Origin of the sequence: Nonomuraea mangrovi (assembly GCF_042681425.1) — a bacterium.
GTDB classification, from domain to species: domain Bacteria; phylum Actinomycetota; class Actinomycetes; order Streptosporangiales; family Streptosporangiaceae; genus Nonomuraea; species Nonomuraea mangrovi.
The window spans coordinates 1-57,671 of record NZ_JBHUFV010000021.1 but is presented as its reverse complement, the minus strand read 5'-3'; the positions used below and the strand labels follow the sequence as shown (position 1 = coordinate 57,671).

Here is a 57,671-nt window from a genome sequence, read left to right as displayed (position 1 = left end):
GACCACCGTCACGCCGGTGCCGCCGCGCGGGATGACGGCGACGGCGTGGGTGCGCAGCCAGCTCTCGTCGGCTCCGCCGTACCAGCCGCACTTGACCGCGGCGTCGGGTACGCCCAGCGCCTCGCGCACGCCGAACGCCTGCCCCTCGGGCACCTCTCTCATCCACGACAGCACGTCGGAGGCCACGGGATCGCCGGCGAGCGCGGCCTGAGCGAGGGCGGTGTAGGCGGCGGCGACCTCGGCCGCGGCCACCTCGACCGAACCGAAGCGGGAGGGGTCGCCGTTGCCCTGGGTCCAGGCGGCGCCGGTGCGCCGCTGGATCTCGGCGAGGATCACCGCGGGGCCGACCGCCAGCCACAGCGCGCGTGTGTCGCTGTTGGAGGAGGTGACGACGGCGGGCTCGGCGTGGCCGCGCCAGAAGTCCTGGTCGGTGACGTGGGCGGCGGCGGCCCAGCAGTACAGGGGCTTGAGCAGCGAGGCGCAGCGGAGCCTCTCGAGGCCGTGGGTGAGCGTGATGGTGCGCGACGGCACTGTCGCGGCGGGCCCGCTCACTCCCCTGGTGATCGCGGCGGCCTGTGCGCTGGCGCCCGGGCGCAGGTCGCGGAGGGCGGCGGCGAAGCTCGTGCTCATCGGCCGATGCTACAACGGCCGGTGACGCGTGAGCGGCGCCCGCTTCTCGCGGGCGCCGCGCGTCAACGTGAACAGGTGTCGGCGACCGTCAGCGGGAAACCACCGCCGGCGGGGAAGCGGACACCGGCGGGAAACGGACGACAGCAGGAAGCCGACGCCGGCGAGAAGCGGACGTCAGCGGGAAAGCGTCCGGTCCGCGGGCCCGTCGTAGTGGTCGGGGCCCTGCATCGACAGGTCGAGCGGCTGGACCATCGGGGAGTTCGACGAGGCGCGCCAGCCCTTCTCCCTGGTCACCTCCTCGATGGAGTGCGCGCAGAGCGACAGCGACCTGCACACGATGAACAGCGCCTTCAGCTGGAGCGGCTCGTAGCCCATGTCGAGGCCGATGCACCCCATCGCCCCTGGGCCGTTGATCCAGACGCGCCGGCCGAAGACGTCCTCGGTGGCGTCCTCCATCGCGCGGGCGATCTCGACGTACCTGCCGGTGACGCCCAGGGAGTCCGACAGCTCCATGAGCCTGACGGTGCGGGGGTCGCGGATGTGCTGGGCGTGGTGGAAGCCGGGCATCCGCTCGCGCCGCTCGCGCATCTCGGCGACGACCTTGGCGGCGGCCTCGCGGTCGCTCAGTCCGTCCTGCTCGGCCCTGGCCGCGACTCCGAGGAACATCTCGGCGGGACGGTCGGCGGTGCCGTGCAGGCGGCCGATGCCGGCGACGCCCGCGGCGACGGCCGCGTTGAGCTCCGCGCCGCCGGACGTCGCGAACCTGACGGTGGCGGAGGAGGGCGACATGGCGTGCTCGGCCATGTTCACCATGATCGCCTCGGTCATCCTGCCGACCTCGGGCGTGGGCAGCTCGCCCCTGAGCACCAGGTGGAAGTGCTCGCCGAAGGAGATGTTCCCCGTCAGCTCGTTGACGTCGTAGCCGCGGATGACGATGCGGTCCTTGTTCTTCCACGCAATGGCCGTCTCCCACGCGAACGGCTGTTTCATCGGGCGATCCTTTCGGGAAAGTACACGCACGCCGGGTCGATCTCCTCGCGCAGCAGGCGAAGCTCCTCGGGGTCCGGCGGCAGGACGGTGTCCAGGGGGTCGGCGAACGCGGGCGTGAAGCCCGTGTTCTCCAGTACGGCTCGCGCCGTGGCGCCAGGCATGAGCGCGGTGACGGTGAGAGCTGAGTCCTCGGCCTCCATGACGCACAGGTCGGTGACGACCTTCACGCGGAGCGGCCCGAGCCCTGCCTTGGCCCGCTCGCCCGGGCCGCCGAGGAAGCCGGGGCTGGTGACGTAGCCGCACCGGGCGGGAAAACGCCGCCGCTCGTGGTCGGTGAGGATGACGACCTGCGAGCAGTGGCTGGCGATGTCGTTGGCGCCGCCGCTTCCCGGCAGGCGCTTGCCCGCCACGGTGGTGGAGTTGATGTTGGCGTACTGGTCGACCTCGGCGCCGCCGAGGAAGCCGGTGCGCACCAGCCCGCGCTGGACGAGCCCGCCGAGTGCCTCGAACAGCGAGCCGTGGCGGGCGGCCCCGTGCATGAGCCTGGGGTCGACGACCGAGACGGGTGTGGGCACGACCTTGGGGAACATCACGCCCGACTCGATCACCAGCTTGGCGCCTGGGGCGTGGGTCCGCTGGGCGAGCGTGGCGGCCAGCAGCGGCAGTCCCGTGCCGACGATCACCAGGTCGCCGTCGCGGATCTGCCGCGCGCCCTCGACCACGAGCAGTTCTCTGGGCAGCGCGGTCACACGAGGCTCCTCATCCGGTCGGCGAGCGTCCTGCGGAGGGTTCCGCCGGCGTCTCTGGTGGCGAGGTACTCCTCGAAGCAGGCACCGAGGTTGGCCGAGATCCATGCGCGCAGGTGCTCGTCGCCCGCGCGGCCGAGTCCCTGGTACTCCTTGATCTCCGACTCGGCGAAGTCGTAGGCGCGGTAGACCGAGGTGGGGAAGGCCCCGAAGGGCTGCTCGACGACCGCCGTGACGTACGCCTCGGGGATCGTCACCTGCTCGGGGCGGTCGGCGAAGGCGCCGGCGGGCAGCACCTGTTCGGCGGACACGATCGTCACCTTGGCGGCCCGCACCATGTCCACCTCGTGCGAGGTCACACCCTCGATCACGGTGTTTCCCAGCGTGTCGGCCCTGTTGGCGTGGATGAGCGCCACATCCGGCGCCATCGCCCTGACGAGCACCAGGGGTTTGCCGCCGAACGGGTCCACCGACTCGACGGCGACTCCCTCGGCCACCATGTCGGCCAGCAGGTCGGTGCCGAGCAGGCTCCTGGTCGGCAGGTACGGCAGGCCGAGCGCCGCCGCGGCGAACCTGCTGGCCATGGCGAGGTGCGAGTGGTCGCCCACGCTCACCTCGCCGCGTTCGACCGCCCTTCGCCAGGCGAACAGCGTGCCGTACCGCTCGAGGTTGCCGGTGCCCTGCTCGGTCCGCACCACGAGCCCCGCGGCGACGAGCATGTCCAGCGGGAGCGACAGGTTGCAGCCGACGACGGTCAGGCCGCCGACGCCCTGCCTGATGACCTCGTGGACCAGGGCCATGGGGCAGCGGTTGATGTTCTGCCCGCCCATCCCGACGACGGATCCGCGGGCGACGAACCGGGAGACCGCCTCGCCCGCCGTCAGGAGCTTCACCGGGACCTCCGCTGGTGTTCCGCCTCGGGCCCGTTCGCGGGGGTCGCCACCGCGTCACGGGTGAGAGGCCGGCCGGCCGTGTCGCAGGCGGTCAGTAGCTGATGCACGCCGACCGCCACTCGGTGTAGAAGTCCCAGACCTGCGGCGAGCATTCGGGCGGGCCGAACTGCGACAGCTTCGCGCCCATGTGCGGCAGGTGGGCGTAGGCGCCCACGCCCGGCCTGTTCACGTGCAGCATGCCCGCCTCGAAGCGCTCGAGCGCCTCGAAGATGGTGGCGGGGTCCTGGGTGAAGACGGTGCCGCTCATGCCGTACCTGACCGAGTTGGAGATGCGCATCGCGTCGTCGAAGCCGTCGCAGTCGATCACGGAGAGGACCGGGCCGAAGATCTCCTCCTGGGCGATCTCGCTGTTCCACGGCACGTCGCGCAGCACGGTCGGCTGGACGAAGCAGCCGTTGCCCGGGGCGCGCCCTCCGCCGACGACCACCTTGGCGCCCGACTCCTGGGCGGTCTTGACGGCCTCCAGGCAGGCGTGCATGCGGGCCTCGTCGACGACGGGGCCGATGGAGGCCTCCTCGTCGGCGCCGGAGCCGACGCGCAGCGCCCCGACCTGCTCGACGAGCCGCTCCAGGAACTCCTCCTTGACGGCGACGTCCACGACGACCCTGGAGGTGGCGCTGCAGCGCTGCCCCGACTGGCCGAACGCGCCGAAGACCGTGGCCTTGACCGCCTTGTCCAGGTCGGCGTCCTTGAGCACGAGCACGGCGTTCTTGCCGCCGAGCTCCAGCTGGGTGCGCAGCAGGCGGGGCGCTCCGGCCTGGTGGATGGCCAGGCCCACGGGCAGCGAGCCGGTGAAGCTGATGCCTGCCACGCCTTCGTGCGCGACGAGCGCCTCGCCCGCCGCGATGTCGCCCTGGACGAGGTTCAGCACGCCGGCGGGGACTCCCGCGTCGGCGAAGACCTCGGTGAGCATGGCCGCCGTCAGCGGCGTGAGCGGCGAGGGCTTGAAGACCGCCGCACAGCCCGCGAGCAGCGCGGGCGCGACCTTCCACATGGGGATGGCCAGGGGGAAGTTCCACGGCGTGATGAGGCCCACCACGCCGATCGGCGCACGGAAGGTGTAGGAGAACGTACGCGGCTCCTCCGCGGGCAGCGTCTCGCCCTTGAGCCTGCGGCCCTCCCCCGCGGTGAAGTCGAGGATGGCCAGCGCGCGCCTGACCTCGCCCCGCGCCTCCTTCAGCAGCTTGCCCTGCTCGCGGGTGATCGCCTGGGCGAAGTCCTCCGCCCTGTCCTCCAGGAGGCGTTCGGCGGCGCGCAGGTACTCCGCGCGCCTGATCGGGCCGAGCGCCTTCCACGCGGGCATCGCCGCGGTGGCGGCCTCGACCGCCAGCTCGACGTCCGCCCCGCCTGACTCGGCGAAGTCCCCGAGGTGGTCGGAGAGGTCGCCGGGGTTGAGGTTCGGCCGGGTCTGCCCGCTCTCGGGGGCACGCCATTCGCCTCCGATGTGGTTGAGCAGGTATCGACTCCCCATCGGGTTCCTTTCCAGTCTGCTTCTCGTACGGCAAAGCCTCACGCCCCACCACGATTCGGACAAGTGGGATAAGACCGATGCCGCTCATAGACAGGCGCTATACGGCTCCCCCTATAGCGCCGATAGACAAATGCGCATTGGCCATCCCGAATCACTGCACTAGACATTCGAGAAAAGCCCGGCCTTGTAGGAGTTCACCCCGAATTCACCCGGGGGCCGTCGCCGAGATACCCGACAAAGGCCATCATTCGGTGCGAAAACGGCTGAGAAGGGTAAGAACTATGACTAATCTCCGTTCAGGAGTGGTGGCGGCAGCGTCCGTGCTGGCGCTGACCGCGTGCGGGTCCGGCGCGGGAGACTACGACTGGCAGGCCGCACCGGACACCAGCAAGATCGCCGAGCAGGGAGCGGAGCTGCCCACCTACGGCCTGGCCCCCGACTGGGCCAACTACGGCGAGGTGATCAAGGCCTTCTGCGCCAAGCACAACGGCACCTGCGCACACAAGGACACCGACATGTCCTCCTCCGAGGAGATCGTCAAGTTCGACGCGGAGAAGGACAACCCGGTCGGGACCGCCAGCGACATCGGCCTGATGTGGGGCCCGATCGCCGAGGCCAAGGGCGTCGTGCCCGCGTACCTGCCGCCCTCGGCGAGCAGGCTCAAGGACTGGCAGAAGGGCAGGGGCGGCTGGGTGGCGACGTTCGTCGGCGCGCCCGCGTTCGTCGTCAACACCGACAAGGTGATCAACCCGCCCAGAAGCTGGGCCGACCTGCTCAAGCCCGAGTACAAGGGCCAGGTCGCCATCAAGAACCCGACCTCGTCGGGCACGGGCCAGGCGATGGTCGTGGCCGCCGCGATCGCCAACGGCGGCTCGGTGGACGACCTGGCCCCCGCCTACGACTACTTCAGGAAGCTCACCGACGCCGGCAACATCAGCGCGGTCAAGATGAGCGAGGAGACGCTGGAGAAGGGCGAGGCCCCGATCCAGATCAACTACGACTTCAACGGCCTGGCGCAGAAGGCGGCGCTGAAGGAGAAGAACGTCAACGTCGAAGTGATCATCCCCAGCGACGGCTCCGTCTGGTCGCCGTCCGGACTCATGATCAACAAGTACAACGCCGGCAAGGGCGACTTCCTCAAGGCCTTCCTCGACTACGTGCTCTCCGACGAGGCGCAAACCATGTTCGCCAGGTTCGGCGCGAGACCGATCCGCGCGCTCAACGGCGACCTGACCCTGTCCTCTGACGCCAAGGCCAACTGGCTCCCCGAGTCCGCCTACGCGTCCGTCAAGGAGATCGAGATCACCAAGGTGAATCCCGAAAGCATCGTCGCCGACTGGGAGTCGAAGGTTCTCGCGTGATCGTGGGAGAAGAAACGTCCGCCCCAGTGGCAGCTTTGCCAGCCCCGGATAAAGAATCCTCCCCCGCTCGGGCTGGGGGAGGATTCTCCACCCGAAGATTTCTCCCGCGGTGGGGTCCGGCGCTGCCGCTGCTGGCGTTCACGTTCGCGATGCTGGTCCTGCCCGCGCTGCGCCTGGTGCACGACACCTTCGCGCTGCGGGGCGGCGGCTACGGCCTCGACAACATCATCAGGGTCGTCGAGAGCCCGCTGGACCTGCGCGCCATCGGCGGCTCCCTGGCCCTCGGCCTCGTCCAGGCGACGCTGGCCACGGCGCTCGGCGCGCCTGCCGCGTGGCTGATCACCAGGATGCGGCTGGGTGGCAGGGCCTTCTGGCTCTCGCTCATGAACGTGGCCTCGAACTTCGCCGGGATCGGGCTGGCGTTCGGCTTCGTGGCGCTGATCGGCGCGACCGGGATGCTCACGCTGCTCCTGGGGATCTCCTTCCCGTCCGTGGGCTCCTTCAGCGGGATGAACGTGGTCTACCTGTACTTCAACATCCCGATGTTCGTGCTGCTCACGCTGCCCGCGCTGAGCGTGCTGAAGGACGACTGGCAGGAGGCGGCCGAGGTCTGCCGTGCCACCCGATGGCAGTTCTGGCGTCATGTCGGCATTCCCGTGCTCGCGCCGTTCGTCATCGCGGGCTGGTTGCTGATCTTCACGTGGACGATCGGCGTCTACGCCGTCGCGTACGCGCTGGCCTCCTCCCCCGGCTCGCAGAAGCTGATCACGCTGCAGATCGGCACCACGCTGGAGTCGTCGGTGTTCGGCTTCGAGCGGGCCGCCGTGCTGTCAGTGCTGCTCATGCTGCTGGCCGTCGGCGCCACCGCCCTGTACCGGCTGTCGCTGCGACGCGCTGCGAGGTGGCTGTGAGCCGGAGGATCCTCCTGACGCTGCTCGGCGCCTACTTCGCGCTGCCGCTGCTGGCCGCGCTGCTCTACTCCCTGGCCACCAGGTGGACCGACACCCCGCTGCCCGACGGCTACACGCTCGCCCACTGGGCCAAGCTCTTCACCAAGCCCGAGGTCGCGGGGGCGCTCGGCAGGTCGCTGCTGCTGGCGGCGGTCGTCGTGGCCGTCGACATCCTGCTGGTGGTGCCCGCGGCGTACTGGTCGGTGGTGCACAACCCGCGCATCGGCTCGCTCATCCAGACGATCGCGGTGATCCCTTTCGCGATCCCGTGGGTGGTGGTCGGCGCGGGCATCCAGCTCGTCACCGCCTCCGTCGCGCCGCAGCTGTTCCACACCTTCTGGCTGCTCGCCGCCGCCACGGCGGCGATCTCCTTCCCGTTCATGTACTGGGCGGTGGAGAGCGCGCTGCTGGCGGCCGGGGCCGTACAGCTGAGCGAGGCGGCGGCCACCTGCGGCGCGAGCTCCGCGCAGGCGCTCGTCAGGGTCGTCATGCCCGCCATCAGGGGCGGGGTGGTCTCGGGCTCGCTGCTGGTGGTCGCCACCGCGATGAACGAGTTCGCACTGGCCAAGATCCTGGTCGGGGTGAGTTTCGAGACGCTGCCGCTGTGGTCGGCGCGCCAGTTCGTCTCGCGCACGCTCAGCGACCCCAACGCCCTGGCGGTCGTCACCGTCTTCACCTTCGGCTTCCTGTTCGCCCTGTCTGCCCTGGTCGTACGGCTGGGCAGGGGCCGCGTCACCACCATCGGAAGGACCTTTCGTTGAGCCACGTCGTCCTCGAAGGCATCACCAAGCGCTACGCGGGGCACCACGCGCTGAACGGCGTGACCGTCAGCGTCGAGCAGGGCGAGCTGCTCGCCCTGCTCGGCCCGTCCGGCTGCGGCAAGACGACGCTGCTGCGGTGCGTGGCGGGGCTCACGACGTTCGACGGCGGCCGGCTGCGCATCGGCGGCACGGACATGACGGGCGTACCCGCCCGCAAGCGCCCGATCGGCATGGTCTTCCAGTCGTATGCCCTGTTTCCCAACCTCACCGTGCGCGGCAACATCGCCTTCCCGCTGACCGTACGGAAGGAGAAGAACGCCCAGGAACGGGTGGAGGAGATGCTGGAGCTGGTCGGCCTCACCGAGCAGGGCGACCGGCTGCCGAACCAGCTGTCAGGAGGGCAGCAGCAGCGCGTCGCGCTGGCCCGCGCCCTGTCACCGCGCCCCGAGGTGCTGCTGCTGGACGAGCCGCTCTCGGCGCTGGACGCGCAGGTGCGGCACCGGCTGCGCGACGAGGTGCGGCGCATCCAGCACCAGGTGGGGATCACCACGATCTTCGTCACCCACGACCAGGCCGAGGCGCTGGCCATCTCCGACAGGGTGGCGGTGATGAACCGCGGCGAGATCGAGCAGTGCGCCCCTCCCGCCGAGATCTACAGCTCCCCCTCCACCAGGTTCGCCGCAGGGTTCGTCGGCAACAGGAACGCGCTGGAGCTGGACGCGGTCGACGGCGAGGTCTTCGACGTCCCAGCGCCGTCGTCGCGGGTGCTGTGCATGTTCCGGCCCGAGGACGTGTCACTGTCGGCCGAGGGCACGAGGGCGACGGTCGACGTGAGCGTCTTCCTCGGCGCCACCACGCGGCTCTACCTGCGGGCCGAGGTCAACGGGCAGCCGGTGACGGTCTTCGCCGACCTGCCCTCGCGCGCGGCTGCCGCGATCTCTCCCGGAGCCGAGGTGTTCTTCCGCGTCGACCCCGACCACGTGCGGCTCTTCCCTCAGAACCCGTAACGCGTCCACACCAGCGCGAGACCGGTGACGGGCAGTGCCAGGACGGCGAGCCAGCCCAGCACCCGCCAGCGCCTGGCCAGGCCGGGTGTCGCCAGGAAGGCGGCCACCGTGCCCGCGGCCGTGAAGGCCAGGCCCGCGCGCAGCACCTCGACCACCTGGAACGGCGAGGACGGCACGGCCTCGCCGAACCCCCTGATCGCCAGCAGCACGGCCGCAGCCGTCAGCGCCACGCGGCGGGCCGGGTTCACCTCCGCCCGGTCGAGCAGCGGCACCGCCGCCGCCAGCGCCGCGACCGTCACCATCAGATAGGCGCCGAGCGTGGGATACAGGCACTGCCAGTCGCCGCAGCGCGTGGCCGTCCTGGTGGCGTTGATGGCCACCCACCACAGCGCGCCGAGGCTCCCGTAGATGGCCGCCACCCGCCCCAAGAGCCGCACCATGCCCCCATTGTGTGCGATCGACAGCGCTCGCGCGCGATCAGTCCATACCCATCGCGCGCAGCGCCATAGCCCTGTTCGCGTAGAGGTCGGGGTGGGGTTCCAGCTCGATCGCCCTGGTCAGGTCGGCGACTGCGCCCGCCATGTCGCCGCGCTCGTACCGCAGCGCGCCCCTGGCCGCCCACGCCGTCGCCAGTGCGGGCGCGGCGGCCAGGGCGGCGTCGAGCGCCCGCGCCGCCTCCTCGTGCCGTCCCGCCGCCGTCTCGAGCTGCCCGAGCACGGCCAGCAGGTACGGGTTGCCCGGCGCGATGGCGAGCCCCGCCCGCACGTCGGCCATCGCCTCCGCGTCCCTGTCCAGCCCCGCCAGCAGTCCCGCCCGGTTGATGTAGGCGTCGAGGTAGCCGGGGTCCAGCTCCATGACATGCCCGAAATCGGCCAGCGCCGCCTCGTCCTCGCCGAGCGCGACCCGCAGCTCCGCCCTGTTGTAGTACGCCTCGGGCAGCGGCGGGCTCAGCGCGATCGCGCTCTCGTAGTCGGCCAGCGCCTCCGGGTGCCTGCCGAGTGTGAACCACAGGTTGCCGCGGTCGAGGTAGTAGTCGGGGAAGGCGGGATCGATCGCGATCGCCGCCGCGTAGTCCTCCAGCGCCTCCTTGGCGTGGCCGAGCGCGGCCATGAGCTGCGCCCTGTTGGCCAGCAGCACCATCCGGTGGACGGGGTGACTGTCACCCAGCTCGCGCGTCGCGAGCTCGATCGCGGATTCCACCAGCTCCAGCGCGGTCTCGAGCCGCCCTTCGCGCAGCTCTATCAGGGCGAGCCCGTTGCGGTCGAAACCCAGTTTGAAGGCCCGGTCGGGAACCAGGGTGGAGATGGCGATGGCCTGGTTGATCCAGCCTCTGGCCCTGCCGAGGTCGCGTCGCGCGGGATCGGGGTGGCGCGCGTCGAGCATCGCGGTGCCGTACGCGGCGGCGGCGTGCATGGCGGGGTCCTGGCTGCTCCTGCGCACCCGTTCCCAGATCTCCCTGGCCTCCTCGTGACGGCCGAGGCCGCCGAGGGCGGTCGCCGTACGCTGGGCGAAACGCCACCACCCCCTGCCGCCGGGCTCGGTCATGGCCATCCCGCGCAGGCCGAGCTCGGCCACCGCGTGCAGGAAGCCCTCGCGGACGCAGTGGTCGACCAGCTCCCACAGCTCTGTCGTGCTCCTGCGGTCGTCGGCGGGCGCGGGCCCCTCGTCATGGACCTCGATGCGCAGGTGCGCGGCGGGGATCCGGCGTGCCATCACCTCCAGCAGCTCGACGTCGGTCGGGTCGGCCTGCGCGGCGTTGTGCACGAGCAGCGCGCTTCCCTCGGGGACGGCGCGGGCGACGAACTCGGCCAGCCCGTTGGCCAGGCGTAACGTACGCCGGGGCGCGGGCACGAGGATGCGTTCCTCGTCGGGCAGGTCCATGTCGATCGTGATCCGCCTGGCGGGCACCAGCGGGCGCAGCGCCGGGGCCGCCGCCCTGATCTCGATGTCGTACGCCGACACGAGATCAGGGGAACGTTCCAATGCGCCTGGTACCAGCCGGCCCAGCAACGCCGCGGCCACGGTGTAGGGACCATGGGGTCGCCGGTGCGCGTCGATCGGCGGCATCAGCAGCGGCGTCGATCCCGCGCCGGACGGGAGGCGCATAGCGTCAGGTCACCCCTTGTGGATGACGGAGGCGGTGCCGGTCAACCGGGCGGTGCCCGGCTTCCGGACGACGATCCTCTTCATGCGTCCTCCCCTGCTCGGTAAAGACACATGTAGTTGAGATGTCGACAAACTTCAATACCTATAAGAAAGAGGTCTGAATTACCGCACCACACCGATATCTGGCATCTCGTGGGGCTCAGTTTCCTTGACAGGGGCGGGCCGCAATGCGCACAAACAGCGTCCGCTGAGCGGGAACGTCAGGCATCCCTCCTGGCCCGGCATCTCGTGCCTGGCTCTGACGATCTCCGTGGCGTGCTCGATCAGCCGGTCGATGCCCGGCCCGCCGCCAGGGCGCGCCAGCGAGCACCAGGGCTCGGCGTCGGGGTCGCGCTCCGCCGCCCTGATCCAGCAGTCCCTGACCTGCTCGAGGTTCACAGGGACAGGCTTGGGCGGGGACGCGCGCTCGGGCGTGCGCAGCGACGCGAGCGCCTCCGCCGCCTGCTTGGCCGCCCAGCGCAGGCCCTCGTCCGCCTCCGGCGCCTGCGGCACCCGAGCGGGTGGGTCGCCGACCACGACGGGCTCGCCCTTCGACGGTACGGCCAGCAGCATCGCCGCGGCCATGAAGGGCCCGCCCACCAGCACGCTCATCCCGACCGGCTCGTCGCACAACATCGCGATGACGGCCACCCACAGCGGTTGCGACGACAGCAGGACCGCGCTGGGCACCGCGTGCAGGTGGCGCTGGCCGAAGGAACGAGCCAGGAAGCCGAGCGCGCACGAGACGATCGCCAGGTGGCCGAGCTTGAGCCAGCCGTACGGCCCCGGCGGCGCGTCGAGCCCGTCGGGCACCGCCATCATCCCGGTGAGCAGCCCGATGGTGAGCAACTGGATGACCGTGATGGCGTAGGCGTTGTAGTTGGACCTGGAGAACTTGGCGAGCACCAGCGTGTGGCACGCGTACAGCGCCGCCGCGCACAGCGTGAGGCCGAGCGCCACGGGCGCGAACTTGACCCCGTCGCCCTTCATCAGCGCGAATATCGTCACCCCGACGAGCGCGAGGGCCACCCCGTACCAGATGCGCCGCGGCACCCTGACGCGGAAGAGAACGAGCGCGAGGAGAGGAGTCATCACGACGTTGCAGCCGACGGCGAACCCTGACACCGCCGATGAGAGGTCGTCGAGTGCGAAGGCCTGCATGGTCTGGCCGACCCCGAACATGATCCCCAGCACGATCCCCCGCGACCAGGTCCCCTTCGCCAGGCCGGTCAGGCACCTCGGTCTGATGAGGAAGAGCGCGATGGCCGCGATCGTGTACCGCTCGGCGAGAAGATCGGTCACCGACATGTGCAACGGCTCGTCGATGAGACTCTTCATCAGCGGAAAGGCCGACCCCCAAGCGGCGCTGACGAACAACAGAAGCACGGCTCCCATGAGGGGTCGGGGAGCGGGCACCACTGCCATGCACCGCAGCATCTCACTACCGTTCGCGCGCGGTGGCTCACCGCGAGAAGCCGGAGGGGCTGCTGTTACACGCAGGGGGAAGACCATACCTCGCGGGCTCCCCAATACCCCTCCGACCGAAAACGGCAAAATGGGCAATCACCTCAGACCCTTACGCATCACACCCCTCTTTTCGATGGGCGTCAGGTCTCGTCGCGGAGCGTCGCCGGGGGCCGCCGATCGCCCGGCAACGGGCCGCGCGGGCGCTGTTCCACGATCCGTCCCGCCTCCATGACGATGGTCAGGTCGGCATCCCTGATCGTCGAAAGGCGATGCGCGATCACGAAACAGGTACGGCCCCGCCTGAGCTGCCGCATCGCCCGCAGCACCAGCGCCTCCGTCCTGGTGTCCAGCGAGCTGGTCGCCTCGTCGAGCACGAGGATCGCGGGGTCGGCGACGAACGCCCTGGCGATCGCGATGAGCTGCCGCTCCCCCGCGCTGAGCACTCCGCCCTCCTCGTCGACCACGGTGTCGAGCGACCGCTCCACGCAGGCCAGGCGGGCCGCTCTCTCGACCTGCTCCCTGCTCGCGTGCGGCGCGCCGTAGGCGATGTTCGCCTCGACGGTGCCGCCGAACAGCCAGGTGTCCTGCAGCACCATGCCGATGTTCGCGCGCAGCTCGGCGCGGGGAACCTCGGCGAGGTCGACGCCGTCGACCGTGATCCGGCCCTCGCTCACCTCGTGGAAGCGCATCAGCAGGCTGACCAGCGTGGTCTTGCCCGCGCCCGTCGGTCCGACGATGGCGGCCGTCTGACCGGGAGCGACCTCCAGCGACACGTTCTCCAGCAGCGGAGCGTCGTCGGCGTACCGGAAGCCGACCCGGTGGAAGACGACGTGCCCGCGCGGCGCGTCGCCGGTGCCGCGCGCGGGCTCCGGCGGCTCCTCCTCCGCGGCGAGCAGCTCGCTCACCCGCCCGGCCGAGGCGATGCCCGCCTGCACCAGCGCCGACAGGCCGGCGATGTTGGACAGCGGGCCTGCGAAGGAGCGGGCGTACTGCACGAACGCCTGCACCGCGCCGATCGACAGCGTGCCGGAGGCCACCTGGAGCCCGCCGAACACCGCTACGACGACGTAGCCGAGGTTGGCGACGAACGCGAGCGCGGGCTGGATCAGACCGCTGACGAACTGCGCCCGCGAACCCGCCTCGAACAGGGCCTGGTTGAGCTCGCGGAAGGCCGCCGAGGACTCCGGCCCCCTGCCGAACTGCCGCACGAGGTCGTGGCCCGTGTACGCCTCCTCCACCTGCGCGGTCAGCTCACCCATGGCCTGGCCCTGCCGGTCGAAGAACGGCCGCGCGCGCCTGCCCGCCGCCGTGGTGATCGCCGCCGAGACCGGCACGGTGATCACCGCCACGAGCGCGAGCGGCGGCGAGATCCGCACCATCATCGCCAGCGTCCCGACCACGATGAGGGTGGAGTTGATGACCTGACTGACCGACTGCTGCAGCGCCAGCGTGATCGCCTCGACATCGCCTGTCGCCCTGCTGAGCAGCTCGCCGCGCCCGCGCCCCTCGACGTACGAGAGCGGGAGCCTCGCGAGCTTGGCCTCGATGTCGGCGCGCAGCGTGAACGCCGTCCGCTGCACGAGCCTGGTGGTGAGCCGGCCCTGCGCCGCCCAGCACGCCCCGGACACGACGTAGACGGCCAGCGTCACGCCGAGCGCGGGCGCCAGCTCGTCGAGGTCACCCGCGACGACCAGGTCGGTGGCCCTGCCGAGCAGCAGCGGTCCCGCGACGACCAGCACGACGCTCACCAGACCGCAGCAGAACGAGCCCGCGAGCAGCACCCGGTGCCGCAGCACCAGCCGGATCACGCCGGCTCCTGGGAGAGCGCGATCTCCCTGTAGACACCGCTGTCGCGCAGCAGCTCGGCGTGCGTGCCCGCGCCCGCCACCCGGCCCGCGTCCATGACGACGACGTGGTCGGCGGCCATGACCGCGCTGACCCGCTGGGCGACGATCACCACGGTCGCCCCGCGGGTCTCCTCTGCCAGCGCCGCGCGCAGCGCCGCCTCCGTGTCGTGATCGAGCGCGGAGAAGCAGTCGTCGAACAGGTAGATCAGGGGGCGGCGCAGCAACGCCCTGGCGATCGTCAGCCGCTGGCGCTGGCCGCCCGACAGGTTGGCGCCGCCCTGGGTGACCGGGTGGTCGAGGCGTCTGACGAAGTCGCGGGCCTGCGCCACCTCCAGCGCGTGCCACAGCTCGGCGTCCGTCGCCTGCGGCGTGCCGTACCTGAGGGTGGAGGCGACGGTGCCGGAGAAGAGGAAGGGCCGTTGCGGTACGAGCGTAACGGTCGCCGACAGCAGCGCGGGATCGAGCTCGCGCACGTCCACCCCGCCCACCAGCACCTGCCCTCCGGTCGCGTCGAACAGCCGGGGCACCAGGGCGAGCAGCGTCGACTTCCCGCTGCCCGTGGGGCCGATCACGGCTGTGGTCTGCCCGGGGCGGGCCACCAGGTCCACCCCGCGCAGCGCGGGAGTCAGCGAGCCTGGATGGGTGAAGCTCGCCGCGCTGACCTCCACCCGCCCCTTCGCGGGCAGCGCCCGCACCGGTACGGCAGGCGGAGCGAACCCCTCCTCGGCGTCGAGCACCTCCCTGATCCGCGCCGCGCACGCCTCGGCACGCGGCATGGTCATCAGGACGAACATGCCGGAGGTCACGGCCGTGACGATCTGGGTCAGGTAGGCGAGGAAGGCGATCAGCTCGCCCGCGCCGACCCGGCCCGCGCCGAACCAGACGACCGCGACGCTGAAGACGTTGACCAGGGCCGTGGACAGCGGCAGCAGCAGCGTCTGCAGCCTTCCCGCCCTGACCGCGAGGTCCGCCAGACCGCGGTTGGCCGCCTCGAAGCGCAGCCGCTCGTGCTCCTCCCTGACGAAGGCCCTGATGACGCGGACGCCGGTGATCTGCTCGCGCAGGATCCTGTTCGTGGTGTCCACCCCCTGCTGCGTGGCCGACGACAGCGGCCGCAGCCCGCGCACGACCAGCGCCAGCGCGCCGCCCAGCAGCGGGGTCATGACCAGCAGCGTCGCCGACAGCGGCGCGTCGTGGCCGAGGGCCAGCGCCACCGCGCCCACGCACATGATGGGCACAGGGACCAGCACGACGCAGGCGGACAGTGTGAACTGCTGCACCTGCTGGACGTCGTGGACGGTACGGGTCACCAGGGAGGACGTGCCGAACCTGGCCAGCTGCCCGCCGGACAGCTCCTGCACCTTGGCGAAGACCTCGGACCTGACGTCCCTGCCGACGGCCGTGGCCGTACGGGAGGCCAGCCGGATCGCGACCGCCGCGCCCGCCGCCTGGGCGAGCGTGACCGCCAGCATCGCGCCGCCGAGCCTGAAGACGTGTTCGAGGTCGCCCTTGAGCACGCCGTCGTCGATGAGGGCCGCGTTGAGAGCCGGAAGGTAGAGCAGGGCGAGCGTCTGGACGGTCTGAAGGACGGCCAGCACGGCGAGCGTGCGGCGATGCGGGAGCAGGTGCGCCCTCAGCAGTCGGATCAGCACACTCGACGACGCTATAGCCGCCTTCGCGCCTGGCCCATGATGTTATGCGGGGGGCAGAACACCCGGTTTCACGGAGCCATGACGGGCGCGAGGCTCTTCTCGCCGTAGATCACGATGTGGTCGCCCACCTGCTGCCTGGACAGCTCGGTCCAGCCCTGCCGTTCGTAGAGGGCCAGCGCCGCGTCCTGGCCGACGGTCGTGTCGCCTCTCAGCCGGGTGAAGCCGAGCATGATCGCCCGCTCTTCCAGCGCCTCGAGCATCGTCGCCCCGAAGCCGCGCCGCTGGTAGTCGGGATGCACCCGCAGCCTGCACACCTCCACGGCGTCTCCGCCGACCGGGCGCAGCCCGCCCATCGCGACCAGGCGCCCACCGCTCTCACCGACGAGGAACTCCCCGCCGCACCCCAGGTAGACCTGGTGAATGCGGGGGAAGTCGTCGTCGTAGTAGACCCCGTCGCCAGGCACGATGCCCACCTGCGCCAGGCACACCTGGTGCAGGGCGTAGATCGCGTCGAGGTCGGACCAGCGGTATCGCCGGATGACCAGAGTCATGCCTTCTTTCCCCCGATTCCCATGAGCTCATAGAACTCCTGGAGGGCGGGGTAGTCCTTGCCACCGCTCGCCTCCACGGACCTGGCGAACTCGACGGCGGGCCGGAGGATGAAGTCGGTGCGGTACTCGGGCTTGAGCAGGCGTGCCGCGTCGATGGCGACCTCCAGCGCCTCGTCGATGTCGCCTTCGATCAGCCTGCACTGCGCCCTGTCGAGTCTGATGAGCGTCTGGTCGAGGATGTGGTCGGAGTACTTCTCCAGCGCCTGCTCGAGCACCACGTCGGCCTCGATCGTCTGCCCCAGCTTGGTCAGCACGTCTCCCTGGTAGAAGTAGAGCTGCCGTTCGGTGTAGCCGAAGGCGACGTCCTCCTGCTCGTGGGCCTTCATGTGGGAGAAGGCCGAGCGGGCCTTGGCCAGCGCGCGCTTGGCCTGGTCGACCACTTCCTTCTTGCCGTTGTTGCCTGCCAGCAGCGCGAGAGCGCGGGCCTCGACGACCGGGGCCATGGCCTGCGCCGCGCAGGGGGTCGCCCCCGCCAGGTCGCGGCTCTTCTTGGCGAGGTTGAGCGCCTCGCGGGCGTCGCCGTAGTAGAGCGGCACGAGCGATTCGCGGGCGGTGATCCACGCGCGCAGCGCGCGGTCGCCCGTCTCGTCGGCGGCGGTGCGACCGGTACGGAAGAAGGCTCGGGCGAGCCTGTGGTCGCCTATGTTGATCATGATCATGCCGCTCAGCCCTGACAGCTGGGCGGCCATCCTGCACAGCCGTTCGGCCAGATCCGTCGGCTGGCGGCGGGACATCGCGGCGCGTACGGCGCTCAGCTCCAGCAGCACGTCGCACAGCAGCCTCAGCGGCGGCGTGCTGGTGTACTGGCGGCCGAAGCTGAGCGTGGCCTCCTCCCACTGGTCGAGCATCGCCGGCGAGACCGTGGCCATGACGAGCGTCTCGTCCATGCGCCGTCTGATGCCTTCGACGGCGCCCAGGATCTCGGGAGCCAGTTCGCCGATCGGCCCTGCGCTCGCCGTGTCGAGAAGCGTTAACAACGTCCTGCGCAGGACGTTCTCGTCCTCCTCCGCGGCAGTCTCGCGCCCCTGCGGATCGCCGTTGGCGGGGACGAGCCAGAGGTCCCGCGGCCGCGCGGGCAGATCCGCCCTGTCCTCGTCCGCGCTGCCCGTGCGCAGGCCCGGCATGCGGTGCCCGTGCCCGCAGATGCAGGGGCCGTCGTAGCCGAGTGAGATCGGCTCGACGCGGTAGACGGTGCACAGGTAGTGGAGGTACTCGGGCCCCGGGCGTTTCAGACCGCTCTCGTAGGCCGACAGCAGCGTCTCGCCGATCCCGGGGGCCGGCTTCTGGTCGCGCTCGAACAGCGCTCGCACCTGTTCGATGACGTCGGCCAGCGCGATGCCGTGGGCCAGTCGATGCCCCTTGATCTTCGTCGTGCCGAACTGGGGGCTGCATGTCTCGTGGATCTCTTCGGCGATCTGAGCACATGAGCGGCCGCTGGCCAGACCCTTGGCCCGGATCCGCCTGGCGATCTCCGTTTCCCTGTGCTGCCTGCCGGACATCCCGGCCCCTCTCTCTGAGCCGCAAGGCACCTTACTGACGCAGAGTAGCGGGAGGGATGCACTCTGCCTCAAGAAAACTATGAACCATTAGTGACAGGAAGAAAATGGCCCCTTGAAGCTTACGGATAAGGATCGTCCTCCAGAGGACTGTTTCTTACAACCCACGAGGGTCAGGGGCACTCCCGGAGGGGGTCGCGGGTGCGTTGACCCCCGCCATGGTCATGAGTCATCTTTCTCTCACCAGCAAAGATTCGGCTAGAGGGAGGCTGAGAGGGTGGGCGATGACTTCGGGCACCTGGAGCGTTTGGTATCCGAGCTAGACGCTCGCGGAATGCTCGCGAGGGTGGTTCGGACACACTCCGGACGCCTGTTCGTGAGAGTGATCAACCCGAACGCGACCAGCTTGGCCGAGAACGTCACCTGCCGGCCCTCCGACGAGGTCCGCGACTGGGACTACTGCTGGTCGTGGGGCGAACCGATGCACAAGGCCGACGATCCCGCAGGCGCAGCGACCAAGATCGCGCGCGTGCTCGCCGCGGTAGGGGAGTGACCCGTGACGGTGACCCCGGTGGAGCGCAGCCACCGCGGCTCACCGTCCCGACCGCGGCCCCACGGGGCCGGCGGGGTGTCCGGTGCGGAGGGTCTCCCATCCAGGGGGTCCCTGGGCATCCCGTCGGTTCCCGTGCGTCACTCGCTGCGCGCGGGCTCCCGCCTGCTCCACCACAGTCTTGTACGGCACGGCCACTCGGCCGCTCGCCGTACGCGTAGAAGCGTTCTCCGGGCTCGCCCGAAGGACGGTCGGGGGATCCCTCCCGGAAACGGTCGGGACATGCTTCCGGGTGTGTGTCTCGTCCGAGTCGTTCGTCACCGGTTCGTCGGCTCCCGCCCCCCGCGGCCCCGGGAGCCGGCGGACCCGTCTTCCCCGGCGTGATGTGACGGCGGCCGGTTCGGTCGGCAGTATCTTTTGGGACGTAACGATCCACAAGATTTGTCGGCCGAGCCGCTTCCGGAGGGGGATCTACCTCGTGTTCCTGCTTGTCTCGCCATCACCGGCCCCAACGACGACTGGCTCCTTCGACCCAGCCTCGGTGATGAACGACCTCGGCGAGGCTTGCAAGGCAGACACGATCTTCTGCCAGGGCATTCGCGACTTCCTGCCAGGTGGGGCGTGGGCTCCGGTCCTCGCCAGCATCATCACGGTGGTGTTGATCCTCGTGATCGCCGTCGTGGTGAGAAATGTCACCCACCGGCTCATCACCCGCGTCGTCAACAGGGCCGGCAACAGCACCTCCATCTCGGGGCGGCTCCGGAGGGGCGGCCCCTCGACCGACGGCATCGACATCCTGCTCAACGAGCGGCGCAAGCAGCGTGCCGAGACCATGGGGTCGGTCCTGCGCCACGTCGCCTCGATCGTCATCATGGGCACCGCGGTCCTGACCGTCCTCGATCGGCTGACGATCCCCATCGCGCCGCTGCTGACCAGCGTCGGCATCCTGGGCGTCGCGATCGGCTTCGGCGCGCAGGAACTCGTCAAGGACTTCATCGCCGGCATGTTCATGCTCATGGAGGACCAGTACGGCGTCGGCGACGTCATCGACTCCGGCGCCGCCATCGGCACGGTCGAGGCCGTCACGCTGCGCGTCACCAGGCTCCGCGACGCCGACGGCCGCGTCTGGTACATCCGCAACGGCACCATCACCCGGGTCGGCAACGAGTCGCAGGGCTGGTCGCGCGCCTACATCGACGTGCCCGTCGCCTACGACGCCGACGTCCCCGCCGTCCGTGCCCTGCTGGGACGGGTGGCCGAGGACCTGTGGAACGACCCCGAGTACCGCGAGAGCGTGATCGTGGAGGAGCCGGCGGTGTTCGGCATCGAGCAGATCTCCGACACCTCGGTCATCTTCCGCGTCTCCGCCAAGACGCTGCCGTCCAGGCAGGCGGAGGTGGCGCGGGAGCTCAGGATGCGCGTCAAGGCCGCGCTCGACGGTGCGGGAATCGCGCTGGTCGCGTGAGCGCTTATCGAAGGGAGCGGTCGACTCCCCCGAGGGGAGCGGTCACCGTCCACGACGTGACGGCGGGAGGCGAAGTCCCGCTGGAGCGGCGTGGGAGGACGGGCGACCAGCGGTGAGACCGTGACAGTGCCCGTGACCGTGCTTGCCGTAGGCGCGAGCTGTGGAGCTTGCGACGATGAAGAATGGATAGCCTGAGATCGTGACCAAGGGTTCGTTTTATGAGGCCGTGGGCGGCGAGGAGACCTTCCGCCGGCTCGTCCACCGCTTCTACGAGGGTGTCGCCGAGGACCCGCTGCTGCGGCCGCTCTACCCGGAAGAGGACCTCGCGGGGGCCGAGGACCGGCTGCGCGGCTTCCTCGTCCAGTACTGGGGCGGCCCCAAGACCTACAGCGAGCAGCGCGGCCACCCACGGCTGCGCATGCGGCACGTGCCGTTCGTGATCGGCGAGGCCGAGCGCGACGCGTGGCTCAAGCACATGCACGACGCCGTGCAGGACCTGTCCCTGCCCGAGGAGCTGGAGAACCGGCTCTGGGACTATCTCGTGATGGCCGCCCACAGCCTGGTGAACTCACCCGTATAACGGGCAATACACGCCACATGGATATCCCCTGGTGGCGTGACGCCGTCGTCTATGAGATCTACGTTCGCAGCTTCGCCGACGCTTCGGGAGACGGCGTCGGCGATCTGACCGGGGTCAGGGAGCGCCTGCCGTACCTCTCCGGGCTGGGCGTGGACGCGATCTGGCTGACCCCGTTCTATCGCTCGCCGATGGCCGACGGCGGCTACGACGTGGCGGACCACCGAGGCGTGGACCCGCTGTTCGGCTCGCTGGCCGACTTCGAGGCCCTGGTGGCCGACGCGCACACGCACGGCATCAGGGTCCTGGTCGACATCGTCCCCAACCACAGTTCCTCCCTGCACCCGTGGTTCCAGGCGGCGCTGGGGGGCGAGGGCCGCGACCGCTACGTCTTCCGCGACCGGCCCAACAACTGGCAGTCGACGTTCGGCGGTCCCGCGTGGACGCAGGTGCCCGACGGGCAGTGGTACCTGCACCTGTTCGCGCCTGAGCAGCCCGACTTCAACTGGCGCAACCGCGAGGTGCACGAGGAGTTCCTCGACGTGCTGCGGTTCTGGCTGGAGCGCGGCGTCGACGGGTTCCGCATCGACGTGGCGATGGGCCTGTACAAGGCGGAGGGCCTGCCGGACGTCGACGACCAGTCGTTCACGTCCATCTCGCCGGTCTGGGGCAGACCCGAGGTGCACGACGTCTACCGCGAGTGGCGCAAGCTGCTGGACTCCTTCCCCGGCGAGCGGATGGCGGTCGGCGAGGTGTGGACCGACAGCGCCGCCGACCTCGCCCTCTACGTCCGGCCCGACGAGCTGCACCAGAGCTTCAACTTCGCCTGGCTGCAGGCGCCGTGGTCGGCGACGGCGTTCAGGAAGGTCATCGACGACACGCTGGGGACCGTCCCGTTCGCGACGTGGGTGCTGTCCAACCACGATGTCGTACGGCATCGCACCCGCTACGACACCGCCGATCCCGGAACCGGACTCTCCAGGGCAAAAGCCGCATTGCTCGTCATGCTCGCGCTGCCCGGGTCTGCATATCTCTACCAGGGGGAGGAACTTGGCCTCCCTGAGGTGAAAGATATTCCACCCGAGGCGCGCCAGGATCCGATCTTCTTCCAGTCGGAGGGGAAGCTTCCAGGACGTGACGGATGCCGGGTGCCGATTCCCTGGTCGGGTGACGCGTCGCCGTACGGGTTCTCGGCCGACGGGGTGGCTCCCTGGCTGCCGCAGCCGCCGGCTTTCCAGGAGCTGAGCGTCGCGGCGCAGACCGGAGACGGCGACTCGACGCTGGAGTTCTACCGCAGGGCCCTGGCCGGCCGCCGCGACCTGGTGCGGTCGATCCCCTACGAGCTGGAGTGGCGGGACTCCCCCGACGACGCGCTCTTCTTCGCCCGCGGGCCGCTGACCTGCGTGATCAACTGTGGCACCGAGCCCGTACGGCTGCCGCCGCACGATCACGTGCTGCTGTCCAGCGGCGCGCTCACCGGTGGTCTCCTGCCGCCCGACACCGCCGCCTGGCTGCGCGCCGAGTGAGTGAGGGAGGTTCGGCCGGACCGCACAGCCCGGCCGGACGCCCCCGTCAGGCGAAGCGCTTGAGGTAGGCCATCTCGTCCTGCCGCAGCCTGCGTGGCGCCGCATTCTCCACGTCGTAGGCGACGATCACCGAGCGGGCCCGCACGAACACCTCGTTCTCGTCGCGGATCTCGTAGTCGAGCGTGAACCGCACCGGCCTGATCTCGGTGACCCACGTCTCCACCAGCACCGGATCGGCGCGAAAGGACAGCGGACGCAGATAGTCGATCTCGTGCCTGGCCACCACCAGGCCCTTGAACGTCTCCTCGCCCTCCTTGTGGAGGTCGATGTGCAGCATCCCGAACCTCGCGTCCTCCAGATAGTCGAGGAAGCGGACGTTGTTCACGTGCCCCTGAGAGTCGATGTCCGCGAAACGGACCGTGCGGGGGAAGACGTGCTTACCGGCATGCGCGAGGGATCGTTCAACCACGCCCACACCGTATCCGCCCGCCGCTCATGACCCGACATCGGGCGGCTCCACCCTGGCGACCGGATCGAGCCGCCTGAGCAGCACCACCGCCGCCTCGATCACCTGCCGCGCCTCCTCCTCGGTGTCACAGGTGGCCACCTCCCTGGCCGCCTCCCCGATGACCGAGGTCAGCACCGCGACCGTCAACCGGTCGATCGGCTCGGAGCCCGCGCCGAGCAGCACCGCGTTCTGCCGCAGCCACTGCCGTCCCCTGGTACGGCGCAGCAGCTCGAACCCCGGGGGCCCGTCACCGTCCATGAACAACCTGACCAGGTCCCGCCGGTCCCACGCGCCCTCCAGATAGGCGCGCGAACCGGTGATGAGCAGCTCGACGGGGTCGTCGACGCCGTCCTGCTTCGCCTTGGCGACGCTGGAGGCCGACGCCTGCTCCTGGGCGACCTGGTGGTCCTCCCACAGCGCCATGAACAGCTCCGCCTTGCCGCCGAAGTGGTGGTAGAGGCTGCCCACGCTCGAGCCGGCCCTGGCGACCACGTCGGCCACGTTCGCCTCGGCGAAGCCGTGCTCGCCGAACACCTCTCTGGCCGCCCGCAGCATGACCTTGCGTGTCTGCGCGGTGCGGCTCCATTCCCACGCGCTGGAGGACTTGCGTGCCATGACCACCATGCTAAGGAGAATCGGCCCACAGGTGCTGTGTGGCGTAGGAACGCCAGGGGCGCCAGGTTTCGCGCACGCGGCCCGCGAGGTGCGGCAGCAGGACGTCGGGGTCGCGCAGCGCCCGCATCATGAGGCAGGCGACCGCTTCCTCACTGAGGCCGGGAAGGTCGAGAAGCCCTTTGCGGACGTGCAGGGGATCGGCGCCCACGTCCATGGTGACCGTCCCGTCCGCGAGCGCCCGCACCGTCTCGCCGTGAACGCCCTGCTCGGCGAGAGTCGCCAGGTCGGGGAACGTGTGCGTGACCGCCCCCTGCGTCGTCGTCAGCGGCCTGCCGTACCGGTGGACGAGCCGTGCGGCCTCCTGGCCGCCCACGAGCGCGCGCACCGCCAGCTCACCGGGGTCCGCGCACCCCGGCACCCGCAGCCCAGGGTGGGCCGCGACCAGCGGCCCCAACTCGGGGTCGGCGCCGAGGAAGGCGTCGATCGCCTGCTGGTCGGCGTCGAGGTCCAGCAATCTCCTGCACCGCTGGACGGCCGCCGTGAGGTCCCGGAGGTCGTCCAGCCTGAGCTCGCACAGCACGTGGTCGGCGCGGGGAACGTGCCGCATCGTCACGACCGCCGCGCCCCGCGGCAGCGCCAGCGACCTGCTGTAGACACCGTCCCTGTACTCCTCGATCCCCCGCACGGCGCGCTCCCCCAGGAAACGCAGCATCGCGGGAACGTCCATGGGCGGGCGGAAGGCGAGGCGCAACACCGTCCCGCCCGGCGTCGGCCCCGCACCGTCCCGCAACCTGCTCGGGGTGGTGGCGTACGCCTGCCTGAAGCTGTCGTTGAACTGCCTGATGCTGGCGAACCCCGCCGCGAACGCCACGTCGCTGATGGGCAGGCTGCTCGACTCCAACAGCATCCTGGCCGTCTGCGCCCGCTGCGCCCTCGCGAGCGCCTGCGGCCCCGCGCCCACCTCGGCCACCAGCTGGCGGTGCACCTGCCGCTCGCTGTACCCCAGCCGGGCCGCCAGCCCCGCCACCCCCTCACGGTCGACGACGCCGTCGGCGATCAACCGCATGGCTCGGGCGGCCAGATCGGTGCGGACGTTCCATTCGGGCGAGCCCGGGGCGGCGTCCGGACGGCACCTCCTGCAGGCCCGGAAGCCGTTCACCTGGGCGGCCGCGGCCGAGGGGAACAGGCGGACGTTCTCGGGCTTCGGCATGACAGCGGGGCAGCTCGGCCTGCAGTAGACGCCGGTGGTGGTGACGGCGACGAAGAACCAGCCGTCGAACCTCGGGTCCCGGCTCTCCATGGCCGCGAAGGCGACCTCCTCGCTGATCACCCCTCCGAGCCTGCCACACTCCCCCTTCACGCACCGGCGCCCATCGGACGCCGACCTCGCACACAGGACAGCGCCCAGGGCAGGACCCGCCGTGCCGACTTCCCGCACCGGCGTCCCACCGGACGGCTTCCTCGCGCACTGGGACGCCGCCAGGAACCGGACTCCCTCAGCCGCTTTCCCGCACGTCGGACGGCTTCCTCGCGCACGGGACACCGCCCGGAGCCGTCGCCGGGCCGTTCGTGGGCGGTCAGGCCGTCTGGTGGACGATGCGCCCGCCGACGGCGACGACGTCGGCGCGGACGTGAGGAATGGCCTCCACCGGAATGGCGAACAGGTCGTCCGAGAGGATCGTGAAGTCGGCCAGCTTGCCGGGGGTGAGCGAGCCGCGGTCGTGGTCGCGGAAGTTGGCATACGCCGACCCCAACGTGTAGGCGCGGATCGCGGCCGCCAGGCTCAGCCGCTCCTCCGGCATCCACGCGGGACCGCCGGCCAGCCCCCGCCGGGTGACGGCCGTGTAGATACCGACCATGGGATCCATCTCGGCAACGTTCCAGTCGCTGGAGAAGGCCAGGACGGCGCCCGCCTCGTGCAGCGAACGCATCGGCCAGGCCTTGGGCCACCTGGCCCGCCCCACCGCCTCCGCCCAGTCGCGTCCTGGACCTGCGATGTCGGGCGAGCAGTGCCGCGGCTGCATGCAGGCGACGACGCCCAGCTGAGCGAAGCGCGGCACGTCGGCAGGGTCGAGGCACTCCACGTGCACCACCTGATGGCGGGCGTCCCGCGGGCCGTTGACCCGCCGGGCGTGCTCGACGGCGTCCAGGACCGTGCGGATGCCCCGGTCCCCGGTGGCGTGGACGAACGCCTGGAAGCCCGCCGCGTCCAGCGAGGCCAGCAACTCGGCGAACTCCTCGGGAGCGTAGAAGGTGTCGCCCCTGTGCTCGCCGTGCCCGCAGTACGGCTCCAGCAGCGCGGCGGTGCGCGGCTCCACCACGTCGTCGATGTACAGCTTGAGCGGGCCCGCGCTCAACCACTCGTCGTCGTACCGCGAGGCGGCCCGCGCGAACGCCGCCAGATCGGCGGCGCCCGTCCCCTTCGGGTGGAACAGCGCCGCGATCAGCCGCGAACGCAGCCGGCCCTCGGCACGGGCACGCTCGAACAGCTCCAGATCGTCCAGCGAGTTCTGCGGCTCGACGATCGTCGTGATGCCGTACCCGGTGGCCATGTCCAGGCTGCCGAGCAGCCGGGCGTACCGCCGGTCGGGGCCCGCCCACGGGACCCCGAGCGCGGCCAGCGCGCGGTTGCCGTCGCGGGACAGGCCACGCACGGCGAACTCGGTGACGAAGCCCGTGGGCGTCCCCGACCCGTCCACCTGAGCAACGCCGAACGGCAGCTCGGTGTGGTCGCGGTCGATGCCGAGCCGGCGCAGGCCCGCGGTGTTGGCCCACAGCGTGTGCACGTCGTAGCCGAAGACGATCGCGGGAAGGTCGCCGACGAGCGTGTCCAGCTCCGCGGCCGTGGGCAGGCCGGGAAGCGCGGAGTAGTCGAAGCCCTCGCACTCGACCCAGGCCGCCCCTGGGTGCGCGGCGCGCCAGGCGTCGATCCTGCGGCCGATCTCGGCCAGGTCGGCGGCGCCCGCGAGCTGCACGCACGCGTCGTCAGAACCGAGCCGGACGTGGTTGTGCGCGTCCACGAAGCCGGGCAGCACGAGACGGCCTCCGGCGTCGATCGTCTCCGCCGCCGCGGGCGCGTCGGCGTCGGCGCCGAGCCACACGATCCTGCCCTCCCGTACGGCCAGCGCCTCCGCTTCGGGACAGGCGTCGTCGACGGTGTGGATCCGGGCGTTCCGCACGATCAGGTCGGCGGTCATCGTCATCCGTCCTCCTTGACGGGGTTCTTCATGATCGGTCAGTCTTCGGGGGCGGGTGTCGACGGGCCGTCATGACCCGCCGATCCTCCGGGGGGCGCCGGTCGCCACGCCGCGTCCCTCCTCAGGAACAGCGGCCCTTCACAAGTCGCCACGACCCTGAGGAGCAGCGGGCCCCACGAGTCGCCATGCCCCCAGCTCTCAGGGACAGCGGTCTTTCGCAGGGCGCCACAACCCCCAACCCTCAGGAGCAGCGGACCCCCACGAGTCGCCATGCCCCCAGCTCTCAGGGACAGCGGTCTTTCACAGGTCACAACCCGCCAACCCTTGAAGACAGCGGGTCCCTCACGGGTCACAACTCGCCAACCCCCAGAGACAGCGGTCCTTCATCGGTTGTCATTGGCCGGTCAGTCCTCAGGGACGGTGACGAGCCAGTGGGTCGCGCGCCGTGGCCGCAGGTACAGGACGTGGTAGGCCGCGAACAGCACGACGATGCCGGCCGCGATGAGCAGATCCCCGAGGTCCTGCTCGAACAGCGCGTAGCCCAGGGCCCCGATCACGACCAGCGGCGGGACCGGCCACAACGGCATCCGCCACGCCCGCTCCCGCCGGTGCTCCGCCGTACGGGATCGCAGTGCGGCCGCGGCGAGCAGCAGCGAGACGACCGTCACGATCACCGACGTGAGGCCCAGCAGCTGCTCGATGTCGAGCAGCGCGGCCATCACGACTCCAGGCAGGGCGATGACGAGCGTCGCCACGTAGGGCGAGCCCCAGCGCGGGTGGATCCGGGTGAGCAGCCCGCTGACCGGCGCGGGCCACGCGCGGTCGCGCGCCGAGGCGAACACGACCCGGCCGTTCTGGAGCACCATCACCAGGACGGCATTGAAGATCGCGATGGCGATGCCGAGGTCCACGGCGGTGGCGACACCGTCGCCGCCCCAGGCCCGGACATAGTCGGAGAAGGAGCCGTTGACCAGGTCGTCGAGGGAGCCGACACCCAGCACCGTCGCTGTCACCGGCACGATGATGACGACGGCCGCCAGACCGAGGGACCAGAACACCGTGCGGGCGATGTTGCGTCGCGGCTCCTTGATCTCCTCAGCGAGGTAGGTGGCCGTGCCGAAGCCGTTCACGACGAACATGGCCACGGTCAGGCCCGCCATCAGGGCGGCCACCCCGAAGGGCGAGGTGCCGCCGTGCCCGTCCGGCAGGACCGGCGAGACCAGGACGTCGACGCCGCGCCTGGTGTTCGCGAGGCCGAGCACGGCGACCACTCCGGCGGCGACCACCTCGATGGCCAGGAAGATGCCGGTGATCAGGGCGTTCGACCTGATGTCGAGCACCGCGAACGCGGCGGCGGCCAGCATCACGACGGCGCCGGCGACGGCCCGGTCCACCGAGAACAGGTCGCTCAGGTAGTCCGCCGTGCCCAGCGCGATGATCGGCGGGATCACGATCAGCAGGGAGATGGACAGGCCGAAGGTCAGCCAGCCACTCAACCGGCCGAGCATCGCCGTCACCATGGCGTACTCGCCGCCGGAGCTCGGCTTGAGCGTGCCCAGTTCGGCGTAGCAGCAGCCGACGGCGGCCGAGACGACCACCCCCGCGAGCAGCGTGAGCACCGCGCCGCTGCCCTGCCCTGCGAGCACCTCGGGAACGATGATGAACAGCGAGGACGCGGGCGTGATGCATGACAGGGTGAGCAGGACGGCGCCGAACAGGCCGAGCATCCGGGCCAGGGAGGGCGAGGCTGGAGCGGCCGTGGGGGCCACATGCGGCTGGATCATGGAGGCTCCTCGAGCCAGTCTTTGAATGGCGTTCAAAGCGATTGAATGGCATTCAAAATGCACTGCCGTACAGTGGTCCGTCAAGGATTCGTCAACGACCGTTATCGCAAGGTGAGCAATGGCGCGGGAGCATCGCCGGCTGGATCGCCCACGAGAGCAGGTACTGGAGGCCGCGATGGCCGCCATCGCCGAGCACGGGCTCGCCGACCTCACGATGGCGGGACTGGCCAGGCGGCTCGGGACCAGCGGCGGCCACATCCTGTACTACTTCGGCAGCAAGGACCAGGTACTCCTGGAAACGCTGCGCTGGAGCGAGGAACGCCTCGCGCCCAGGCGAGCCGAGCTCATCGGGCGGAGCACACCCGCGGGCGACCGGATCGCCGAGTACATCGACCTCTACCTGCCCACCGGCACCGCCGACCCGCGCTGGTTGCTGTGGGTCGACGTGTGGAGCCGCACCCTCGCCGTGCCCGAACTACGGAACACACAGGCCGAGCTGGACCGGCGCTGGCACGAAGACCTGATCCGGTTGCTCGACGACGGCATGCGGTCCGGCGAGTTCGCCCCGATCGACGCGGAGGCCTTCTCGGTACGGCTACGCGCGATGCTCGACGGGTTCAGCACCCAGATCGTCATCGGAGTACCGGGCGCGTCCCGCGCGGCCTTCGCGACGCACGCCCTTGACTACACCCGCCACACCCTCTCCACCACCCACCCCTGACATCCCAACACGCCACCACTGAGACCTCACCACCCACCCCTGACATCCCAACACCCCACCGCTGAGACCCCACCAACCACCCCTGACTCCCGACGCCGCACCCCCACCAGCCACCGCTAACATCTCGGCGCCCCACCGCTGAGACCCCGACGCCGCACCGCTGAGACCCCACCAGCCACCGCAGACGTCCCTCCACACAGTCGGCGAGATCCCCCGGCGGTCTCGCCCGCGCCGCCAAGGGAGCCGTCATCTCCACCTCCGGCTCCTCGACCGCCGCACCGTCATGATCCCGCCCGCCCCGGCAAGCTTCTCCACACCTCCGCCACCCCACTGCTTCACGCCCCACCTCCTCCACCGCAGCCGGTCTCCACGCAGATCCACAACCTCGCCCTGTCCCAGCAAGCGCCCGCGCCGAACTCTCACAACCTCGCCCCCCACACACCCCGGCCCACCACTCGCTCAGCCCATCCCCGGCAGGCCCCCAGGACCCTCTCACCACCTCGCCCCCCCACCGGCCCACACACCCTCGCCCCATCCCCAGCAAACGCCCACGCCCCCTCACCACCTCGTCCCCGCACCCTCGCCCCATCCCCAGCAAACGCCCCTCCGACCTCTCATCACCTCGCCCCCACACCGACCCACACCCCTCGCCCCATCCCCAGCAAACGCCCCTCCGACCTCTCATCACCTCGCCCCCCACGGAACCCTCACCCCGCTCAGGCGGCCCTGCTCCTGGTCGACAGCGCCAGGTGTTGCCGCTTCGCCGGGCCGGCGTTCATGAACCTCGCGATGCCGATCAGTCCCGCTCACGTTGAATCCGTCCACGTGAAGCCCCGAGCAGATCTCCCGCTGAAGACGGCGACCGATGGCCGCCAGCGTTCGAGAACCTCGTCAGGCCACGCTGGTCCGCATGCCTGCCAACCACTCCGTCCAGAGCCGGCTGGGCGCCTACCGCCGCGCCCTGTCCGGCCGCGACTTCCGCCTCCTGTGGCTGGGCTCGTCGCTCTCCCTGGTCGGCGACGGGATGACCTTCGTCGCCCTCACCTGGCTGGTGCTCTCCCAGCCAGGCGGCACCGGGCGGCTCGGCCTGCTGACCGTCTGCTACACGCTGCCCGTCTTCGTCGGCGGCCTGATCGCCGGCCCTGTCCTCGACAGGTTCGACAAGCGACATGTCCTCGCGGTCGACAGCGTGGTGCGCGGCGCCGCCATGGCGTCCATCCCGATCGCTGCGGCTGTCGGAGAGGTTCCCGCCGTGCTGCCCTTCGTCGTGGCGGGCGTCTACGGGTTGTTCAAGATGGTCCCGCTTGCCGGCTTCCCCTCCGCGATTCCCGACCTCGTCGAGCCCGAGGACCTGGACGCCGCCAACGCCCTGGAGTCGCTGGCGTTCAGCCTGGCCGGAATGGTCGGGCCCGCACTGGGCGGCCTGCTGATCGCAGGCCTGGGCAGCGAGGCGGTGCTCGCCTTCGACGCGCTGTCCTATGCGGTGTTCGCCCTTACGGCCCTGGCGGTCCGCCGCCCCCTCGCCCCCGACTCCCCCTCCGTGCCGGCGAATACGGCAGGCCCGCCTCCCGCTGACGAACGCCGAACCGGAGGTGACGCGCACGGCCCCGGCGTGCGGCTCCGGATCGGGACGTTGCTGCGAGATCGGGTGCTGGTCGGGACCACGCTGGCGTTCATGGCCTTCAACGTCGCCGCCGGGATGCTGCTCGTCGTCGGCCCCTGGCTGGCCAAGACCCAGCTCGCCGGCGGCGCGCAGACCCTGGGCGTCCTGCTGGCCGCCCTGTCGGCGGGTGAGCTGGCAGGCGCCGCTGCCGCGGGAGCGTGGACGCCGAGATCCCGCCCGGTCAGGACCATCGCCCTGGTCCAGCTCGTCGCCGCCACGGGGTTCCTCTTGGTGTTCACCTCGCCGCACACGATCGGCGTGGCCGCGGGATTCCTGGTGATCGGCCTGTTCAGCGCACCCATGACCGTCTGGGCGCAGTCCCTGCGGATGGCGCGGATCCCCGCCCCACTCCGTGGCAGAGGGTTCTCCATCCTGCGAACGCTCATGCAGGCCACCCCACCCATCGGTGCCGCGTTGGTGACGCCGCTCCTGGGTTCGGGGCGGCTCGGCACGGCGGCGATCGCGATGGCGCTCATCGCCGCGCTTCCCGCCGTGCTGCTCCTGGCCGACCGGCGGTCGTAGGGGCCCGCTGGCGTCGCCTGCCGCGTAACGGCGGGCCGGCCGCGCGCTCGATGAACGTCTCCCTGGACAGACGCCGGCCGGCGGCGGCGGGTGGGCTTGGGGCGGCTCGCCGTACAGAAGGTGGGCAGAACTAAGCCCCCTCCGGGACGAAGAAGTGTCCGGGAGGGGGCGGAGGTCTTGCTGCGGGGTTAGTCGCGGCGGAGCTGGCGGTAGGTGACGCGGTGCGGGCGGGCCGCGTCGGCGCCCAGGCGCTCCACCTTGTTCTTCTCGTAGTCGGCGAAGTTGCCCTCGAACCAGAACCAGCTCGAGCCCTCTTCCCACGCCAGGATGTGCGTGGCGATGCGGTCGAGGAACCACCGGTCGTGCGAGGTGATCACCGCGCAGCCCGGGAAGTCGAGCAGCGCGTTCTCCAGGCTGGACAGGGTCTCGGTGTCGAGGTCGTTGGTGGGCTCGTCGAGCAGGAGGACGTTGCCGCCCTGCTTGAGGGTGAGCGCGAGGTTGAGCCTGTTGCGCTCGCCGCCCGACAGGACACCGGCCTTCTTCTGCTGGTCGGGGCCCTTGAAGCCGAACGCCGCGATGTAGGCGCGCGACGGCATCTCGACGTTGCCGACCTTGATGTGGTCGAGCCCGTCGGAGACCACTTCCCAGACGTTCTTGTTCGGGTCGATGCCGCCACGGCTCTGGTCCGCGTAGGAGATCTTGACCGTGTCGCCGATGACGATCGCGCCGGTGTCGGGCGTCTCGCTGCTGGTGATCATGCGGAACAGCGTGGTCTTGCCGACGCCGTTGGGGCCGATGACGCCGACGATGCCGTTACGCGGCAGGTCGAAGGTCAGGTCCTCCATCAGCAGACGGTCGCCGAAGCCCTTCGTGAGGTCGTCCGCCTTGATCACCGTGGTGCCCAGGCGCGGGCCCGGCGGGATCTGGATCTCCTCGAAGTCGAGCTTGCGGTACTTGTCCGCCTCGGCGGCCATCTCCTCGTAGCGCTGGAGACGGGCCTTGCTCTTGGTCTGGCGGGCCTTGGGGTTGGACCTGACCCACTCCAGTTCGTCCTCCAGGCGCTTCTTGCGCTTGGCGTCCTTCTGACCTTCGACCTTCAACCGCTGGGCCTTGGCCTCGAGGTAGGTCGAGTAGTTGCCCTCGTAGGGGTAGGTGCGGCCGCGGTCGAGCTCGAGGATCCAGGTGGCGACGTTGTCGAGGAAGTAGCGGTCGTGGGTGACGGCGAGCACGGTGCCCGCGTACTTCTCCAGGTGCTGCTCCAGCCACTGCACGCTCTCGGCGTCGAGGTGGTTGGTGGGCTCGTCGAGCAGCAGCAGGTCGGGGGCTTCGAGCAGCAGCTTGCACAGCGCGACGCGGCGACGCTCACCACCGGACAGCTTGGTCACGTCGGCGTCGGGCGGCGGGCAGCGCAGGGCGTCCATGGCCTGCTCGAGCTGGGAGTCGAGGTCCCACGCGTTGCGGTGCTCGAGCTGGTCCTGGAGCTTGCCCATCTCCTCCAGCAGCTCGTCGCTGTAGTCGGTGGCCATCTGCTCGGCGATCTCGTTGTAGCGGTGGAGCATCGCCATCGTCTCGGCGACGCCCTCCTGCACGTTGCCGAGGACGGTCTTGGACTCGTTGAGCGGCGGCTCCTGCTGAAGCATGCCGACGGTGAACCCCGGCATGAGCTTGGCGTCGCCGTTGGAAGGCTGCTCCAGGCCGGCCATCATCCGGAGCAGCGTCGACTTACCGGTGCCGTTCGGGCCCAGCACGCCGATCTTGACTCCGGGCAGGAACGACAGGGTGACGTCGTCGAGGACAACCTTGTCGCCGTGCGCCTTGCGCACGCGCTGCATCGTGTAGATGTACTCCGGCATGCCCTCTAGCTTAGGGCGTGCGCGAACCGGCTTCCGCCGTACCGGATGGGGTGATCTTCCCTTTCACCTCCGCACCCCGCCCCTTTCCGCGTACGGCGGGCAGACGTCGGCCAAGAGGGTGCCGCGGTACGGCACGCGGTAACCCCTTCGACGGCGGCGATGGGGCACATCCGCCGGACGACACCTGGCGGTTGACGGTCCGGGGCCGGACCGCAGGGACGGATCCGCTCGATGCCACGACCAGGCAATGGCTTCAGGCCGCGTGGGGTCCGCGCGGACGGCGGCCCCGGCACCGCAGCGGCACACGACGACAGGACGGCCCCGAGCACCCGCGACGACGGAAGCCGAGCGCATATACGAGCGCAACAGCGCCGAGACATGCGTGACAGCCGCCCCTCGAGGAGGAGCGGGCTCGGACATGTGCGATGGGCCACACCCCGCGGCGCCCTGGCGAGGGTCAAGCCCGCGGCACCCAGATGAGGGTCAGGCCACGGCACCCTGGTGGAGGGGTCGGGCCACGCGCCCAGGTGGCGTCAGACCGTGGAGCCCAGGTGGGGTCAAGCCGCGGCACGCTGGTGGGGGTCAAGCCGCGGCACCCTGATGGAGGGGTCGGGCCGCGAGCCCAGGTGGGGTCAAGCCGCGGCGCGCTGGTGGGGGTCAGGCCGCGGGTGGCGGGTCCATCGGCGCCGGAGGGGGCGCGGGCTGCACGGCGGGGATGCAGATGCGGTCGCGTCCCAGCTCCTTCGCCCGGTAGAGCGCCAGGTCAGCCGCGGCGAGCAGTTCTATCAGGTCGTCGCCGTGGATGCTCATGATGGCCACACCAGCCGAGATCGTCACCGTGATCAAGGCGTCGTCGGCGGGAACGGCCATGCGGCCGATCCTGTTGCGCAGACGTTCGGCCACCCTGCGGGCCTCGGTGATGTCGGCGCGCGGCAGCAGGACCACGAACTCCTCGCCGCCGAACCTGCCCACCACGTCGTAATCACGCAACTGGCTGCGCAGCGTCGCCGCCACCCCGACCAGAACCTGGTCGCCGACCAGGTGGCCGTGCTTGTCGTTGACGCGTTTGAAGTGGTCGATGTCGATGATGAGAAGGGCCAGAGTCTCTCCCGTACGGCGGGCCCTGACGATCTCGGTGTCGGCCTCGCGCTGCCATGCGGCGGCGTTGAGCAGGCCCGTTTTGGCGTCGGTGCGCGCCGCGGCCTGGAGCTGGGCGTGGAGGAGGCTGCGTTGCAGCAGCACCACCGGCGGGAGCGCGAGCGCCAGCAGCGCCAGGTTGAGACCGCACGCGATCGCCACGATCACGCCGAGGCACAGCTCGACGACGTCGAGGATCGCGCTCTCCCTGTCCCACAGCACGTCGCGCCAGCGGGTGTCGGGGTCGGCGGTGTGTGCGGCGATCACGATCAGTGCGGTGTTGAGCAGGGCGAACAGCGCCGCGCACCCCACCGCCAGCATGATCGGGACTCCCGCCCCCTTGGACAGCGCCGAAATGTCCGGCACGACGGCATGGAACACCACCGAAGCCACGCAACCGGCGAGACCGATGGCCGCGGAGCTGAACACGCGCCGGTAGAGCACCGTCGCCCTGACCCGTACCTGCATCAGCATCTGCAGCAGGATCGGCGCGAGCAGCGCGTAGATCGGGGGAAGCAGCAGCGCGACGGGCAGCCACCACGCTGACAGCAGGTCGCGGGAGACGCCCGCGGGCATGCCGAGGCGACGCGTCGCCTCGATGCACACCGCGCCGCAACCCATGAGCGCGGCGAACATCAGGACGTCCGGCCATCGATAGGGGCCGGATGCCGCGAAGAACGCGATCGCCACGAGATCCAGCGTTACGATCCCGCAGAGGTAGGCAACGAGCGGCCCACGTTGCGCCAGCAACGGCCACCGGCCCGCGAGTGTGGACACACTGTTACGAGGCTTGATCGAGGTATGACTGGTCGCTGCCATCTCGCCTCCTCCCTGACTAACGATGTGTAACACAATAGTTGCGGAGTGTGCGTCGCGCGACGGGAACCGCTACCTTGGGCACCGTGGCCATCTGCGCTTGATGGTCCGAGAATGGAACCGCTCACTCCGCGAGCGGGCCGTGCTGGAAAGGAGCAGCCATGGTGCGGGGCGTCACCTGGACCTGACAGATGCTCTAGTCATCTGACACGGAACGCCATCGGCCGACCCCTCCCGGCAAGCTCGAGCGAAGACTCGTGACGCCAACCACGCGGCCGGTGCCCCCTCCGCCTCCCCATTTCCTCCCTGCGCACAGCATCGTCATCCGGTCATCCTCGTTTTGAATCGAACAATCCAGAACGCCCTGATACGCCCGACCAACGAGAACCGCCGGGGGCCTTGACCTTCCGTGGTGACCGGCATCACGCGGCACGGCACCGGCCCGACGCAGAGTCGTCAGCCACCGCACGCATCGCTGACCTGCAGGTCGTCAGCCACCGCACGCACGAACTGACCCGGTAGGCCGCCAACAACCGCACGTGGGCAGCACAGCTGACATGCAGGCCCCGGCCACGCGGGTGTCAGCACAAGTCGCGCCACCGAGAGCACACCGGGATGACCCGCCCCCTACGTGCCAGGAGGTCAGCCACCAAAGCTGGGCCACACGGTCCACACGCGGCCGGTAGCCATCCCGCCGGAATACACAGTCCAGACGTGGTGGTCGGCCCACGGAGGACTCACGTGGCGGTCGCCCTTAGATGGTGGTCGGCCTCCAGGTGGTGGTCGGCCCTTAGATGGTGGTCGGCCCCCAGGTGGTGGTCGGCTCCCACGTGGTGGACTCACGAGGTGGTCGGCCCTCAGATGGTGGTCGGCCCTTAGATGGTGATCGGCCCCCAGGTGGTGGTCGGCTCCCACGTGGTGGACTCACGTGGCGGTCGCCCCTCAGATGGTGGTCGGCCCTTAGATGGTGATCGGCCCCCAGGTGGTGGTCGGCTCCCACGTGGTGGACTCACGTGGCGGTCGGCCCTCAGATGGTGGTCCGCCCTTAGATGGTGATCGGCCCCCAGACGGAGGTCGACGACCGCGCCTGGGTGGCGCGGTCTCGACGAACGGGCGGTCGGCGCCATGACCATGTGACATGTGGCATGCTCCTGCACGAATGCGGTCAGTCACCACGCTGGTTTACACAGTGCTGACCCTCGCGCAGCGGCCACTCCGCACGCAGGGTAACCAGAGGCCCCTCGTGAGATGGTCAGCGACCGCGCTCGGAAAGCGCGGTCTGACGTTTGGTGCCGCGTCTGGAAGCCGCATCAGCCCACGTCTGGAGGGCGCGGGGGTGATGCGGGAGGGTGCCGGTTAGGCGGCCTTGGCGCGCCGGGAGCGGGGCGTGGTGACGCGGGCCGCGTCTTCGGTGTTCAGGATGCGGACCTTTCCTGGGCCACCGCCCGGGTGTCCTGCGCCGCGGTCCTCGTCCCGGCCTCTGAAGGCTCCACCAGCATCCGCGTCCCCTCCCTCGGAGGGTGTGCCGGAGCCCGTGTCCCCTCCCCCGGAAGGTGCCCCGGAGCCCGCGTCCCCACCTTCGGCAGGTGCATCGGGGCCCGCGTCCCCGCCTTCGGAAGGTACGTCCTGGTCTGTGTTCTTTCCCTTGGAAGGTGCGCTGCGGTCCGCTTCCCGCCCTTGCTTCTCAGACAGGTCATGTGGGAGTTCCTCGGAGCGGGTGCGGTATTCGTCCTCCGAGGAGCCGGGCGGCACGAGGATGATCGTGTCTCCGCTGCTCGAGGTCGTCGCAGAAGCAGCCGGGACCGCGGACACGGATGCGGCCTCTGTTCCTGCCTCCGATGCGGGTACGGCTGGGAGGTCGGCAGAGGAGACGGGGAAGGGCCAGCCGGTCGTCTCCTGTGCCGCCTCCTCCGCTGACAAGGCCGACGAAGCCGACGAGGCCGTCGAGGCCGTCGAGGCCGAGAACGGCGAAGACAGCGAGGACGCCGAGGGGGGCGAGGCGGGTGAAGGGCGTCCGTGGAGAGGGTGGACGTTCGCCGAGCCCGACATGGCCCAGTCCTGCGTGGACTCGTCGAGGCTCTCCCTGGTCTCCCTGCTCAGCGTGCCGATGCCGCCCGAGCGTTCGGGCTTGGAGAAGGCGCCGACCCCCCAGCGTAGGTCGTGGCCGATCGAGCTGGCCTCGATCTCGGGCATGAACCGGCGGTCGCCGTCGGGACCGAACTCCCTGATCCGCAGCTTGCCGCACACGACCACCGGGTGCCCGACCTGGAAGGACTGGGCCACATTGTCGCCGAGGGTGCGCCAGCAGCGGACCGCGAAGAACACGGTGTCGCCGTCGGACCACTCCTGGGTCTTCCTGTCGAAGAAGCGGTGCCTGGTCGCCACCCTGAGCGAGGTCACCCGTGACCCGTCGGCGAAGGCGTGCTGGCGGGGTGGGGCTGCGACGTTGCCGGTGAGCGTGATGTAGATGTCGTTCATCGTGCCTCCCATGTGGCGGGCCGGGTGCCCGCTGCATGAGGAAACGGTGTCGTGTGGGGGTGGGTGGGGGACGGACCGAGCGTGGTTCTGTGGATGAGGGCTCGGCGTGGCTCGGTGCTGTGGACAGGGTGACGAGGTGGACGCCCCCAGACCGAGGGGTACACGCGCCGTCCTCAAGACCGAGGCCGGCGAACGCCTGCTCAAGACCTAGGCCGGCGAACGCCGTACCCAAGACCTAGGCCAGCGGAGGCCGTGCCCAAGGACGACACGCTTGCTCAAGGGACGACGCGCTTGCCCAAGGACAAGGCGGCGCCGCTGTACACAGGCCGAGGCAGGCACCCGCCGCACGGAAGCCGGCAGAAGGCAGGCGAACGTCAGCCCGACAGGGCCTTCATGGCCGTGTAGAACTCGTGGTGACGGGTCAGTTCCCGCTCCACAGGTTCCACCACCATGGACTCCGCGATGGCGCCCACCCGCTTGCGCATCTCCCGCTCGAGCCGGTCTCGCTCCTTCGCCGCGCCGAGCGCCACGAAGTTCTTGGACGCCATGGCCGACAGCGCCCCCAGCCCCAGCACCGAGGCAGTCATCAGCCCCACCCATGGCAGGGTCGCCGCGTCACCGAACACGGCGAGCGACTCGGGCAACCGTCCGGCGGCGAACACGCCGAACGCCAGCGCCACCCCGATCCAGGCGAGGCCCGCGACGAAGGCGAGCACCAGCAGGTACTGCCAGAACTTCAGCAGCCGCCACCACACCGGCACCCGGTCGAGCTGGGGCGCGACCTCGGTCAGCTCATCCGACAGCGCCTCGGGCAGTTGCGCCGCCCGTGATCCGGCCGCATGGTGGACGGCCGAGCGCCACACCTCGTTCATCCCGACCGTGATGCCGTCGCTGAGCGCCTGGATGGCGTTGTCGACCTCGGCGGACTGCGCGGTGACCGACCCTCCGGCCAGCGAGCGGATCTCCTCGCGCAGGTCACCGAGCTTGAGGCTCTTGAGCGGATCGCCGCCGAACACCGAGCCGATCCTGGCGAACGGCCACGAGATCCAGGTGGCCGAGCGGGTGGCGTAGGTGCTCTCCATGGCCTCGCCGACCGCGGGAACGCCGACCGCGTCGCACAGCGCGTCGGTCAGCCCGACCCTGCGGGCGGCGTCCACAGAGGAGGAGGCCGACAGGGCGGCGCCGACGGGCATGGCCTGGACGAGGCGGCGTTCGATGCGGTCGATGTCCGCGTCGATGCGCTGGACCGCGGCCCTGCGCTTGGAGACGGCGTCGGCGATGACGCCCTTGAGGCTGTCGATGCCGCGCCCCGTGACGGCCGAGGTCGGGACCACGGACGGCTGGGTGACGTCTTCGCGGCGCAGCAGGTCGTTAAGGTCGATGACGAGCTCGGCGACCTCCTCGGTCGAGAGCCTGTCCGACTGGTTGAGCGCGAACACGGTGACCGCGTCGTGCCCGGCCAGTTCGGTGACGTAGCGGCGGTGCGTGGAGGCGTCGGCGTACTTCTGCGGGTCGAGCACCCACACCACCATGTCGGCCAGGCCGATGAGCCGGTCGGCTTCGGGGTCGGTGAGCGCCCTGATGGAGTCGTGGTCGGGCAGGTCGAGAAGGACCAGGCCGTGGAGCTGGCTCTCGCCCTTGTCCAGCGCGCTCGCCCTGGCGAAGCGGTGCCTCCACTGGATCTGCAGCCAGTCGAGCAGCGGCGCGGCGCCTTCGATGCCCCAGACGCAGGCGTGGGTGCGCGCGGTGGTGGGACGGCGCACGCCCGTGGGCGACAGTTCGAGCCCCGAGATGGCGTTGAACAGCGAGGACTTGCCGCTGCCCGTTCCTCCGGCCAGCGCGACGACGGTGTGCTCCGACGACAGCTTGAGCCGTTCGCCCGCCCTGGTCAGCAGGTTGGTGGCGTCGGCCAGCAGCTTGGCGTCCAGCCGTGCCTGGCCGAGCTCCGCGACCTTGGACAGCGCGGCGAGCCTGGCGCCGAGTCCGGGCTTGGTGACGGAGTGGATGCTCATCGTGCGACCTCGAGGTTGTACGTGGCCTGGTAGAGGCGGGTCGCGGCGGCCTCGTCCGGGATCCCGGCGGCGTCGAGCGCCCGCACGTACCGCATGGCCTCCTCGTCGAACAGGATGACGATCCTGGCGCGGAGGTCGCTGAGCGCCTTCGCGCTGATGCTGCGCAGCGCCTCGGCGCCCAGCAGCCCCTTGAGCAGCTTCTGCGGCAGCTCGTCGGCGCTGAACAGCCCCACCATGAAGATCAGGGAGAGCGATTCGGCGTCGAGCGCGACGACCTTGGCCGACCGCTTGGTCACGCCGTCGGTGCGGAGGAGCTCGGTGACGTGCTCCTGCCAGGCGGCCACCGCCCTGCCGGTGCGGCGGACCAGCTCGTCGGAGGGCCGGTCGAGCCCCGCGCCCAGCTCCGAACGCCGCCGCCACCGCGCGCCCACCTCGTCGGAGGCGTGGTGCGCGGCGGAGGTGATCAGCGACTCGATCGCGGTGCGGAGCGAGGCCCGGAAGGCGGTGATCCGCTCGGGCGGCACCGGCTTGCCCTTCCTGCGGAAGCTGCGGGTCAGGTCGCCGGAGCCGGCGAAGTCCTGCCACCTGGCGCGGACCTCGCCGTGCAGCAGGTTCCCCTCGCGGATGGCGGTCTCGATGTTCGTGAGCGCGCCCGAGTAGGCCACGTCGACGTCGGTGCGCAGCTCCGCGCGGAAGGCCACCTGCCCTTCCAGGTGCCTGGCGAGCGCGGGCACGCGGGTGCGGAAGCTGTTGAGGACGCCGTCGAGGGTGTCCTGTACGGCCTGCGCCCGCCGTTCCTCGTCCACCGACAGCTCGGCCAGCCACATCCGCAGCTCGGTCATGTCACCGTGGGGCAGCTTGCCGTCGGCGACGGCCGACTCCTCGATGACGAACCGCTCGACCTCGCCCAGGCCGTACTCGGTGAGCATGCGCACGAAGTGCTTGAGCACCACGTCCTTGGTCTTGGGCTGCACGCGGGACAGCACGATCGCGATCCTGGCCGCGCGCTCCTTGGCCAGGCGGAGCAGGTTCCACGCGGGGGCGTCGGCGTAGCGGGCGGCGGTGGTGACGAACACCCACAGATCCGCGGCGTCGAGCATGCGGCGCGCGATCTCGTGGTGCTCCTCGACGACACTGTCGATGTCAGGGGTGTCGAGCAGCGCGACGCCCTGCGGAAGGCGTTCGGTGGTGACGAGCACGAGGCTGTCAGGGGCGGCCTCCCTGCTCTGCCTGTCGATCCGCTCCAGGCCGGCGAGCAGCTCGCCGTCGGCGAACCACGCCTCGTCGTCGGGGTGGCAGGCGAGCACCGGGGTGCCCGTGGTGGGACGGCGGACGCCCGTGCGGCTGACGTTCTTCTCGGCGAGCGTGTTGACCAGCGTGGACTTGCCCGCGCCGGTGGAGCCGGCGACGACGATGAGGGCGGGGGCGGCGCTCATCCGCACCCTCGGCAGCACGTAGTCCTGCAGCTGCGTGAGGATCTCGGCCTGCGCCTTGCGGGCCTCCTCCGCGCCGGGCAGCTCGAGCCCGAACCGCAGGTCGGCTACGGCCTCCTTCAGCGCGTCCAGAGCGGCGGCGAGCGCCTGCGCCGCGGCGTCCGGCAGGTCCTCTTCGAGGACCCTCTCTGCCCGGTTCGGTACGGCGGAGCGCGCACCGGCCACTTCGCCGCCGGAACCGGCGCGGTCGTCGTCGTCGACGTGACCGTCGTCGGTATCGGCATCGGTATCGGCGTCGGCGTCGGCATCGGCGTCGAAGACGGCTTCGACACCCCACTCGATCTCGCCCCAGTCGATGTGCTCGGATTCGGACGCGTCGGACTCGACGTCTCCGGCCTCGAGGACGTCCGCATCGTCGGCCTTGAGGGCGTCGGCGTCGTCGGCATCGCGCTCGGAAACCCCGGACACGGCGACGTCGGAGACCGAACCATCGGAGACCGGACCATCGGACACCGGGACGTCGGAGACCGGACCATCGGACACCGGGACGTCGAACACCGGGACGTCGGAGACGGCGACGTCGGAGATGGGGACGTCGGAGATGGGGACGTCGGACGCGATGTCGCCAGGCTTGGCGACGTCGGCGGAAGCTGCCTCGTCGTCAGTCTCGATGTCACCGGTGTGGACGGCCTCGGCCTTGGTGCCGATCTGCGGCTCGGCTGTGTCGTCAGCGGAACCGGCCTCGTCCTGCGGCTCCTGGGACTCGCCTTCGGTAGCCTCGCCGACGCCCTCGGCAGCCTCGCCGGTCTCTGAGCCGGCGGCAGTGTCCTCGTCGGATTCCGAAGCAGCGGCCGTGTCCTCGTTCCCGACGGGCTCGAGCTCGGCGCCGCTGTGCTGGACGTCGTCGAAGCGGCCGTCGGCTGGGTGACCGACGGACAGGTCTTCGCCTGGGTGACCGACGGACAGGTCTTCGGCGATTTCAGCGTCGCCGGTCGCCGACACGTCCTCGGCGACGCCGGCCTGACGACCCTCGGAAAGCTCGTCGGTCGCGACGGCGGGCTCGCCCTCGGACGCGGCGCCCCCGGAATCCTGGGCGTCGGGCAGGTCGTCCGTCTGGGGGTCCTCCGCGAGGCCCTCCGCCACGCTGGGCTCTAGCTCCTCGGGCGAAGCACCCTCGTGCTCGTCGGACACGGTGCCGGTGCGCTCGGGTGAGATACCGGCCCGCTCGGGCGAAACGGCGACCTCGGGGTTCGCAGGCAGCGCACCGGGATCCGGACGTGCGGACGCGGCGAGGTCCGAGCTCGCGGGCGGCGCGGCGCGATCCTCTTTTGTGAGCTGGGCAGGGGCCTGGACGGTCGGAGGCGTCTCCCGTGCGGGTGTGACGGCGCGGAAGGCGTCGAACGTCGCGGGTGTCGCGGGAGTGAACGCGTCGAAGGCCCCGGAGGCGGGCCCGACGAGGGCGTCGGAAGCGGGCATGACGTGGTCGAAGGCCGGCTCGGGGTCCAGGGTGGAGTGGTCGTCCGGCCGGGGCAGGTCGTGCGCTGCGGGACGGGCGAAGGCGAAGAAGGTGTCCTCCGCGCCGCTCTCGTGGTCATCGGCCATGGAGGCCGTGTGGGCGTCCGGAGGGGAGGCGTGGGGAGGCGGCGAGGCGCCGTTGGCCTGCCGTACCCGCTCCTCGTCCTCGGCCGCGCGTTCGGGACCGTCGTCGTCCCTGATCGCGCGGAAGTTGAGAGTCTGTTCCCCCAGCGACTCGGGGGCGTCACCAGCCGATCTCACGGCACGCGCTCCGCTCGAACCATCTCGACCTCCTGGCCGACCCGCACGACGTCGCCCACGATGACGATCGCCGGTGGCCTGATTCCGGCCGCTGCCACCCGGTCGGCCACGGTGGAAAGCGTGGCCGAGACGGCCCGCTGGGTCGGAAGAGTACCGTCCTGTACCACCATTACGGGAGTTTCCGGCGAACGTCCGTCGCGGATGAGTGTTTCCGCAATCGAAGCGATACGTTCGACGGCCATCATGAGCACCAATGTCCCCTTTGACCGGGCCAATCCTGGCCAGTCGACGGTGGACTGAGGGTTGTCGGGCGCGACGTGCACGGAGATCACGTGGAACTCCTGGCTCACCCCCCGATGGGTGACGGGCACTCCGGCGGAGGCAGGCACCGCGACGGCGCTGGTGATGCCGGGGACCACGATCACGGGGATGCCCGCGCGGGCGCAGGCGAGCATCTCCTCGCCGCCCCTGCCGAAGACGTAGGGGTCGCCGCCCTTCAGCCTGACGACGAACTTCCCCTCGCGGGCGTGCGAGATCAGCAGCTCGTTGATCTTCTCCTGGGACAGCGACCTGCCGTACGGCACCTTGGCCGCGTCGACCAGCTCGACGTCGGGGGCGAGCTCGTCGAGCAGGGCGCGTGGCGCGAGCCGGTCGGCCACCACCACGTCGGCCTGGGCGAGCAGCTGACGTCCGCGCACGGTGATCAGCCCGGGATCGCCGGGGCCACCGCCGACCAGGGCAACGCCGACCGGTTTGGTACGGCTGCGGCGCGCGTCGACGGTGCCGTCGCGCAGGGCGCTGACCACGGCGTCCCTGATGCCCGCCGCCCTTCTCGGGTCGCCACCCGCCGTGACCGCGATGCCGATCTCGTCGACCTTGCCGCTGGCTGGCGTCCAGGCGGCCGAGGCGTCCTTGTCGTCGGCGCGCACGCACCAGATGCGCTTGGCCTCGGCTTCGGCGGCGATGGCCGTGTTGACCGACTTGTCGCTGGTGCAGGCCTGCACGAGCCAGGCGCCGTCGCAGTCGCCCACCTGGTACGGCCTGGCCTCCCAGGTGACGCGTCCGGCGGCGATGAGGTCGTCGAGGGCGGGGGTGACGCTCGTCGAAACGATGGTGATCTCGGCACCGGCTTCGAGCAGGGCCGGAACGCGTCGCTGAGCGACCCGTCCGCCGCCCACGACGAGCACCCGGCGACCCGAGAGGCGCAGGCCGAGAAGGTAGGGGCTCATGTCGGCGGATCTCCCGTTCGCGAGGATTGGTATGTAGGAGGCAAACCTACCGGGTCCGGGTTACTAGGGCTGCTTCTCCGTGACACCTGCGGAGTCGAAGGTCGCCACCTCGTGCATCACCCGCACGGCGGCGCAGACCATGGGGTGGGCGAGCAGGCCTCCGGTGCCTTCGCCGAGCCGCAGTTCGAGGTCGACGAGGGGACGCAGGCCGAGGTGGTCGAGGGCGGCGGTGTGACCCGGCTCGGCGGAGCGGTGGCCCGCGACGCAGTGGTCGACGGCGGCGGGAGCCAGGGCGGCGGCGGCCAGGGCGGCGGACCCGGCGATGACGCCGTCGAGGATGACGGGGACCTTCGCGGCGGCGCCGCCGAGGATGAAGCCCGCGATGGCGGCGTGCTCGAAGCCGCCCAGGGCCGCGAGGACCTCGAGGGCGCTTCCGGAGTGGACGGCGCCGGAGCTCGCCGTACCGCCTTCGGCGTCCTCCGGCCGGGGCTCGCCGGAGTGAATGCCGTTGGCGTGGAGGGCCCGGCGGACGACGGCTATCTTGCGGGCGTGGGTGGCGTCGTCGATACCGGTGCCGCGGCCCGTGACCTCGGCCGCGTCCCTACCGGTGAACGCGCAGATCAGCGCGGCCGAGGCGGTGGTGTTCGCGATGCCCATGTCCCCGGTGATCAGGCAGCGGGCGCCGCCGGACACCAGCGACTCGGCCACCGAGATCCCGGTCTCGACGGCTTCGACGGCCTGGGCCACGGTCATCGCGGGGCCGGCCGACAGGTCGGCGGTGCCGTAGGCCACCTTGCGGGAGATCAGCCCGTCGGCGGCGGGCAGGTCCGCGGCGACGCCCACGTCGACGACGGTGACCGAGGCGCCTACCTGGGCGGCGAAGGCGTTGGCGACCGCGCCGCCCGCCAGGAAGTTGGCGACCATCTGGAGCGTCACCTCCTGCGGCCACGGGGAGACGCCCTGGGCGTGGACGCCGTGGTCGGCGGCGAAGATGGCCAGAGCGGCGGGTTCCGGCATGGGCGGCGGGCAGGCGGAGGCCGCGCCGGCCAGCCGTACCGCCACCTCCTCGAGGACGCCGAGCGAGCCCGGCGGCTTGGTGAGGCGGCTCTGGTGGTCGCGGGCTTCCGCCATCGCGGCGGCGGAGGCGGGCGCGATCCGGGCGAGCACGTCCTGCAAGGTCATGCGGAGACCCCTTCGGCCAGTTGGAGCGCTTCCTCGTAGCGGTCGATGACCACGTCGGCCAGCACCTCGCAGTCGCCGATCACCTCGGCGCAGCGGATGTCGAGGTCGGGGTGCCCGGCCCCGTAGGCGAGGGCCTGCGCCCAGACGCGCTCCAGCAGGCCGCCGGCGAACAGCAGGTACGGCACGACGATGACGCGGCGGGCGCCCAGGCGTCGGCAGCGTTCGAGGCCGCCGGGCACGCCGGGCGGCGTGACCGAGACGAAGGCGGTCTCCACGGTCATGAAGTCGTAGGCGTGGGTCTCCCAGAACAGCCGTGACACCCGGTGCACCTCGGCGTTGGCCGCAGGGTCGGTCGAGCCCTCGCCGACGAGCACGACGGCGGTCTCGGCCGGCTCGATGTGCTCACTCGGCTCCTCGACGGGGATCGAGGGCACCACGCGCAGGCGCGGCTTGACGTCGTCGAGCGAACGCAGCCTGGGCATCTCGGCGGCGGCCTCGGCGAGCCGTTCGGCCAGCAGCGACAGCACGCGGGGGTCGGGCCCGAGCGGGCGCCCGTAGTCGTACATCAGTGTGGGATGCCGCTCCTGCTCCAGCGCCATGGCGGCGGGGAACTCCTCCATGCGGCTGAGACTGAGCGGCAGCGCCACCAGCCGGTGGTGGCCTCTGGCCACGAGGGATGCGACGGATTCGCTGAGCCTGGGTTTGGCCTTGGCGAGGTAGCCACCCGAGACTTCGGCGGAGCTCTCCTCGAGTCGGCAGCGCAGCCTGTGGACGAACCTTCCGAACTCGGCGGCGCCTGTGTCGTCGTGCGAGCCCTGCCCGATGAGCAGCAGCGGCGGCTTCATGAAGGGGATCTCCACGCCTGTGACCTGGGGGTATTGAGACAAGACACGCGAGGATATCCGATGCACGCAGGTCATGCACAGATCACTCTACGTGCATGCACGACGAATACGGGGTCCTCCGCGGTGAGTGAGTGGGAGCCGTCAGGCTGGATGACCAGCCGTGATGCCTGGATTTGAGTGCCTTCGGCACGGTATCCGTGTTCCTTGAGCCTTTGCAATACGGCCGGCACCTGTTCGACCGTCTTGAGTGCGCAGACGAGCCTCGAGGGGGTGCGTGCGGCGCAGGCGACGATCACGTCGGGGCCGCCGCCGCCGACGAAGACCGCGTCGGGGTCAGGAAGGGGTTCGAGCGCGGGAGGCGCCTGTCCGCGGGTCAGCGCGACCTTGACGCCGTGGCCGATGACGTTGGCGCGCAGCCTGGCGCAGGCCTCGTCGTCGCGCTCGACGGCCATGACGGCGGCGCCGAGCCTGGCGCACTCGACGGCGATGCCGCCCGAGCCCGCGCCGACGTCCCAGACGAGGTCGCCGAGGCGGGGGCCGAGCTTGGCCAGCACGTAGGCGCTGACCTCGGGCGTCAGGTCGCCTCCGACGGCCCACTCGTCGGGGCCCGGCCTGGCTCCTGCCACCCACGAGCGGTGCTCGGCGCGGTAGAGCGGGTCGACGACCAGGACGACGTCGGGGTCCTTCCACGGCCTGGTCGTGGCCTCGCCCATGCGGCTGTGGGTGACGCGCTCGTCGGGCCCGCCGAGGTCCTCACAGACGATGAGCGCGCGCGGGGTGGTAGGGGCGAGCTCCCTGGCGACCTCGGCAGGGCCGACGCCGGGGGTGACGATGAGGCCGACCTTGTGGTGGGCGCGGCAGGCGTTGACGACCCGGTTGAGCTGCTCGGGGCCTTGGGGGGCGACGACCAGCGCGTCCTCCCAGCTCAGACCGGCCCGGGCGAAGGCGCGGGTGATGAGCGAGCTGGCGGGGATCACGGCCGGCTTCAGCCCGTGCCCGCGCAGCGCGCGGACGACGCCGAAGAAGCCGGGGTCGCCCTCGGCGAGGACGACCGCGGGCCCCTCGCCCTGTTCGAGGTGCTCGTCGAGGGTGTCCAGCAGCTCGCCTGCGGGGACGGGGAGCTTGAAGCGTCTGAGGATCCGCTCGGGGCCGGTGACCAGCGTGGCCTGTTGGAGACAGTCGGTCGCCCTGGCCGACAGCGGCGATCCGTCCCAGCCGATAACTGTGATCATCCGACTCACCGTCCTCTGGACCCAGTGTGTACGGCAAGCCGGGTCGCGCGCCATCCTCCGCGAGGGGCGGGCGTCAGTCCAGGGACACGCTCACCGGGCGCGCGTGGCCGGGGTTGGTCACGAAAGGTCCCCGGGGATCAGCCCGAACACGACGAGGTCCTCGTCTCCTCCCCCGTTGCGCGCCACGCCCTCCCGCGTGAACCCCGCCTTCTCCGCCACCCGCTGGGAGGCGAGGTTGGAGACGGCGGCCCGCAGCTGGAGCCGCTGGAATCCCTGCTTGTCGAACAGCCATCCGGCGATCGCCAGCACCGCCTCGCCCGCGTAACCCTTCCCTCTGGCCCAGGGGGCGGTCATGTACCCGACCTCGGTCGAGCGGTTGCCCCACTCGGTGCCCTTGAGGTCGAGGCCCGCCACGAACCTGCCGCCGTCCCTCTCGACCGCCGCCCACGCGATCCCGCCGCCGCTGATCCGGTGCTGCTCGGTGATCATGAGCGCGTAGAGCCTGCCGTGCTCCTCGGTGTAACCACGGGGGACGCTGGTGCGGCTCTGGGTGAGCTCGTCGGCGGCGGTGGCGGTCAGGTCGGGCACGTCGGCGAGGGTGAACCTGCGCAGCAGCAGGCGTGGGGTGACCAGGTCCTCCTGGGGGAAGACGTTGGGTGCGCCGGTGGAGCCGCGCAGCAGCCCGAACACCACCAGGTCGTGGGCGCCGTCGTCCTCCAGTTCGGCGGCGCGCAGCACGCCCTCGTAGGTGTAGCCGGCCTTCTCGGCGACGCGGAGGGAGGCCGTGTTGTCGAGGTTGGCGCGCAGTTCGATCCTGCGCAGCTCGGTGGTCCCGAACACCCACGCGGACAGGCCGCGCACCGCCTCGGGGGCGAAGCCCCTGCCCCTGTAGAGGGGGTGCACGCCGTAGCCGACCTCGGTGATGCCCGCGCCCCACTGAGTCTTGAACAGGCTGATGGCGCCGACGACGCGGCCTTCGCCGTCGATCATGGCGAGGTGGACGCCCTGGCCCGACCGCTGGAGCTCGTGGACGCCCGTGGAGAGCCAGTGCGCGATGGCGGCGACGTGATCGGGGGCGCCCGGCGGGAGGAACTGGTGTCCGGCCTCGACGACGGCCCTGATCCTGTCGGCGTCGTCGGGCTGGAACGGGCGGAGGGTCAGGCGGTCTGTCGTGATGTTGAGACGAGGGTCGAAAACGCTCACTGTTCCCCTAAGAGCTCAAAGCTGTGCCGAAACCCTACAAGCCTCCGTTCGCCGTCCGTCAGCAGGCGGCTCAGGGCCGCGGAGAATCCCGACCCGGAAGATCTACCGGCCAATGCCGGCAAGGCGATCCACGGGGATGTTTGGTGAGGTTCGCGCGGGTAGGTCGGATATTTGGGCAGCTGGAAAGGGGTGGGGAAGATCATGGGGCGTGCGAGCGACAAGCACGGGCCAAGGCTGGACGAGCGACGGACGGACGGGGAGCTGGGATCGAGCCACGTGGAGGAGCGGCGGCGGCAGGAGGAGGACGTCCCCACGATGGGCGGCTACCCGCCGGGCCACGCGCCCGGCACGCCGGAGGGCATCACCGCGGAGGGCGTGGGTCAGCGCAGCGAGCTGGCCAGGTGGTTGAGCGGCGTGGACTATGCCGCCGATCGGGACAGGCTGATGGCTCACGCGCGGCGGATGTCCGCGCCGGACTTCGTGCTGGAGGCCGTGGGCAGGCTGCCGCGCGGCACCAGGTTCGCCAACGTCGCGGAGGTGGCCGAGGCTCTCGGACTCGGCATCGAGCGAAAGAGGTGGTGAGGTGAGGCTGGACTTCATTCGTCCGCTGTACGAGCGGCACAGCCCCTACGCCTCGCTCTACCTCGCGGGGCTGAGCGCAGAGGCCGAGCGGCGGCGGTGGCGTTCGTTCAGGGAGAGCATGGAGGAGGCCGATCAGGACTCTCTCGACGCGCTGGAGGCGGCGGTGGCGGTGCCGGCCCCCGGAAGGGCGCTGTTCGCCACGGGCGGCGAGGTCGTGCTCGCCGAGACGCTGGCCGACCCGCCGCGGCTCGAGCAGGCGCGCTGGTCTCCCCTGCCGCACGTGACGCCGTTGCTGATGGCGCGGGGCGAGAACGTGCCGCATCTGCGGGTGGTGCTCGACCGGGACGGGGTCGAGCTGATGGCGTTCGGCGGCGGTTCCCCGCGCGTGGCGACCGAGGCGGCCCAGAAGTGGCCGTTGCAGCGGACCGCGCAGGGCGGCTGGTCGCGCAAGAGCTACAAGGGGGCGGTGGACGAGTCGTCGGAGCACGACGCCGAGACGGTGGCGCACGAGGTGGACGAGCAGGTGCGCAGGATCAGCGCCGAGCTGGTCGTGGTGGCGGGCGAGCCGAGGTCGCGCTCGCTGCTGTGCGACCATCTGGGCACGAAGGCGGCCGACCGGGTCATGATGGCCGAGCAGGGCAGCCGTGCCGACCACGACGAGTACGAGCATGACGTCGAGTGCACGCTGGACGCCTGGCTCGAGCAGCGCAGGTCCGAGTTGCTGGACCGGCGCCGCGAGCACGAGGAGGCGGTGGGCTTCGAGCGGGTGGCGCGGCTGCTGCGCGAGGGCAGGGTGCACGCCGTGCTCTCCCCCGGCGAGCTGCCCGACCTGGTGTGGATCGGGGCAGGCGGCACCCAGTTGTCGGCCGACGCCGACGAGCTGCGCCGGTGGGGCGTGGAGTCGCCGGTCCGCGAGCGTGCGGACTCGGCGATCGCCAGGGCGGCCGCGATGACCGACGCCGAACTGTGGTTCTCTCCGGAGGTGAAGCAGGTCTCGGCCGTGATCAGGTACTGATGATCACCTCGAGCGTGCGGGGGCCGTGGACGCCCTCCACCCTGTTGAGCTCGATGTCACTGGTGGCGGACGGCCCGCTGATCCAGGTCAGCGGCCTCGCCGGGTCGAGCCTGGCGACCGCCTCGGGGACGCTGGAGACGATCTGGTCGGCCCTGACGACGCACAGGTGGTAGTCCGGCACCAGCGTCAGCGCCCTGCGACCCTGGTCGGGCCCCGCGTCCAGCACGATGGTGCCGGTCTCCGCGATGGCGACCGCGCACCCCGTGGCGACGCCGTCGGCGGTCAGCAGCTCGTCCTCCTCCACCGCCTGCGCGACGGTCAGGGGCCCCTCCCCTCGTACGGCCCGCGGGACGATCATGCGTTTGCCCTCCGTCAGCGTGGCGACCAGTGCGGGCACCTCCGCCGAGGGGACGACGTGCACGATCGCCCGGTAGTCGTCGACGCGCTCGGCGAAGTGGGCCACCAGGTCGTCGACCGGGATCGAGGTGCGGTAGTCGCGGCGGATCTCCACCTCGGGGGCGCCTTCGACGGCTCGCCGTACCCTGTCGAGGATCTCCTTGCGAGCGCTCATGAGGTCGCCTTTCCTTCGTCGCCCTGCCCGGTGCGCGCCCACCAGTCTCTGAAGGACTCCTCGGGGATCTCCGGCAGGTCCCTGGTGTCGGTCCACGCCGACAGCGGCCCCGGCAGGCGTCTGGGGGCCAGCTTGCGGAAGCGCGTGGCCAGGCGCTGCGCCTTGGCCAGCCGTACCTCCTTGGCGAGGACCCATCCCGCGGCCCGCATGCCCAGGCGCTCGGCTCGGGGGTGGGCCACCTTGGCCCGCAGGTCGACCAGCACCTCGGGGATGTCGATCGCCACCGGGCAGACGTCCAGGCACGCCCCGCACAGCGACGAGGCGTAGGGCAGGGACGCGTCGAGGTCGGAGTCGAGGCCGCGCAGCTGCGGCGTGAGGATCGCGCCGATCGGGCCCGGATAGACCGAGCCGTAGGCGTGGCCGCCCGCGCGCTCGTAGACGGGGCAGACGTTGAGGCAGGCCGAGCAGCGGATGCAGCGCAGCGCCTGGCGGCCGACCTCGTCGGCCAGGACGGTGGTGCGGCCGTTGTCGAGCAGCACCAGGTGGAAGGTCTGGCCTTCGGCCGAGCCTGTCCACGTGGAGGTGTAGGGGTTCATGCGCTCGCCGGTGGAGCTGCGCGGCAGCAACTGGAGGAAGACCTCGAGATCCCGCCAGGTGGGCAGCACCTTCTCGATGCCGACCACGCTGATCAGCGTCTCCGGCAGGGTCAGGCACATCCTGCCGTTGCCCTCGGACTCCAGGACCACGCAGGTGCCGGTCTCGGCGATCATGAAGTTGGCGCCGGAAATGGCGACCTTGCTGCGCAGGAAGCGTTCGCGCAGGTGGAGCCGGGCGGCCTCGGCCAGCGCGGCGGGCTCGTCGGTGAGATCCTCCGGCGCGTCGCCCATCCTGCGCAGGAAGATCTCACGGATCTCCGCGCGGTTGCGGTGGATGGCGGGCACCAGGATGTGGCTGGGGAAGTCGTCGCCGAGCTGGACGATCAGCTCGGCAAGGTCGGTCTCGAACGCGCTGATGCCCTCGCCCGCCAGGTGCTCGTTGAGTCCGATCTCCTGGGTGGCCATCGACTTGACCTTGACGACCTCGGTCTCGCCCGTCCGCTTGACCAGGTCGGTGACGATCCGGTTGGCCTCGGCCGCGTCGCGTGCCCAGTGAACGTGCCCTCCGGCCTTCTCGACCGCCTCCTCCAGCTGGACGAGGTAGCGGTCGAGGTTGCGCAGCGTGTGGTCCTTGATCGCCTTGCCCGCCGCGCGCAGCTCGAGCCAGTCGGGCAGCTCGCCGACGACGTTGGCCCGCTTGCCGCGGATCGTGTGGGTGGCCTTGCGGAGGTTGTAGCGCAGCTGGGAGTTCTGTACGGCCTGCGCGGCGTTCGTCGGGAAGTCTCCCGGCATGCCGATGAATACGCTCATCTCGCGTCCAGGATCTCGGCCAGGTGCATGATGCGCACGCCGTTGTTCTGGCGGCGCATGGTGCCGCCGATGTGCATGAGGCAGGAGTTGTCGGCCGCGCAGAGCACCTCGGCGCCGGTGTCCATCACGTTGCGCACCTTGTCGGCGCACATCGCGGCGGAGATCGCCGGGTTCTTCACCGCGAACGTGCCGCCGAACCCGCAGCATTCCTCCGCGCCCTCGAGCGGCACCAGTTCGAGCCCCCTGACCTGCCGGAGCAGCCGCGTCGGCTTGTCTCCGAGGTGCAGCCCCCTGAGCGAGTGGCAGGTGGGGTGGTAGGTCACCCGGTGCGGGAAGGCGGCGCCGACGTCCTCCACCTCCAGCACGTCGATGAGGAACTCCGACAGGTCGTGGACGGGCGGCGGCTCGACGCCGAGGCGCGGGTACTGCTCGCGCACCATCGCCGCGCACGATCCCGAGGGCGCCACCACCGCGTCGTAGCCGTCGAACACCTCGGCGAAGTGCCGGGCCAGCCGTACCCCCTCGGCCCGGTAGCCGGTGTTGACGTGCATCTGACCGCAGCAGGTCTGGGCCCGCGGGAAGTCGACCTCGCACCCGAGGCGGCGCAGCAGTGACACCACCGCCTTGCCCGTGCCGGGAAAGAGCGTGTCGTTGACACACGTGATGAACAGGGCGACTCGCACGGCACTCCCTTCAAAGTATGGTCTGACCATAGTATGGTCTGACCATATGAGGAAGCCCCGGACCTTCGAGGACGTCATCGCCAAGATCGAGCGGCGCATCGCCGACGACGGGCTCACCGTGGGCGACCGCCTGCCCGGCGAGCGGCAGCTGGCGGAGGAGCTCCAGGTCGGCCGCTCGTCGGTGCGCGAGGCGCTGCGCGTGCTGGAGACGCTCGGGGTGGTCTCCTCGCAGGCGGGCAGGGGCCCTGACGCGGGCGCGGTGCTCACCTCCAGGCCGGAGAGCGCGCTGGCCGACCTGCTGCGGCTTCACCTCGGCACGGCTTCGCTGTCGCTCGGCGAGGTGATCTCCACCCGGTTGATGATCGAGCAGTGGGCGGTCCAGCACGTCGACGCGCCCGAGGGTCTGGAGATCATGCGGGCCGCGCTGGAGGAGATGGAGCGGGCGAGCGACGCCCGCTCCTTCGTCGACCACGACGTGACCTTCCACCTGGGGGTGGCGCTGCTGTCGGGCAACAGGCTGCTGGCCGCGACCATGCGGGCGCTGCGGCAGACGATCCACGCCTACTCGGTGGCGGCGGTGGAGGCGGCGGGGCGCACCGACGTGCTCATGGCCGACCACTGGCGCATCTACGAGCTGGTCACGGCCCGCGACGGGCACGGCGCCGCCCAGGCGGTCGCCGACCACCTGGGCCACGCCTACCCGTCGCTCGCCGTTCCCCCGTCCTCCGACACGCCCGCCCCCTGACATGCCGGCCCACGGGCCGGTCCCCGCGGGCGGCCCGGTCCCCGCGGGCGGGAGGTCACTCGAAGGCGGCGCGGTGGTCGCGCACCCAGTCGGCGAAGCTCAGCGGAGGCCGCCCGAGCACGGCCGCCACGTCCCCGCTGAGCCGGCTCGCCCCGCCCGCCGCGACGAACGCGAACCCCGTCATGGCGACCTCCACGAAGAACGGATCCGCCCCGGAGGCGAGCATCCCGTCCTTCGCCGCCTCCAGCGGCACCTCCACCGTCTCCACCCTCCTGCCGAGCACCCGCCCGAGCTGCTCGGCCTGCTCCGGCACGCTGATCACCTCGGGCCCCGTGAGCTCGTAGGTCCTTCCCTCGTGCGCGCTTGCCGTCAGCGCCTCGACCGCCACCCGCGCCACGTCGCGCGGGTCGACGACGCCCTGACCGCCCCGGCCCGTCATGTTGGGGATCGGCTCCCCCGCCCTGACCGCGTGCGCCCACATCAGCGCGTTGGAGGCGAACCCTGCAGGGCGCAGGATCGTCCACGCCATCCCGCTCTCCCTGACGGCCTGCTCGCCGTGGTGATGCCAGGAGCGCACGTCCTTCTCGTCCGCCGTCTCCCCCGTGCCGAACGCCGAGATCTTCACGATCTTCTTCGTGCCCGCCCGTCCGGCCGCCTCGACCAGGGCGAGGTCGTGGTCGGCGAGCGCCCGCCCGAACGCCGTCAGCGCCAGCACGGTGTCGGCGCCGTCCAGCGCCCTGTCCAGCGACGCGGGGTCGGCGAAGTCGCCCGCCACGCCGTACGCGCTCAGCTTCGAGGGGTCGCGGGTCATCGCGCGGACCGGCTCGCCCTTCGCGGTCAGCAGCCTGAGGACTTCACTTCCGATGGTGCCCGTGGCACCGGTGACCAGGATCATGCGTCCCACGCTGCCGTCCCGAGGCCGGCCGTCTATAGGAGAAATCGGCACCTAGGGTGGAGGCCATGAGCGTCTGGGTCGAGGAGAGCAGCGAGGCGGCGGCCGACGGCGGGGGCGAGGTGCACGTGCGCGAGCCCGACCCCGCGACCACGCTGGCCTTCCGCACCACCCTCGAAGGCCGCAGCGACCTCATGGTGCTCGGCCCGCGCACCCGTGCCTCCTACCTGGCTCCGAAGGAGCTGTCCCGCTGTGTCACCGTGCGGCTGCGCCCCGGCAGGGCGCGGGCGGCGCTCGGGCTGCCGGTCAGCGAGCTGGTGGACAGGATCGTGCCGCTGCGCGAGCTGTGGGGGGTTTCGGCCGATCGGCTGGCCGTGCGGCTGGCGGCCGCTCCCGGCGGCGAGGCGGCCATGATCGAGGCGGCCGTGCTCGAGCGGCTCTCCGCCGTCTCGCCCGCCGACCTCTCGCAGGCCGCGCTCCTGCACGCGGCCGCCGACCGCCTGCCGTACGCCAGGGTCCGCGAGGTCGCCAGGGGCCTCGGCATCAGCGAACGCCATCTGCGAACGCTGTTCACGAGCGGGGTCGGCATGCCGCCCAAGCGGTTCGCCCGTCTCGACAGGGTGCGCGGCGTGCTGGCCCGCGCCACGACGGGCGGCTGGGCCGCGCTCGCCGCCGACGCGGGCTACTACGACCAGTCCCACCTGACGGCCGAGTTCCGCTCGGTGATGGGTGTCTCCCCCGCCGCCTTCGTCGCGGGCGACCTGCCCGCCGCCGTCACCTGCTCCGCCTAACCTCCCCAGGCGTCGGCCGTACGGCAGGTCGCGCCCGAGCAGGTCCGCATCAGGTCCAGCCGCGCCTGCAGGTCGCGCACCAGCCCGGGGTCGGCGGTGGCGGCCAGGTTGTTCAGCTCGTAGGGGTCGGTGGTCAGGTCGTAGAGCTGCGTCTCCCCCGTCACATACTTCACATAGGTGTGCGTGGCGGTGCGCAGCGCCGAGTAGGCGGGCACGAGCGTCTGGCTCTCCAGGTCGGGGTTGGTCGGCCTGGAGAACTCGATCAGCGCGTTGCGCCGCCAGTTCGGCGGCGTGATGCCGCGCAGCAGAGGCGCGAGCGAGCGTCCCTCGGCGAAGCTCGGCGGCACCACGCCGGCGAGCTCGGCGAAGGTGGGGGCGTAGTCGACGGTCTGGGCCATGGCGCTGATGGTGGACCCGGGCGCGACGCCGGGGCCGCGCACGACCAGAGGCACCCTGATCGCCTCCTCGAACGGCGTGGTCTTGCCCTGGCGCAGGCGGTGCGTGCCGAGGTGGAAGCCGTTGTCGGAGCCGAAGAAGATGTAGGTGTTGTCAAGCTTGCCCGCCTGCTGGAGGGCGCTGACGAGGGTGTCGACCATGTCGTCGACGCCGAGCATGGCCCGCAGCCTCGCCCTGTAGCGCTCGTCGATGCGTTCCTCACCGGTCGTGCCGACCCTGGGCAGATCCCGCAGCCAGAGTGGCTCCTTCGTGAGGTCGGGCTGGTCGAAGGACGGAGGCCGGGGCGCCTTCGCGTTGGGGAAGGCGTCCGCGTGGCGGCGAGCGGGGTTGGCGGGGCTGTGCGGGGCCACGGGGGCCAGATACAGGAAGAACGGCTGGGTGCCCGGAGCGCTGACGAAGTCCTTCGCCTTCTCGGCGAGCACGTCCTCGAGGTAGTCGTCCTCGCCCCAGCCGTACTCGACGAGCCTGCCGTTCTCGTTGAGGGTGTAGTCGTACTCCTCGTAGAGCCGTTTGACCGGCACGGCCCACTGGTCCCAGCCCGGTGGGACGTACGTCGCCGGGGCGACGCCGCCCGGATAGTGGTTGAGGTACTTGCCCATCAGGGCGGTCCGGTAACCGGCGCCGCGCATCCAGCTGCCGATCGTGGAACGATCCAGACCGGCGGTGTAGAAGCGGCTGAAACCGCCTTCTGGCGCGGTGTTGGTCCACACGGTATGGCTGTGCACGTACTGCGAGCGCAGGATCGACGCCCTCGAAGGACAGCACCACGAGTTGGTGACGAAGACGTGGTCGAAGGAGGCGCCCTGCCGTACCAGCTGGCTGGTGATGGCAGGGAAGTGCTCCAGCACGCCGTACTCGAGGTCGTCGGCCAAGATCAGCACGATGTTCGGACGTGTCTGACTTCCCGCGCTCGCCGGAACCGCCACGAGCGGGAGCAAGAACAGGACCACTGCCAGACGACGCAGCCGCTTCATCAGCACAGGGCTCAACTTCCCCGAACGCACCTCATTGACACCCCTCTGGACAATATTAGAACCTGTTCTCATTTAGGGAGGTATCGCATGAAGTTAGGCCTGAACCTGGGCTACTGGCAGCGTCACGCGGACGACGCGACCGAGCTCGTGCAGGCGGCCGAGCGGCTCGGGTACGACTCGGTATGGACCGCCGAGGCCTACGGCAGCGACGCCTTCACCCCGCTCGCCTGGTACGGCGCGCGCACCAGAAGGATCAAGCTCGGCACCTCGGTCGCGCAGCTGTCGGCCCGCACCCCCGTGGCCACCGCGATGACCGCGATGACGCTCGACCACCTCACCGGCGGCCGGCTGCTGCTCGGCGTCGGCGCCTCGGGGCCCCAGGTGGTGGAGGGCTGGTACGGCCAGCCGTTCCCCCGCCCCCTGGCCAGGACCCGCGAGTACGTCGAGATCATGCGCAAGGTCTGGCGGCGCGAGGAGCCGGTCACCAACGAGGGCCCGCACTACCCGCTGCCGCTGCCCGGCGGCCTGGGCAAGCCGCTGAAGCTCATCACGCACCCGCTGCGCCAGGACATCCCCGTCTACATCGGCGCGGAGGGGCCCAAGAACGTCGCGCTGGCCACCGAGATCGCCGACGGCTGGCTGCCGCTGTTCACCTTCCCCTCGAAGATCTCCGAGCTGTACGGGACGTTCCCCACGGGCTTCGAGGTCGCGGCGATGGTCATGGTCGTGATCACCGACGATGTCAGGACCGCGCTCGACGGGGTGAAGATGATGCTCACCCTCTACATCGGCGGCATGGGCGCGAAGACCCGCAACTTCCACGCCGACATCATCGGCAGGATGGGCTACGCGGCCGCCGCCGAGCGCATCCAGGCCCTCTACCTGGAAGGACGCAGGCAGGAGGCCTTCGACGCCATTCCCGACGAGCTGGCCGACGGCATCTCGCTCGTCGGCCCGCCCGCCAGGATCAGGGAACGGCTGGAGCTCTGGCGGGCCTCGCCGGTGACCAACCTGCTGGTGATGGGCCCGCGCGACGAACGATCCCTGACGATCATCCGCGACCTGGTCCTCGGCTAGATGATTGATGCAAAGGCATAGCTGCAGGGATAGGGCGAGGGTGTCGATGCTCGATGTGTGACGAACGA

General features: G+C 70.7%; 47 protein-coding genes (1 of these 47 running past the window's edge). 15 read left to right on the top strand and 32 right to left on the bottom strand.

Going from position 1 to position 57,671, the window contains the following annotated elements; translation table 11 throughout:
- The 5 genes from ACFSKW_RS13765 to ACFSKW_RS13745 all read right to left on the bottom strand — a co-directional run.
- A protein-coding gene (locus tag ACFSKW_RS13765) for a hypothetical protein (RefSeq protein ID WP_379572607.1) crosses the window boundary here: on the bottom strand, window positions 1-630 show its 5' portion. 159 nt of this gene lie to the left of the window's left edge; only the first 630 of its 789 coding nucleotides appear in the window; its start codon is at window positions 628-630; the stop codon falls past the left edge of the window.
- A gap of 174 nt (window positions 631-804) precedes the next feature.
- On the bottom strand, window positions 805-1,620 hold the full coding sequence (locus ACFSKW_RS13760; RefSeq protein ID WP_379572606.1) for a citrate/2-methylcitrate synthase: 816 nt from the start codon (window positions 1,618-1,620) through the stop codon (window positions 805-807).
- Window positions 1,617-2,369: a CoA-transferase subunit beta gene (locus tag ACFSKW_RS13755; protein WP_379572605.1), complete on the bottom strand. Its 753-nt coding sequence runs from the start codon at window positions 2,367-2,369 to the stop codon at window positions 1,617-1,619. The genes ACFSKW_RS13760 and ACFSKW_RS13755 overlap by 4 nt, the downstream gene beginning before the upstream one ends.
- Entirely contained in the window at window positions 2,366-3,259 is an 894-nt protein-coding gene (locus ACFSKW_RS13750; protein ID WP_379572604.1) for a CoA transferase subunit A, read from the bottom strand. Before ACFSKW_RS13750 ends, ACFSKW_RS13755 begins: the two co-directional genes overlap by 4 nt.
- A 91-nt stretch (window positions 3,260-3,350) precedes the next feature.
- Complete coding sequence (locus tag ACFSKW_RS13745; RefSeq protein ID WP_379572603.1) at window positions 3,351-4,790, bottom strand: aldehyde dehydrogenase family protein; 1,440 nt, start codon at window positions 4,788-4,790, stop codon at window positions 3,351-3,353.
- 281 nt (window positions 4,791-5,071) lie between these two features.
- Between ACFSKW_RS13745 and ACFSKW_RS13740 the strand changes: the two genes are divergently transcribed.
- The 4 genes from ACFSKW_RS13740 (at window position 5,072) to ACFSKW_RS13725 (ending at window position 8,869) form a co-directional block, all read left to right on the top strand.
- Entirely contained in the window at window positions 5,072-6,151 is a 1,080-nt protein-coding gene (locus ACFSKW_RS13740) for an extracellular solute-binding protein (protein WP_379572602.1), read from the top strand.
- A 149-nt stretch (window positions 6,152-6,300) separates the two neighbouring features.
- Complete coding sequence (locus ACFSKW_RS13735; protein WP_379572601.1) at window positions 6,301-7,062, top strand: ABC transporter permease subunit; 762 nt, start codon at window positions 6,301-6,303, stop codon at window positions 7,060-7,062.
- The gene (locus ACFSKW_RS13730) at window positions 7,059-7,862 is read left to right on the top strand and encodes an ABC transporter permease (RefSeq protein WP_379572600.1); all 804 of its coding nucleotides are present in this window, start codon (window positions 7,059-7,061) and stop codon (window positions 7,860-7,862) included. Before ACFSKW_RS13735 ends, ACFSKW_RS13730 begins: the two co-directional genes overlap by 4 nt.
- On the top strand, window positions 7,859-8,869 hold the full coding sequence (locus ACFSKW_RS13725; protein WP_379572599.1) for an ABC transporter ATP-binding protein: 1,011 nt from the start codon (window positions 7,859-7,861) through the stop codon (window positions 8,867-8,869). Before ACFSKW_RS13730 ends, ACFSKW_RS13725 begins: the two co-directional genes overlap by 4 nt.
- On the opposite strand, the gene ACFSKW_RS13720 is transcribed toward ACFSKW_RS13725, so the two are convergent.
- From ACFSKW_RS13720 to ACFSKW_RS13690, 7 genes are all read right to left on the bottom strand, one after another.
- Window positions 8,857-9,309 (bottom strand): hypothetical protein, encoded by a 453-nt coding sequence (locus ACFSKW_RS13720; RefSeq protein ID WP_379572598.1) that lies wholly within the window; start codon window positions 9,307-9,309, stop codon window positions 8,857-8,859. The genes ACFSKW_RS13725 and ACFSKW_RS13720 overlap by 13 nt on opposite strands.
- A 37-nt stretch (window positions 9,310-9,346) precedes the next feature.
- Window positions 9,347-10,975 (bottom strand): tetratricopeptide repeat protein, encoded by a 1,629-nt coding sequence (locus ACFSKW_RS13715; protein WP_379572597.1) that lies wholly within the window; start codon window positions 10,973-10,975, stop codon window positions 9,347-9,349.
- Between the two features lie 162 nt (window positions 10,976-11,137).
- Window positions 11,138-12,400 carry a DMT family transporter gene (locus tag ACFSKW_RS13710; RefSeq protein ID WP_379572596.1) on the bottom strand — a complete coding sequence of 421 codons (1,263 nt, stop codon included), beginning with the start codon at window positions 12,398-12,400 and terminating at the stop codon, window positions 11,138-11,140.
- A gap of 221 nt (window positions 12,401-12,621) precedes the next feature.
- Window positions 12,622-14,289 (bottom strand): ABC transporter ATP-binding protein, encoded by a 1,668-nt coding sequence (locus ACFSKW_RS13705; protein ID WP_379572595.1) that lies wholly within the window; start codon window positions 14,287-14,289, stop codon window positions 12,622-12,624.
- A complete protein-coding gene (locus ACFSKW_RS13700) occupies window positions 14,286-15,980 on the bottom strand; it encodes an ABC transporter ATP-binding protein (protein WP_379572594.1) in 1,695 nt (564 codons plus the stop codon). The genes ACFSKW_RS13705 and ACFSKW_RS13700 overlap by 4 nt, the downstream gene beginning before the upstream one ends.
- A gap of 68 nt (window positions 15,981-16,048) precedes the next feature.
- Window positions 16,049-16,531, bottom strand: a complete 483-nt coding sequence (locus tag ACFSKW_RS13695) for a GNAT family N-acetyltransferase (RefSeq protein WP_379572593.1) — start codon at window positions 16,529-16,531, stop codon at window positions 16,049-16,051.
- On the bottom strand, window positions 16,528-18,090 hold the full coding sequence (locus ACFSKW_RS13690; protein ID WP_379572592.1) for a tetratricopeptide repeat protein: 1,563 nt from the start codon (window positions 18,088-18,090) through the stop codon (window positions 16,528-16,530). Before ACFSKW_RS13690 ends, ACFSKW_RS13695 begins: the two co-directional genes overlap by 4 nt.
- Window positions 18,091-18,463: 373 nt before the next feature.
- Here ACFSKW_RS13690 and ACFSKW_RS13685 point away from each other — a divergent pair, with 373 nt between their 5' ends.
- From ACFSKW_RS13685 to ACFSKW_RS13670, 4 genes are all read left to right on the top strand, one after another.
- A complete protein-coding gene (locus tag ACFSKW_RS13685; protein ID WP_379572591.1) occupies window positions 18,464-18,640 on the top strand; it encodes a hypothetical protein in 177 nt (58 codons plus the stop codon).
- Window positions 18,641-19,292: 652 nt separating this feature from the next.
- Window positions 19,293-20,102, top strand: coding sequence for a mechanosensitive ion channel family protein (locus tag ACFSKW_RS13680; protein WP_379572590.1), 810 nt, complete (start codon window positions 19,293-19,295; stop codon window positions 20,100-20,102).
- Window positions 20,103-20,301: 199 nt separating this feature from the next.
- Complete coding sequence (locus ACFSKW_RS13675; RefSeq protein ID WP_379572589.1) at window positions 20,302-20,682, top strand: globin; 381 nt, start codon at window positions 20,302-20,304, stop codon at window positions 20,680-20,682.
- Window positions 20,683-20,699: 17 nt separating this feature from the next.
- On the top strand, window positions 20,700-22,205 hold the full coding sequence (locus tag ACFSKW_RS13670) for a glycoside hydrolase family 13 protein (RefSeq protein WP_379572588.1): 1,506 nt from the start codon (window positions 20,700-20,702) through the stop codon (window positions 22,203-22,205).
- 46 nt (window positions 22,206-22,251) lie between these two features.
- On the opposite strand, the gene ACFSKW_RS13665 is transcribed toward ACFSKW_RS13670, so the two are convergent.
- The 5 genes from ACFSKW_RS13665 to ACFSKW_RS13645 form a co-directional block, all read right to left on the bottom strand.
- The gene (locus tag ACFSKW_RS13665; protein WP_379572587.1) at window positions 22,252-22,674 is read right to left on the bottom strand and encodes an acyl-CoA thioesterase; all 423 of its coding nucleotides are present in this window, start codon (window positions 22,672-22,674) and stop codon (window positions 22,252-22,254) included.
- Window positions 22,675-22,698: 24 nt separating this feature from the next.
- Window positions 22,699-23,328, bottom strand: coding sequence for a TetR/AcrR family transcriptional regulator (locus tag ACFSKW_RS13660; RefSeq protein ID WP_379572586.1), 630 nt, complete (start codon window positions 23,326-23,328; stop codon window positions 22,699-22,701).
- Between the two features lie 10 nt (window positions 23,329-23,338).
- Complete coding sequence (locus ACFSKW_RS13655) at window positions 23,339-24,658, bottom strand: bifunctional transcriptional activator/DNA repair enzyme AdaA (RefSeq protein WP_379572585.1); 1,320 nt, start codon at window positions 24,656-24,658, stop codon at window positions 23,339-23,341.
- Between the two features lie 247 nt (window positions 24,659-24,905).
- Window positions 24,906-26,531: an amidohydrolase gene (locus ACFSKW_RS13650; RefSeq protein ID WP_379572584.1), complete on the bottom strand. Its 1,626-nt coding sequence runs from the start codon at window positions 26,529-26,531 to the stop codon at window positions 24,906-24,908.
- A 398-nt stretch (window positions 26,532-26,929) separates the two neighbouring features.
- Window positions 26,930-28,309 carry an APC family permease gene (locus tag ACFSKW_RS13645; protein ID WP_379572583.1) on the bottom strand — a complete coding sequence of 460 codons (1,380 nt, stop codon included), beginning with the start codon at window positions 28,307-28,309 and terminating at the stop codon, window positions 26,930-26,932.
- A gap of 118 nt (window positions 28,310-28,427) precedes the next feature.
- Between ACFSKW_RS13645 and ACFSKW_RS13640 the strand changes: the two genes are divergently transcribed.
- Both ACFSKW_RS13640 and ACFSKW_RS13635 read left to right on the top strand, forming a co-directional pair.
- Entirely contained in the window at window positions 28,428-29,030 is a 603-nt protein-coding gene (locus tag ACFSKW_RS13640) for a TetR/AcrR family transcriptional regulator (RefSeq protein WP_379572582.1), read from the top strand.
- Between the two features lie 910 nt (window positions 29,031-29,940).
- Complete coding sequence (locus ACFSKW_RS13635; RefSeq protein WP_379572581.1) at window positions 29,941-31,215, top strand: MFS transporter; 1,275 nt, start codon at window positions 29,941-29,943, stop codon at window positions 31,213-31,215.
- A gap of 188 nt (window positions 31,216-31,403) precedes the next feature.
- Here the strand turns inward: ACFSKW_RS13635 and ettA are convergent, their stop codons facing one another.
- The 10 genes from ettA to ACFSKW_RS13585 all read right to left on the bottom strand — a co-directional run bounded on the left by ettA (window position 31,404) and on the right by ACFSKW_RS13585 (window position 48,411).
- Complete coding sequence (gene ettA / locus ACFSKW_RS13630) at window positions 31,404-33,068, bottom strand: energy-dependent translational throttle protein EttA (RefSeq protein WP_379572580.1); 1,665 nt, start codon at window positions 33,066-33,068, stop codon at window positions 31,404-31,406.
- A 657-nt stretch (window positions 33,069-33,725) separates the two neighbouring features.
- Complete coding sequence (locus tag ACFSKW_RS13625; RefSeq protein ID WP_417629456.1) at window positions 33,726-35,024, bottom strand: GGDEF domain-containing protein; 1,299 nt, start codon at window positions 35,022-35,024, stop codon at window positions 33,726-33,728.
- Between the two features lie 1,353 nt (window positions 35,025-36,377).
- Window positions 36,378-37,499, bottom strand: coding sequence for a single-stranded DNA-binding protein (locus tag ACFSKW_RS13620; RefSeq protein WP_379572578.1), 1,122 nt, complete (start codon window positions 37,497-37,499; stop codon window positions 36,378-36,380).
- Window positions 37,500-37,873: 374 nt separating this feature from the next.
- On the bottom strand, window positions 37,874-39,511 hold the full coding sequence (locus ACFSKW_RS13615) for a YfjP family GTPase (RefSeq protein ID WP_379572577.1): 1,638 nt from the start codon (window positions 39,509-39,511) through the stop codon (window positions 37,874-37,876).
- Window positions 39,508-42,720, bottom strand: coding sequence for a dynamin family protein (locus ACFSKW_RS13610; protein WP_379572576.1), 3,213 nt, complete (start codon window positions 42,718-42,720; stop codon window positions 39,508-39,510). Before ACFSKW_RS13610 ends, ACFSKW_RS13615 begins: the two co-directional genes overlap by 4 nt.
- Complete coding sequence (cobA, locus tag ACFSKW_RS13605) at window positions 42,717-43,949, bottom strand: uroporphyrinogen-III C-methyltransferase (protein ID WP_379572575.1); 1,233 nt, start codon at window positions 43,947-43,949, stop codon at window positions 42,717-42,719. Before cobA ends, ACFSKW_RS13610 begins: the two co-directional genes overlap by 4 nt.
- Before the next feature lie 63 nt (window positions 43,950-44,012).
- On the bottom strand, window positions 44,013-45,131 hold the full coding sequence (locus ACFSKW_RS13600; protein WP_379572574.1) for a nicotinate-nucleotide--dimethylbenzimidazole phosphoribosyltransferase: 1,119 nt from the start codon (window positions 45,129-45,131) through the stop codon (window positions 44,013-44,015).
- Window positions 45,128-46,018, bottom strand: a complete 891-nt coding sequence (locus ACFSKW_RS13595) for a sirohydrochlorin chelatase (protein ID WP_379572573.1) — start codon at window positions 46,016-46,018, stop codon at window positions 45,128-45,130. Before ACFSKW_RS13595 ends, ACFSKW_RS13600 begins: the two co-directional genes overlap by 4 nt.
- A 29-nt stretch (window positions 46,019-46,047) precedes the next feature.
- On the bottom strand, window positions 46,048-47,208 hold the full coding sequence (gene cbiE, locus ACFSKW_RS13590) for a precorrin-6y C5,15-methyltransferase (decarboxylating) subunit CbiE (RefSeq protein WP_379572572.1): 1,161 nt from the start codon (window positions 47,206-47,208) through the stop codon (window positions 46,048-46,050).
- 117 nt (window positions 47,209-47,325) lie between these two features.
- Window positions 47,326-48,411: a GNAT family N-acetyltransferase gene (locus ACFSKW_RS13585; protein WP_379572571.1), complete on the bottom strand. Its 1,086-nt coding sequence runs from the start codon at window positions 48,409-48,411 to the stop codon at window positions 47,326-47,328.
- Between the two features lie 201 nt (window positions 48,412-48,612).
- On the opposite strand from ACFSKW_RS13585, the gene ACFSKW_RS13580 reads away from it, so the two are divergent.
- Both ACFSKW_RS13580 and ACFSKW_RS13575 read left to right on the top strand, forming a co-directional pair.
- A complete protein-coding gene (locus tag ACFSKW_RS13580; protein WP_379572570.1) occupies window positions 48,613-48,993 on the top strand; it encodes a DUF2795 domain-containing protein in 381 nt (126 codons plus the stop codon).
- A gap of 1 nt (window position 48,994) precedes the next feature.
- Window positions 48,995-50,008: a baeRF2 domain-containing protein gene (locus ACFSKW_RS13575; RefSeq protein ID WP_379572569.1), complete on the top strand. Its 1,014-nt coding sequence runs from the start codon at window positions 48,995-48,997 to the stop codon at window positions 50,006-50,008.
- Here the strand turns inward: ACFSKW_RS13575 and ACFSKW_RS13570 are convergent.
- Genes ACFSKW_RS13570 through ACFSKW_RS13560 form a run of 3 tightly spaced genes read right to left on the bottom strand, consistent with a single transcriptional unit; the run spans window position 49,998 to window position 52,668 of the window.
- A complete protein-coding gene (locus tag ACFSKW_RS13570; protein ID WP_379572568.1) occupies window positions 49,998-50,579 on the bottom strand; it encodes a LutC/YkgG family protein in 582 nt (193 codons plus the stop codon). The genes ACFSKW_RS13575 and ACFSKW_RS13570 overlap by 11 nt on opposite strands.
- Window positions 50,576-51,985, bottom strand: a complete 1,410-nt coding sequence (locus ACFSKW_RS13565) for a lactate utilization protein B (protein WP_379572567.1) — start codon at window positions 51,983-51,985, stop codon at window positions 50,576-50,578. The genes ACFSKW_RS13570 and ACFSKW_RS13565 overlap by 4 nt, the downstream gene beginning before the upstream one ends.
- Window positions 51,982-52,668, bottom strand: a complete 687-nt coding sequence (locus ACFSKW_RS13560; RefSeq protein ID WP_379572566.1) for a (Fe-S)-binding protein — start codon at window positions 52,666-52,668, stop codon at window positions 51,982-51,984. The genes ACFSKW_RS13565 and ACFSKW_RS13560 overlap by 4 nt, the downstream gene beginning before the upstream one ends.
- Window positions 52,669-52,714: 46 nt before the next feature.
- On the opposite strand from ACFSKW_RS13560, the gene ACFSKW_RS13555 reads away from it, so the two are divergent.
- Window positions 52,715-53,413 (top strand): FadR/GntR family transcriptional regulator, encoded by a 699-nt coding sequence (locus ACFSKW_RS13555; RefSeq protein ID WP_379572565.1) that lies wholly within the window; start codon window positions 52,715-52,717, stop codon window positions 53,411-53,413.
- 55 nt (window positions 53,414-53,468) lie between these two features.
- On the opposite strand, the gene ACFSKW_RS13550 is transcribed toward ACFSKW_RS13555, so the two are convergent.
- A complete protein-coding gene (locus ACFSKW_RS13550) occupies window positions 53,469-54,308 on the bottom strand; it encodes an NAD(P)H-binding protein (RefSeq protein ID WP_379572564.1) in 840 nt (279 codons plus the stop codon).
- 65 nt (window positions 54,309-54,373) lie between these two features.
- Here ACFSKW_RS13550 and ACFSKW_RS13545 point away from each other — a divergent pair, with 65 nt between their 5' ends.
- Window positions 54,374-55,096, top strand: coding sequence for a helix-turn-helix domain-containing protein (locus tag ACFSKW_RS13545; RefSeq protein WP_379572563.1), 723 nt, complete (start codon window positions 54,374-54,376; stop codon window positions 55,094-55,096).
- Here ACFSKW_RS13545 and ACFSKW_RS13540 read toward each other — a convergent pair.
- Window positions 55,093-56,526: a sulfatase family protein gene (locus ACFSKW_RS13540; protein ID WP_379572678.1), complete on the bottom strand. Its 1,434-nt coding sequence runs from the start codon at window positions 56,524-56,526 to the stop codon at window positions 55,093-55,095. The two genes, ACFSKW_RS13545 and ACFSKW_RS13540, sit on opposite strands and share 4 nt — an antisense overlap.
- Before the next feature lie 87 nt (window positions 56,527-56,613).
- On the opposite strand from ACFSKW_RS13540, the gene ACFSKW_RS13535 reads away from it, so the two are divergent.
- Complete coding sequence (locus ACFSKW_RS13535; RefSeq protein WP_379572562.1) at window positions 56,614-57,603, top strand: LLM class F420-dependent oxidoreductase; 990 nt, start codon at window positions 56,614-56,616, stop codon at window positions 57,601-57,603.
- Window positions 57,604-57,671 lie beyond the last annotated feature (68 nt).

What these genes read in the sequence shown, in the direction of transcription:
- ACFSKW_RS13760 (WP_379572606.1), bottom strand. Translation starts at nt 1,620, where the DNA reads ATGAAACAGCCGTTCGCGTGGGAGACGGCCATTGCGTGGAAGAACAAG.
- ACFSKW_RS13745 (WP_379572603.1), bottom strand. Translation starts at nt 4,790, where the DNA reads ATGGGGAGTCGATACCTGCTCAACCACATCGGAGGCGAATGGCGTGCC.
- ACFSKW_RS13740 (WP_379572602.1), top strand. Translation starts at nt 5,072, where the DNA reads ATGACTAATCTCCGTTCAGGAGTGGTGGCGGCAGCGTCCGTGCTGGCG.
- ACFSKW_RS13735 (WP_379572601.1), top strand. Translation starts at nt 6,301, where the DNA reads ATGCTGGTCCTGCCCGCGCTGCGCCTGGTGCACGACACCTTCGCGCTG.
- ACFSKW_RS13720 (WP_379572598.1), bottom strand. Translation starts at nt 9,309, where the DNA reads ATGGTGCGGCTCTTGGGGCGGGTGGCGGCCATCTACGGGAGCCTCGGC.
- ACFSKW_RS13715 (WP_379572597.1), bottom strand. Translation starts at nt 10,975, where the DNA reads ATGCGCCTCCCGTCCGGCGCGGGATCGACGCCGCTGCTGATGCCGCCG.
- ACFSKW_RS13695 (WP_379572593.1), bottom strand. Translation starts at nt 16,531, where the DNA reads ATGACTCTGGTCATCCGGCGATACCGCTGGTCCGACCTCGACGCGATC.
- ACFSKW_RS13690 (WP_379572592.1), bottom strand. Translation starts at nt 18,090, where the DNA reads ATGTCCGGCAGGCAGCACAGGGAAACGGAGATCGCCAGGCGGATCCGG.
- ACFSKW_RS13670 (WP_379572588.1), top strand. Translation starts at nt 20,700, where the DNA reads ATGGATATCCCCTGGTGGCGTGACGCCGTCGTCTATGAGATCTACGTT.
- ACFSKW_RS13660 (WP_379572586.1), bottom strand. Translation starts at nt 23,328, where the DNA reads ATGGCACGCAAGTCCTCCAGCGCGTGGGAATGGAGCCGCACCGCGCAG.
- ACFSKW_RS13650 (WP_379572584.1), bottom strand. Translation starts at nt 26,531, where the DNA reads ATGACGATGACCGCCGACCTGATCGTGCGGAACGCCCGGATCCACACC.
- ACFSKW_RS13645 (WP_379572583.1), bottom strand. Translation starts at nt 28,309, where the DNA reads ATGATCCAGCCGCATGTGGCCCCCACGGCCGCTCCAGCCTCGCCCTCC.
- ACFSKW_RS13640 (WP_379572582.1), top strand. Translation starts at nt 28,428, where the DNA reads ATGGCGCGGGAGCATCGCCGGCTGGATCGCCCACGAGAGCAGGTACTG.
- ACFSKW_RS13635 (WP_379572581.1), top strand. Translation starts at nt 29,941, where the DNA reads ATGCCTGCCAACCACTCCGTCCAGAGCCGGCTGGGCGCCTACCGCCGC.
- ettA (WP_379572580.1), bottom strand. Translation starts at nt 33,068, where the DNA reads ATGCCGGAGTACATCTACACGATGCAGCGCGTGCGCAAGGCGCACGGC.
- ACFSKW_RS13625 (WP_417629456.1), bottom strand. Translation starts at nt 35,024, where the DNA reads ATGGCAGCGACCAGTCATACCTCGATCAAGCCTCGTAACAGTGTGTCC.
- ACFSKW_RS13620 (WP_379572578.1), bottom strand. Translation starts at nt 37,499, where the DNA reads ATGAACGACATCTACATCACGCTCACCGGCAACGTCGCAGCCCCACCC.
- ACFSKW_RS13615 (WP_379572577.1), bottom strand. Translation starts at nt 39,511, where the DNA reads ATGAGCATCCACTCCGTCACCAAGCCCGGACTCGGCGCCAGGCTCGCC.
- cobA (WP_379572575.1), bottom strand. Translation starts at nt 43,949, where the DNA reads ATGAGCCCCTACCTTCTCGGCCTGCGCCTCTCGGGTCGCCGGGTGCTC.
- ACFSKW_RS13600 (WP_379572574.1), bottom strand. Translation starts at nt 45,131, where the DNA reads ATGACCTTGCAGGACGTGCTCGCCCGGATCGCGCCCGCCTCCGCCGCC.
- cbiE (WP_379572572.1), bottom strand. Translation starts at nt 47,208, where the DNA reads ATGATCACAGTTATCGGCTGGGACGGATCGCCGCTGTCGGCCAGGGCG.
- ACFSKW_RS13580 (WP_379572570.1), top strand. Translation starts at nt 48,613, where the DNA reads ATGGGGCGTGCGAGCGACAAGCACGGGCCAAGGCTGGACGAGCGACGG.
- ACFSKW_RS13570 (WP_379572568.1), bottom strand. Translation starts at nt 50,579, where the DNA reads ATGAGCGCTCGCAAGGAGATCCTCGACAGGGTACGGCGAGCCGTCGAA.
- ACFSKW_RS13565 (WP_379572567.1), bottom strand. Translation starts at nt 51,985, where the DNA reads ATGAGCGTATTCATCGGCATGCCGGGAGACTTCCCGACGAACGCCGCG.
- ACFSKW_RS13555 (WP_379572565.1), top strand. Translation starts at nt 52,715, where the DNA reads ATGAGGAAGCCCCGGACCTTCGAGGACGTCATCGCCAAGATCGAGCGG.
- ACFSKW_RS13550 (WP_379572564.1), bottom strand. Translation starts at nt 54,308, where the DNA reads ATGATCCTGGTCACCGGTGCCACGGGCACCATCGGAAGTGAAGTCCTC.
- ACFSKW_RS13545 (WP_379572563.1), top strand. Translation starts at nt 54,374, where the DNA reads ATGAGCGTCTGGGTCGAGGAGAGCAGCGAGGCGGCGGCCGACGGCGGG.
- ACFSKW_RS13540 (WP_379572678.1), bottom strand. Translation starts at nt 56,526, where the DNA reads ATGAAGCGGCTGCGTCGTCTGGCAGTGGTCCTGTTCTTGCTCCCGCTC.
- ACFSKW_RS13535 (WP_379572562.1), top strand. Translation starts at nt 56,614, where the DNA reads ATGAAGTTAGGCCTGAACCTGGGCTACTGGCAGCGTCACGCGGACGAC.